Below are 57360 nucleotides of genomic sequence, written 5' to 3' on the forward strand. Positions count from 1 at the left end.
GATCGTCCCAACTGAGCGACTGGGTCGGATCGATCGGGTCCTTGGTGATGTAGCTGCGGAACGACCCCGGGTGCGCGGCCCAGGCGTTGTACGCGAACTGCATCGACGCGCCGGACGTCAGATGGGTCACCGGCCAGTCGTTGCTGCCCAGGTCGAAACCGGAGAAGTCATAGACGGTGGCCGCGGCACTGCACAGCTTGCCGTCCGGGATGAACCCCTCGGTGCGGCCCGCGCCGTCCGAGCGGAGCACCGCGAACCAGTTGTAGAAGGGCGTCGCCCCGCTCTTGTCGTACGCGGCCTTGCACGCCGGGTTGGTCGGCTTGACCTCGCCGGTGGAGGACATGCTGTACTTCCAGCAGAGGTAGGTGCGGCTGCCCGGCGCCATCGGCGCGCCGTGTGCGGAGGCGCTGCCCCCGGAGAAGAAGACAAGGCCCAGGGCGGGCAGGACCGAGAGCAGGACCAGCAGGACGGATCTGGGCGCGCGGGAGCGGCCCGGCGGGCGTGTGGAAGAGGCGAGAGCCAGTAATCGTCGAGGCATTGCGCGTGCTGTCCCTTCGACGTGATCGGGTCAGGAACCGTCGGCATGGGAGCGCTCCCAATTCTTGGTGAACGTAGCGCGCGTCTCCGTACCTGTAAATGCTTCAGGAGGTGAAGACCGCAACCTTTCTGGTGGGCCGTCAGGAAAGGCCGCCGGACGGGCCGGTCAGGTACGGACCAGGAGCGCCACCGGCAGCCGGGACAGCAGCCCCGCCAGGGCGGTGGGACCCTCGGCCGTCCGCCCGGTCAGCAGGTCCCGCCAGCCGCCCGGCGGCAGCGGCAGCCGGGTGGCGCCCCAGCCGCCCGCCTCCGCCAGCCGCCGCGACAGCCGGGTGACGACCGTGACCGCCCCGCCCTCGCCCCCGGCGCCGGTCCGTACGAAGGCCGTACAGTGCGCCGCCGCCGGCCCCTCGGCGGCCAGCGGCGCATAGCCGCTCCCCGGGCCGAACCACCCCGGACGCTCCCGGCGCAGCCGCAGCGCGGCCCTGGTCAGCAGGAGTTTCTCGGCGGACAGGCCCGACACCTCCGGCTCGCCGTCCAGCGTGGGCGGACGGCGGTTGTCCGGGTCGACCAGGGCGGTATAGACGTGTTCGGTGCCCATGTAGAGGTCGGGGACGCCCGGCATGGTGAGGTGCAGCAGGGCGGCGCCGAGCGTGTTGGCCCTGGCCGGTCCGTCCAGCTGGGCTCCGATCGCCGCCCACACCGACGGGTCGGCCGCGCACGGGCCGGCCGCCAGGAAGGCGGTCACCTCCTCCTCGTACGCCGCGTTCCGCTCCGTCCAGGTCGTCCGCAGCCCCGCCTCGCGCACCCCCTTGAGCACGGCGGGGACCAGCCGTTCGGCATCCCCGTGGCCCAGGGCGAGCGCGGTCTGCCAGGCCGTCCAGGCCAGCTGCGGATCGGGGGCGGGGGCCGACCGGGTCAGCTCCTCCACCATCCGGCCCCACCAGGCCGGGCATTCGGTGAGCGCCGCGACGCGGGCCCGCGCGTCCGCGCTGCGTTTGGTGTCATGCGTGGACAGCACCGTGCCGGTGGCGGGCCAGTCACGCAGCAGCCGGGCGGCGAAGGCGTGGAACTCCTCGGGCGCCACGGCCGGACGTCCCGGATCGCCGCCCACCTCCCCGGCCGACAGCAGCGGGGGGTAGCGGTAGAAGGCGGTGTCCTCAACCGACTTGGCGCGCAGCGCGGCCGCCGTCTGGGCGAACCGGGCGCAGAAATCGCGCTGGTCCGGGCCGTCCCCGAGGAGGCCCAGCGCCGCGTCCCGCACGACGAACACCACCCGCGCCTCCTGCGGCACCGTGAACGCCTCCCGGGCGTCCGCCGCCGCCGAGCGCAGCATCACCGCGTCGGCGTCCGACACGGGCCGCGTGTCCGTGTCCACGGACGCGTACGGACGGTAGACCGGCAGCCGCACCAGCAGCTCCCGGATCGCCGTGCGCAGCGCCCAGGGCGCGTGGTCGCGCAGCCGGGGGTCGGCCGCGCAGATGCGGGAGGCGGTGCGGGTCAGCCGCGCCACCTCGGCGGCCAGCTCATGCGTGACCACCTCGCGGGCGGCCCGGCGCACCGTGGCGGCCCAGTCGCCGCCCAGGTCGGCCGGGGGAGCGGCGAAGTCGCGGTAGAGGGCGGTCAGCTTCGCCAGCCCGTCCGGGTCGACGAAGAGCCCGTCGATGTGGTGCAGCGCGTCATAGCCGGTGGTCCCGGCGACCGGCCAGGCCGGGGGCAGCGGCTCGTCCCGGGCCAGGATCTTCTCGACCACCGTCCACCGGCCGCCCCCGCCCCGGCCTCCGGGCGCGGTCCACCGGCCGCCCCCGCCCCGGCCTCCCGACGCGGTCCATCGGCCGCCCCCGCCCCGGCCTCCCGACGCGGTCCATCGGCTGCCCCCACCCGCACCGTCCCCCGTGGCTGTACCGTCCGCCCTACCCGCACCGTCCGCCCCACCCGCTCCGTCCGCCGTGGCCGTCCCGTCCGCCGTGGCCGTCCGCACCGCCCGGTCGAGCCGCCGTAGATAGCCCTCCGGATCGGCGAGCCCGTCCGGGTGGTCGATCCGCAGCCCCTCCACGACCCCGTCCCGCACCAGCTCCAGCAGCGTGGCGTGGGTGGCGTCGAAGACCTCCGGGTCCTCCACCCGCACCGCGATCAGCTCGGAGATGGTGAAGAAGCGCCGGTAGTTGAGCTCGGTGCGGGCCAGCCGCCACCAGCCGAGCCGGTACCACTGGGCGTCCAGCAGTTCGGCGAGCGGCAGTCCCTCGGTGCCGGGCCGCAGCGGGAACGCGTGGTCCCAGTAGCGCAGCGTCCCGTCCTCGACGCGCAGCCGTTCCCACTCCTCGCCGAGCGGCCCGCCGAGCACCGGCAGCAGCACCTTGCCGCCGTGGGCCTGCCAGTCGATGTCGAACCAGCGCGCGTAACGCGACCCGGGCCCTTCTCGCAGCACCTCCCACAGCGGGGTGTTGAGCCGCTCGGGGGCGGGTGCGGCCATATGGTTCGGGACGACGTCGACGATCAGCCCGAGGCCGTGCGTCCGCGCCGTACGGGCGAGGGAACGCAGCCCCGCCTCGCCGCCCAGTTCGGCCCGGACGGCGGAGTGGTCCACCACGTCATAGCCGTGGGTGGAGCCGGGCACCGCCTCCAGGACGGGGGACAGATGCAGATGGGAGACGCCGAGCGAGGCCAGATACGGCACCGCGCGCTCCGCGGCCGCGAACGGGAAGGCGGGCTGGAGCTGGAGGCGATAGGTGGCGGTGGGTACGCCGGGGACAGCCGTCATATGAACGTACGTACCCACCAGGGGCGCCCCGTGCGAGGCCCGCGCACCCGAACGGACGCGATCGAGCCCCCTGGCGGATTCCAGGGCCTGGGGGCCTCAAGAGGCGGGGGCCGCTACGGGCTCTACGCGGGCCGCTGAAGCACCATCAGGCTGCGGTCCACCAGGGTCAGCCGGTCGCCCGCCGCCACCTTCGCGCCGCCGCCCGGCTCCACGCCCTCCGGCACCGCCGTGTCCACGATGACCTGCCACTGCTTGCCGTGGTCGATGGGTACGACGAAGTCCAGCGGCTCGTGGTGCGCGTTGAACAGCAGCAGGAACGAGTCATCGGTGATCCGCTCACCGCGCGCCCCCGGCTCGGAGATAGCGCTGCCGTTGAGGAACACCGCGAGGGACTTGGCATGGGCCGCCTGCCAGTCGCGCGGGGTCATCTCCTCGCCCTCATGGGTGAACCAGGCGATGTCCGACAGCTCGTCATGGGTGCCCTCGACCGGCCGTCCGTGGAAGAAGCGGCGGCGCCGGAAGACCGGATGGTCGCGGCGCAGCCACACCAGCGAACGGGTGAAGCGCAGCAGCTCCAGCGCCCAGCGGTCCTCCCGCTCGCCGTCCTGTCCCTTGGCGTGGTCCGGCCAGCGCACCCAGGACACCTCGTTGTCCTGGCAGTATGCGTTGTTGTTGCCGCCCTGGGTGCGCCCGAACTCGTCGCCGTGGCTGAGCATCGGCACGCCCTGGGAGAGCATCAGGGTGGCGATGAAGTTGCGCATCTGGCGCTCGCGCAGCGTGCGCACCGCCGGATCGTCGGTCTCGCCCTCGACCCCGCAGTTCCAGGACCGGTTGTAGTTCTCGCCGTCCTGGTTGGCCTCGCCGTTGGCCTCGTTGTGCTTCTCGTCGTAACTCACCAGGTCGCGCAGGGTGAAGCCGTCATGGCAGGTGACGAAGTTGACCGAGGCCAGCGGGCGCCGCCCGTCGCCCTGGTAGAGGTCGGAGGAGCCGGTCAGCCGGGAGGCGAACTCGGCCAGCGTCCTCGGCTCACCGCGCCACAGATCGCGCACGGTGTCCCGGAACTTGCCGTTCCATTCCGTCCACAGGGGCGGGAAGTTGCCGACCTGATAGCCGCCCTCACCGACGTCCCAGGGCTCGGCGATCAGCTTCACCTGACTCACCACCGGGTCCTGCTGGACCAGGTCGAAGAACGACGACAGCCGGTCCACCTCGTGGAACTGCCGGGCCAGCGTCGCCGCCAGATCGAAGCGGAAGCCGTCCACATGCATCTCGGTCACCCAGTAGCGCAGCGAGTCCATGATCAGCTGGAGCACGTGCGGGGAGCGCATCAGCAGCGAGTTCCCGGTGCCGGTGGTGTCCATGTAGTACCGGCGGTCCTCGGTCAGCCGGTAGTACGAGGCGTTGTCCAGGCCCCGGAAGGAGAGCGTGGGGCCCAGGTGGTTGCCCTCGGCGGTGTGGTTGTAGACCACGTCCAGGATGACCTCGATGCCCGCCTGGTGCAGGGCCCGGACGGCCGATTTGAACTCCAGCACCTGCTGGCCCCGGTCGCCCCAGGAGGCGTAGGCGTTGTGCGGGGCGAAGAAGCCGATGGTGTTGTAGCCCCAGTAGTTGGCCAGCCCCGCGTCGGCCAGCCGGTGGTCGTGGACGAACTGATGGACGGGCATCAGCTCCAGCGTGGTGACGCCCAGCTCCGTCAGATGTTCGATGATCGCGGGGTGGGCGAGCGCCGCGTACGTCCCGCGCAGCTCCTCCGGCAGCCGCGGATGGCGCATGGTCAGCCCCTTGACATGGGCCTCGTAGATGACCGTGCGGTGGTAGTCGGTGCGCGGTGGGCGGTCGTCGCCCCAGTCGAAGTACGGATTGACCACGACCGACGCCATGGTGTGCGGGGCGGAGTCGAGGTCGTTGCGCTTCTCCGGACGTCCGAAGTGGTAGCCGTAGACCTCCTCGCCCCAGCGGATCCGCCCGCTGATCGCCTTGGCGTACGGGTCCAGCAGCAACTTGGCGGAATTGCAGCGGTGGCCGGACTCCGGCTCGTACGGGCCGTGCACCCGGAAGCCGTAGCGCTGCCCCGGCATGATCCCTGGCAGATAGGCGTGGCGCACGAACGCGTCGGACTCCCGCAGCTCGACCGCCGTCTCCGAGCCGTCGTCGTGCAGGAGGCACAGCTCGATGCGGACAGCGGCCTCGGAGAACACCGCGAAGTTGGTTCCGGCGCCGTCGTAGGTGGCGCCAAGGGGGTAAGCCTGTCCCGGCCAGACCTGCATACGTCGACTCTTCCACTTCTTCTTCGGGGGCCGCGAGCACCCCAGGCACCGGACGGAACCCGATCGACCCTGCATCCTTTCCCAACTGGCCCCGACCATCCGGGCTTTCAACAGAATTTCCTCACAAGGGAGGCAACCTACGGCCATATCGGTTCGTCCTACCGGGTGACCTGACCCATACGCGTATCCCGCTATGCGGTCCGATGTGGTGACAGGGGGGATTGGGGGAGGATGTGCGCACAATGATCCACCGCCACCTGGGCAAGGTGATGGCCGGTGCGGCCGTGGCGGTCACCGCCACGGCGATCATGATCGGGGTGACGCTCCCGGGGAGCGCGTCCGGCGAGGAAAGCCCCGGTGGGGGACCGCAGGGCTCGGCGGCGGAGCAGGGCCAGGCGGCCCGGCAGCTGCCCGGTGTGGTGGAGTCCGCGCCCGAGCAGCAGAAGACGGGTACCGGCCGCGATCCGCTGACCGACGATGAGATCAAGCGCGCCCAGACCCTCGCGGTCAGCCGCGACTTCCGCATGAGCAGTGAGGACGTCAAGGGCTCACAGGGCCCCGAGCGGCTCTCCACCGACCTCGCGGAGCTCGGCCCCGACGAGGTGGGCGCCGCCGACGCGCCACGGCGCGCCGAGGTGACGTACTACGACTACCGGGACGACACCTACGTCACCAAGACGGTCGACCTCCGCGGCGGCAAGGTCACCGGCACCGACACCCAGCGCGGGGTCCAGCCGCCGCCCAACCGCGACGAGGCGAGGGAGGCGGCCCGGCTGCTGATCGCCGACAAGCTGGGCAAGGGGCTGGAGAAGGACTTCAAGGACGCCACCGGCAAGACGCTGACCAGCCCGGACCAGCTGACCGTCACCGGCTTCGTCTACCGCGCGGGCGAGGGCAACCCCGGTCCGGCCTCGGTCCAGGACTGCGGCGAACACCGCTGCGTACGGCTGTTCACCCGGGTGACGAACGGCCCCTGGATCGACACCCGGCAGCTGGTGATCGACCTCAGCGCCCACAAGGTGGCCGAGCTCAGCTGAAGCCTCCGCTCCCACGCCCCACCCTCATCACAGGAGTCTCCCCATGCCTGCAAACAGGCTCCGCCGCGCCCGTGCCCGGGTCGTGGCGGCCATCGGCGTCCCGGCGCTGCTCGGCACCGTGGCGGTCGCCGCCGGGCCGGTCGGCGCGGCCCAGGCGGCCCCGCCGGCCTCGACCTCGGCCGCGGCGGACTGCAGCGCCCCGTACCGCATCGAGCAGAAGCTGGACGGCGGCACCACCTGGCGGATGTGCTGGCACTACGAGAGCAAGGCCGGGCTGGTGCTCGACGACATCTCGTACCAGCCCAAGGGCGAAAGCGCCCCGATCAAGGTGCTGACCTCGGCCAAGCTCGCCCAGATCCATGTGCCGTACGACGACGGCAGCAATGAGTACGACGACCTCACCGGCCAGGGCTTCGCCCAGGGGCTCCAGCAGCTGGACCCGGCCGAGTGCCCCGGCGGCACGATCAAGACCGTACGGGTGCCCGACGCCTGGGACCCTGATCACCCGGATGTGAAGGGTCTGTGTGCGACCACCCGGGCCCGTGGTCACGCCTACCGCATGGGCGACGGGGAGAAGGTCTACCAGCTCCAGGGCAAGGACCTGCTGCTCTACACCGTCAACCAGACCGGCTGGTACGAGTACATCACCGAGTGGCGGTTCGCCGGTGACGGCACCATGACCATGCAGGTCGGCGCCACCGGCACGCTCTCCCCGATGGACTACGACGCGGGCGACGGCCGCGGCTGGCCCATCGGCAAGGGCGCCAAGGACTACGCCACCAGCCACGCCCACAACGTCTTCTGGCGGCTGAACTTCGGGCTCGACGGCTCGCCCAAGAGCAAGGTCGAGCAGTACGACTCCAAGACCACCGCGACCTCGGGGCGGATCCCGAAGACCAAGACCACCCGCACCCCGGTCACCAAGGAGCTGGCGGGCGACGCGGCGGCGGCGCGGTGGTGGCGCGTGGTCAGCACGGCGGGCAAGAACAAGGACGGCCATCCACGCAGCTACGAGATCGTCCCCGGCCACACCACCAAGTACCAGGGGCGTACCTTCACTCAGCACGACGTCTACTTCACCGAATACAACAAGTGTGAGCAATTCGCCAGCAACAACCTGCGCAACTGCGGCGCCGGGGCCGGGAAGAGCGTCGACAAGTGGGTGAACGGCCAGACCCTCAAGCACCCGATCGTGTGGGTCAACATCGGGTTCCACCACATCGCCCGGGACGAGGACCAGGAGCCGATGCCGGTGCACTGGCAGGGCTTCCAGCTCTCCCCGCGCGACGTCACCGCCATGAATCCCCTCACGCCTCCTGCACTGTCCGGACACAACGGTCATACAGAAGAGGCACGGTGACCCGATAGGCGGGACCTGAGTGTCGCACCGCCCCCGTCAGCGCAGTAGTCTGCGGTGATCGTTGGACGGGGGCGGAAGGCGGTGCACAGGTGAGCTCGGGCGGGCTGGAGCTGCCCCCTGGTGACGGAGGTCCCGGGGGTGACGGTTCCACCGACGCACCTCCCGGCGCGGTGTCCCTGGTGCGGCCGATGGAGATCGGAGCGGAACTGGACTGGGGCGCCGACGCCTGGAGCGAGGTGCGCACACGCGCACGCCGGGCCGGGCGGGCCTATATCTGGCTCAACCTCGTGGAACAGCGGCTGCGCGCGGTCGTCAACGCCGTGCTGCGGCCCATCTACGAACCGGTCCACGGCGACGACTGGGTCGTCGCCGCGGCCGGCCCGGCCGGGCAGGAGTGGGTACAGCGGGCGGTCGCGGTACGGGAGGTGAGCCGGCGCAAGGGCTATCTGCTCGACCCGGCCGACGACAATGTCGTCAGCTTCCTGACCCTGCCGCAGCTGCGGGAACTCCTCGTCCAGCACTGGCCGTGCTTCGAGCCGTATCTCGACGACCGCCGCGAGGTGGAGCTCGCCCTGGACGAGCTGGAGGTCGCCCGCAATGTGGTCTCCCGCAACCGAGCCCTGTCCCAGACCGTCCTCGCCCAGGCCGAGCGCGCCTCCGCCCGGCTGCTGGAGATCCTCGGCAGCGGTACCGGCTCCCCCTCCGCCGACCGGCTGCCCATCGACGCCGTCGAGGACCTCGTCGGCGACCGCTACGCCGATGTCGTGGGCGTCCACCCGGACCGGGTGCGGCTCCAGCGCCAGCTGCCCGCCGAGGACCTGTTCGGCCACGCCCGCCGCCTCGACGCCGTCGGCATCGGGCTCAACCTCCTGGTCCAGAACTACTCGGGCCGCCGGCTGGTCCGGCTGGCCGAATCCGGCTGCCGGGCCCGGCTGCTCTTCCTCAACCCGGCGAGCAGCGCGGTGCGGCGGCGGGAGCGTGAACTGGGCCTGAAAAAGGGGGAGATGAGCCGCTCGGTGGAGATGAACATCCTCCATATGCGGCGGGTGCGCGCCCGGCTGCGGGACCCGGGCGCGTTCGAGATCCACGTCTTCGACGAAACCCCCCGCTTCACCGCCTACCTGGTCAACGGCGACGGCGCCGACGGCCTCGCGGTCGTCCAGTCGTATCTGCGCAAGGCCCGGGGCATGGAGGCCCCGGTCCTGGTGCTGCGCGGTGGCGGCCGGGGCAGCGAGGTGGTCCGCGAGGGCATGCCCGAGGAGGGCGAGGGCGGGCTCTTCGCCACCTACCGGGAGGAGTTCGAAAGCGTCTGGGCGGACTCCCGGCCGGTGTCCTGAACCGATGAGCCGGTGTCCTGGACCGGCGAGCCGGTGTCCTGGACCGGCGAGCCGGTGTCCTGGACCGGCGAGCCGGTTCACTGGTCCGGCGAGCCGGTGTCCTGACCGGAGGGGCGCAGCGCGCGGGCGGCCCAGCGGCCGTCGGTGCGGCTGATGCGCACCGGGTGGTCGAAGCATTTGCTGATGGCGTCGGTGGTCAGCACCGCCTCGGCCGCCCCCTGGTCCAGGCACTCGCCCTCGCGCAGCAGCACCGCGTGGGTGGTGCTGGCGGGCAGCTCCTCCAGGTGGTGGGTGACCAGGACGGTGGCCAGTTCGGGGTGCTCCCGGCGCAGCGTGTCCAGGCTCTCCAGCAGCTGCTCACGGGCGGCCAGGTCCAGCCCGGTGGCCGGTTCGTCGAGCAGCAGCAGCCGGGGGAGGGGCATCAGCGCACGGGCGATCAGCACCCGGCCGCGCTGGCCCTGCGACAGGGTCGGCCAGCGCGCGTCGAGCTTCCCGCCCATGCCCAGCGTGGTCAGCAGCCGGTCGGCCCGGTCGCGCTGGTCGGGGGTGGGGTGGCGGCGGGGGACCGGCTCCACGGTGTTGGTCAGCCCGGTGAGCACCACGTCCCGCACCCGCAGCGGGGAGCGCAGCGGATGCCGGGGATCGACATGCCCCACCAGCGTCCGCAGCTCGCGCAGATCGACCCGCCCCAGGGTGCGGCCGAGGACTTCCACCGTGCCGTGGGTGGGGTGCACCAGCGCGCCCGCCAGACTCAGCAGGGTGGACTTGCCCGCGCCGTTGGAGCCGAGCAGCGCCCAGTGCTCCCCCTGGTGGACGGTGAGCGAGATCGAGCGCAGCAGCGGGGTGCCGTCGCGCACCACGTCCACGTCGTTCAACTTCAGTACGGGAACGGCCGGGGCGGTCACGGGGCCGCCACCTCCTTGGTCTGTCCTTGTCCTGGGTGAGCTCTTCGACCGGCGCCTCGGGCGGCACCGGCAGAACGGAGGCTATCCCGGACCGGGCGGGCCGGACATTCCGGGCTGGGATGCGGGGCCGGTCGTGGCGGGCGTTGTCAGTGGTGCGTGGGAAGGTGAGCACACCTGGGGGGAAGAACGGTAAAGGGAGGGCGGCCATGGGCTGGCACCGGGGGCTTCTGATCGGATTCGATCTGGAGACGACGGGCACCGATCCACGCACGGCACGGATTGTCACGGCGGCCGTGGTCGAGGTGACGGACGGGGTACCGACAGGGCGGCACGTATGGCTGGCCGACCCTCACGTGCCCATCCCCGACGACGCCGTGGCGGTGCACGGCATCACCGGCGAGCGGGCGGCGGCGGAGGGCCGGCCCGCCCACGAGGTGGTCGAGGAGATCGCCGAGGTGCTGGTGGCCCACTGGCGCGCCGGCGCCCCGGTGGTGGCGTACAACGCGGCGTTCGACCTCAGCCTGCTGGCCGCCGAGTTGGCGCGGCACGGGCTGCGTCCGCTGAGCGAGCGGCTGGACGGCGCGGAGACCGGCCCCGTGGTGGATCCGTACACGATAGACCGCGCCGTCGACCGCTACCGCAAGGGCAAACGCACGCTGGCGGCGGTCTGCGGGGAGTACGGAGTGGTGCACGACCGCGCCCATGACGCCGGCGCGGACGCGCTGGCGGCGGTGCGCGTCGCCCGCGCGCTCGCCGAGCGCCACCGCGAGGTCGCCGCGCTCGAGCTGTGGGACCTCCACCGCAAGCAGGTGGGGTGGTACGCCCGCTGGGCCGCCGACTTCCAGTCCTGGCTGCGCCGCAAGGGCACTCCGGACGCGGTCGTGGACAGCGGCTGGCCGCTGCGGGGGGCGGAGGCGGAGGCGGGGGCCGTGGCGGGGTAGCCGCGCGGTGGGGCGGTCACCGGCCCGGCGGGCACCGGAGCGCCCCAGCGATGGGTTCCCGGCGGGAGGCCGGTTCCTACGGGTGAGGGGGACCGGGGACCCGGGCCGCGAGGAGAGTGCCACCGAGACCGAAGACGGGACTCCACTTGAGATCATGGTCGGCAGCCCGATGCGGCAGCCTCGTCCTGAAGTAAAGGAGATTGGCCATGTCCCCCACTCTTCCTCCCCTGTTCCACGTCGGCATCGTCGTGGCGGACCTCGACCGTGCCGCCGCGGACTACGAGCGACGGTGGGCCGTCAAGACCGAGCGGATCATGGATCTCAGCTTCCCCGACGCCCGGTTCCACGGGCAGGAGGTCTCCTGCTCGGCCCGCTACGGCTTCATCAGCACCGGAGCATCGGAGATCGAACTGATCCAGCCGCTCACCGGCCGCTCGCCGTACACGGAGTTCCTGGAGGCCAACGGCGAGGGTGTCCACCATCTCGCCTACGCCGTCGAGAGCATCGACCGGCATCTCGCGGCGCTGCGCGAGGCGGGCGAGGACCCGACTATCGCCTTCGACGGGGTCATCGCGGACCGGGCCCGCTTCGTGTACCTGGACGGCCTGGCGCACGGACCGGTCGTCGAGCTGATCGAGCGGGCCGGTCAGGGCGGCTGACCGCCCGGCGCAACGGCGGCCGACGGGGTCTGGCAGAGCACTTCTCGGTGAAGGTGGCGACAGCGGCTGCGCGGCCGTGGTCGCGGTGTCGGCCGCGCCGGCCGTGGACGCCGAGGAGAACAGGGTGAACGCCGCGGGGGTGGGGTGCGGACCGTGGTCCGGTGGGTCAGCCGGGCGTGCGGGTGTGGATGGGTGCACGGGCGGGCGGCCCGGGAGCGGCCGCGGGGGTGCGGACAGGGAGCGGTCGCAGGGGCGCAGACAGGGGCGGGCGGGCTCAGAAGGCGTGCCAGCGCACCGTCGCGTCCGCGTCCCGCAGGGAGGCCACCCGGCGGGCGAACTCGGCTCGGGCCGCGGGGTTGCCCGGCGCGTGCTGGGCCACCCACGCGCAGCCGGCGGTTTCCCGCGCGCCCCGCAACGTCGCGCAGCCCGGCCACTCCCGGACATCCCAGCCGTACTCCGCCACGAACGCGTCGTACGCCGCCGCGCCGAGCCCGTAGCGGTCCCGGGCCAGGGCCATCACCACCAGATCGTGCTCGCGCAGATCATCCGAGAAGGTCTCCAGATCCACCAGCACCGGGCCGCCCCTCCCGATGTGCACATTGCGCGGCAGCGCGTCGCCGTGGATCGGGCCGGGGGTGAGCCGCGGGGTCAGCTCCGCGGCGGCGGCCGCGAAGTCGTCCCGGCGGGCGCGCAGATACGCCGCGTCCGCGGGGTCGATCGCGTCCCCGGCCAGCCGCAGCCAGCGCTCGACGCCGCCCAGCAGATCGCGGCGCGGCAGCGGAAGCGGCGCCAGGTCGGGCGGCGGGTCGGGCAGGGCGTGCACCATCCGCAGCAGTTCGGCGAGATCGCGCGGCCCGGCGGGCCGTACGGCGTCCGGCAGCCGCTGCCAGTACGTGACGAGATGGCCCCCGAAGGGAAGCGGCTGCTCGGCGCCGAAGCGCCGGTCGGGGCGTACCGCGGGCAGCCCCTCCCGGGCCAGCCAGTCGGCGACCTTCAGCTCCCGGGCGGCCCGGTCCCACACCTCCAGATCGCGGCTGATCCGGACCACCAGGGACAGGCTGTCGAGGGCGAAGACGGCGTTCTCGCCGAGGGCCAGCAGCCGGGCCTCCGCCGCACCGGCCCGGTAGGGCGGCAGCGCGGCCGAGAGCACCGCCCGCGCCCGCTCCTCCGTGAAGGCGACATCCGCCACCGCCGTACCCCTCCTCATCGCTCCGCCCCAGTCTCCCATCGAGCGCGGCGATGAACGGCCGGTCCCCGCATGTCGGCCACCGGGACGGCCCCGCCGTCCCGTACACCTGACCGTGCCATCGACCCGGTCCCCCACGCAGACCGTTACCCCTCGGCAAAGGTTGTCCTCAACCGGCCTTGTCTCTTCTCTTACCCATTTCTTAGCTTCAGGTGAACTCTTTTCTAACGCCAGGAAGACTGACCATGCCCCGAGACATACCGCCGCTCGCCGAGGTCCGCAGGATCACCGAGAAGAAGCGAGACGCGTGGTGGACCGTCATGCTCGTGGATCCGGTGGCCACACCGCTGGTCCGCTGGATCGCGAAGTACACCCGGGCCACTCCCAACCAACTGACCTGGGGCGCCTTCCTGGTGGGCCTCGGCTCCGCCGCGTGCTTCGCGCAGGGCGACTGGGAATGGCTGCTGCTCGGGGCCCTGCTCTACCACGTGAGCTTCATCTTCGACTGCATGGACGGCAAGCTCGCCCGGCTGACCGGCGCCGGCTCGGTCTTCGGGGCGTGGCTGGACTTCGTCTTCGACCGGATCCGGGTGCTGGTCTGCGCGGTCGCCCTGATGGGCGGCCAGTACGCGCGCACGGACGACGTCCTGTATCTGTGGCTGGCGCTGGCCGTCGCCTCCCTGGACGCGCTGCGCTACATCGACTCGCTGGAGATCTTCAAGATCCGGCACGGGATGCGCAAGGAGATCAAGGCCCGGATGCGCGCGGCCCGCAAGGCCGACAATCAGGCCGAGCTGGCGTTCATGGAGGACCTGCTGCGGGAGAACCCCGAGGCCGATCTGGAGACCGACCCGGCCACGGTGGCCCCCCTGCAGCCGGTGGCGCCCGCGGAGGCCGCACGGGCCTTGGAGACCGCTCCGGCCGTGGAGACCGCACCGGCCCTGGCGGCCGCACCGGCACCGGGTACGGCGGCCGCGGCCGTCGCCGAGACCGCCGCCGCAGCCGGTACCGCCCGAGCGGCGGTACCGGCCCCGCGCCGCCCCGCGGTCGTCGATCTGCACCAGGAGTTCCGGCGCCGCTTCCCCTGGTGGGTCCGGTGCCGGAACTTCCTGCTGCGCCACCGCATCCGGGCCCATCTCATCAGCGGTATCGAGTTCCAGATGGGCGTGTTCATCATCGGACCGGCCATCGACGGGGTGGTGGCGACGACCGTCGTGTCGGGTGCGCTGCTGCTCGTCTTCGAGCTGGCCATCATCTACAAGCTGCTGCTGTCCACCCGGGACTTCACCCGCACCATCAACTCCTTCGAGACGGCCACCGCCCCGCGCAACTCCTGAGGAGCAAAGGTCAGACCCTGGCGTGCCGGGGCCGGTCGTCCGCGTCCGGCGCCCAGGGAGCGCCCACCGGGACGGTGGGCCGCTGGGGCGGGGCGGGCTCGTCGTGGGTGAGGTCCGGAAGCCACCGCAGCCACTTCGGCAGGTACCAGTTGCGCTCGCCCAGCAGCGTCATCGCGGCCGGGAGCAGCACCCCGCGGATGACGGTGGCGTCGATGAGGACCGCGGCCGCCAGGCCCACGCCCATCTGCTTCATGGACTGCATCGACAGCGTCCCGAAGATGGCGAAGACCGCGACCATGATGACGGCGGCGCTGGTCACCACGCCCGCGGTGGTGACCACACCGTGCACCACCGCGTCCTTGGTGGTGCGGCCGGCCAGGCGCGCCTCGCGGATCCGGGAGACCACGAAGACGTGGTAGTCCATGCTCAGCCCGAACAGGATCACGAAGAGGAACAGCGGCAGCCAGGACACGATCGCGCCCACGCCCTCCGCGCCGACCAGCCCCGCGCCCCAGCCGTGCTGGAAGACGGCGGTGAGGATGCCGTACGCCGCGCCGACCGACAGCAGGTTGAGCACGATGGAGGTCACGGCGATGGTGAGCGACCGGAAGGACATCAGCATCAGCAGGAAGGCGAAGACCACCACGAAGGCGAAGACCGGGGTGATCGCCGAGCCGAGCTTGTCGTTGAAGTCCTTGGAGGAGGCGGTCGAGCCGCCGATGGGGGCCGCCACCCCGTCCACCGTGCCGAGCGTGGCCGGGCGCACCTCGTTCCGCAGCACGTTCAGGCTCCGCTCGGCCTTGTCCTCGTCCGAGCCGCCGATCAGCGGTACCTCGATCACGGCCAGGTTCTGCTTCCGGTGGAAGGTCACCTCGACCGGGCCCTCGGAGGCGCCCTTCGCCACGGCCTCGGCGCGGAAGCGGGCGATCGCGTCGCGCACCGGCGCGGCGTCGATGTCGTCCGCCGTCACCGCGACCCTGGCCGGGTCGGGCCCGCCCGGGAACGCCTCGTCGATGTGGTGGTACGCGACCACGACCGGCAGCCGGTCGCCGAACTCCTGGTCCAGGGTGAGGTTCGCGGTGTTCATCCCCACGGCGGGGACGGCCACCGCGATCAGCGCGCCACCCGCGAGGGCCAGCGACAGCTTGGGGCGGCGCAGCACCGGGCCGAGGACGGCGCGCCAGACGCGGCTCTCGCCGTTGCTCCGCCGCTTGGCGCGTGCCAGGAACGGCATCCGGCCCTTCTCCACCCGCTCACCGAGCAGCGAGAGCAGCGCGGGCAGCACCGTCACCGAGCCGACCATGGCCACGGCCACCACCATCAAGGTGGCCAGCCCCATCGCCTTGAACTCCGCGATACCGGTGAAGAGCATGCCCGCCATGGCCACGATCACCGTGACACCCGAGACCAGGATGGCGCGGCCGGAGGTGGCCGCCGCGATCCGCAGCGCGGTCCCCGCGTCCCGTCCGGCGGCGCGCTCCTCACGCTCCCGGCGCAGGTAGAACAGGCAGTAGTCGACCCCGACGGCCAGCCCCACCAGCAGCATCACCGAGTTGGCGGTGTCGCTCATGTGCACCCAGTGGCTGACCACCGCCACCAGGCCGGAGGTGGCCAGGAACGCGGTCATCGCGAGCGCCACCGGCAGCAGCGCGGCCACCAGCGCGCCGAAGGCGATCAGCAGAATGCCCAGGGCCACCGGCAGCGCGGAGTACTCGGCCTGGGTGAAGTCGTCACCGAACGCGTCGTCGAACGCCTTCTGGCCGCTGGCGTCGCCGAACTCCTCGATCCGCAGCGCCTGGTGACGGTCCTGCGCCTCGGCCACCGCGTCCAGGACCGGCTGGACGCGGTCCGCGGCCTGCTCCGGGTCGCCGCGCATCTCGAACCGCACCAGCGCCGAACGCCGGTCGGCGGAGAAGGCCTTGGTGGCGTACGGTGACTGGACGGCGGTCACCCGGCCGGTGTCGCGTACCCCGTCGAGCACCGCGTCGACCGCCTCGCGGAAGGCCGGGTCGTTCGCGGTGAGCCCGCCGTTCTTGGCCTGGATCAGCACGGTTTCCCCGGCTGCTTCGTCAATGCCCGCATCGTCGAGAATCTTCGAGACGCGCCCGGACTCGCCGGGAACCTGCTCGCTGTCCGCCACGTCCACCCGGCCCGCCATCGAGCCGACGGCCAGGGCGAGGACGACCAGCAGCACCCAGCCCCCGACTGCCGCCCACCGGTGACGGGCGCTCCAGCTACCCGCGCGGGCGGCTATTCCGCGCGGTCTGTCCCAGTGGCCTGTGTCCGCCACGACATCCCCTTATGCCCTGGTGGCAGACCCTCTCCGCCACCCCTGGACGACGCTAGGCCGCGGGGGCGGACCGCCCCATCATGCTTACCGGTGAACCTGACGGGTGGTTGTCTCCCTCCCAAGAGGGGGGCCATCCCTACCATCCCCGATCCAAGCCCCTTACACCTAAGGGGGCTTGACCTGGTGGTCGGTGCGGACAACGTTGCCTATGTCACACCTGGGCCGGGATCTTGAATTGACCCGTACTCATCAGTCAGGGTTTTTGTCAGAACCTGAGTGGCCCCAACACACAACGGTTCTTCCGCACTTACGGGAACGGCATCCGCTTGCGCTCCCGCGCGGACTACCCCCCACAACCGCACGAGGAGGAACCCTCGTCATGGCAGTTCACAAGCAGCGCAACGCGCGTCGACTCGGTCTGGCCGTGGCCGCCGCCACCGCCGTCACCGCCGGTGTCTTCGTGGCCGTTCCGGCCGGCGCCGCCACCGCACCCGCCGAGGGCAAGGTCTACGGCACCCAGGCGGCAAACGCCGTGGACGGCAGCTACATCGTCATGCTCAAGGGCGACAAGAGCGTCAAGGCCGCCGAGCAGGGCAAGGACCTCGCCGAGCAGTACGGCGGGAAGCTGCGCCGCACCTACGACTCCGCGATCAACGGCTTCTCGGCCAGCGGGCTGACCGAAACCGAGGCCAAGCGGCTGGCCGCCGACCCGTCGGTGGCCAAGGTGGTCCAGAACCACCGGTACACCATCAAGGGCACCCAGGAGAACCCGCCCTCGTGGGGCCTGGACCGGATCGACCAGGAAGACACCCAGGGCGACGACGCGTACAACTACCCCGACAGCGCGGGTGAGGGCGTCACCGCCTACGTCATCGACACCGGCGTCCGCAGCAGCCACAAGGACTTCGAGGGCCGGGCCACCTCCGGCTTCGACGCGGTCGACAACGACGACGACGCCGACGACGGCAACGGCCACGGCACCCACGTGGCGGGCACCATCGCCGGTGCCGAGCACGGCGTGGCCAAGAAGGCCAACATCGTCGCGGTGCGGGTCCTGGACGACCAGGGTTCGGGCACCACCGAGCAGGTCGTCGCGGGCATCGACTGGGTCACCGAGAACCACCAGGGCCCGTCCGTCGCCAACATGAGCCTGGGCGGCAGCCCCGACGAGGCCCTCGACGCGGCCGTGCAGAAGGCCATCGACTCCGGTGTCACCTTCGCCGTCGCGGCGGGCAACGAGTCCAGCGACGCCAGCCAGAGCTCCCCCGCACGGGTGGAGGACGCGATCACGGTCGCCTCCAGCACCGACCAGGACGAGCAGTCCGACTTCTCCAACTACGGCTCGGTCGTGGACATCTACGCCCCCGGCTCGGACATCACCTCCGACTGGAACACCGGCGACGACGCGACCAACACCATCTCCGGTACGTCGATGGCCACCCCGCACGTCGTGGGCGCCGCCGCCGTCTACCTCAGCGGCCACCAGGACGCCAAGCCGGCCGACGTGGCGCAGGCGCTGACGGACGGCGCGACCGCCGACAAGATCTCCAACCCGGGCGAGGGCACGCCGAACAAGCTGCTGAAGATCGTCGAGTAGGACCTACGGGGACCTGTACGGACCTGTACGGGTGAGGTGATCATCCCAGGGGCGCAGCCGGGTGCGGAGAGCACCCGGCTGCGCCCCTGGGCCCGTTGAGCCGCGATGCCACGCTGACAGCTCTTCCCGGGCATCCGCCCGCGCCCCCTGTGGACGAGGCACAACGGCGCCCTACGAGCGCCTGATCCGCGCGGTGCACGTGGCGGCGACGGCGGTGGCCCGCCAGGCCCGCTGTCGGAGGCCGCTGATAGAACATGTCGCACTGCTGTTGGACATGGATCTTGGAGCCTCGTCTTGTCGTACGTGCACCACGTCGAGAACTTCTACGGATTAACGGTACTGACCGTTCCGCCGTACACCCCCGCCACGCTGCTGCCCGACGCCGCTTCCGTGGCGTGGCGCCTTCAGTCCGGGCTGTACTCCACCGACGAGGACGCCGATGTCTGCTGGGAGCGCTTCACCAGCACGGTGGAGCTGGAGAAGGTGCGGGCGCTGGTCCTCGGCTACGGCATGGACAGGGTGTCCAGGCTCACCGACCTGAGCGACCGGCTGACCGGTCTCGAAGCGGTCTTCCTGGGCGACATCGAGGACGAGGAGGAGATGATCTCCTCGATCGAACAGTCCGATGTCGCCCCGCTCCTGGAGGCGTTCCCGGGTCTGCGGGAGCTCGTCGTCCGCGGCGGGAGCGGGCTGGAGTTCCCCGTGGCGGGTCACGCGGGGCTGAGGTCGCTGCGGATCGAGTCCGGCGGACTGCCTCCCGAGGCGGCGGAGAGCATCGCCGCGGCCGACCTGCCCGCGCTGGAGCGGCTGGAGCTGTGGCTGGGCGACGACTGGTACGGGGGCGGCACCACCGTCGAGCAGCTCGCCCCGCTCCTCGCGGGTGCGCGCAAGCCCGCGCTGCGCCACCTGGGGTTGCAGAACAGCCCCATCCAGGACGAGCTGGCCGCCGCGGTGGCCTCCGCGGCGGTCGTGCCCCAGCTCACCTCGTTGAGCCTGGCCATGGGCACGCTCTCCGACAAGGGCGCCGAGGCGCTGCTGCACGGGCAGCCGCTCACTCACCTCAAGGAGCTCGACCTTTCGCACCACTACCTCAGCGACGAGATGATGCTGCGGATATGGACGACGCTGGAGCCCGCGGGGGTCCGGGTGAACCTGCGCGGGAAGCGGGAGCCGGACGAGGAGTGGGAGGACGACGAGGAGGAGGACGGGGCGAGCGGCCGCTATATCGCGGTGGCCGAATGACCCTCCGGTCCGGCACCGACCCCACTCGTCACTCGCACGCTCACCGCTCCTGAAAGGCCCACCATGTCGAACACCCCCGCATCCCAGGACCCGGAGGACCGGTTCATCCGTCTGCGCCTGGGCTACCACACCTCCCTGCTGCGGCCCGGTGAGCAGGTGCCCTTCGGCCACGTGCTGTTCGCCGCGGTCACGGTGGGGTGCGCCCCCGCCGACGTCGTGTCACGGCTGACCGCACTCGGCTACACCGACATCGAGCTGCCCGATATCCCGCTGCCACCCACGGTGACCCGGCAGGACGCCCTGCTGCTCAAGGCGGACACGTACAACCTCTCCTGGATCAAGCTCGACGAGCCCGTCTCGCTGCGGAACCTGGTCGTCTCGGCGGGGGAGCAGGGGCTGAGCCCCGCCGAGGCCGCCCGGCGGCTGACCGCCTTCGGCTACACGGTCCCGGCCGGCCACCCGCTGCCCGAGACCCCGGACAGCCGGGACATCGTGCTGATCCGCACCGACCCCAAGGGCAATGGCACGTTCCTGGACTGGGACGCGGAGGCGAGCCCCCGGCACGTGTTCCGCGTGGCCCGTGAGCTGCTGTGCAATCCGCACACCGTCGCCACGCGCCTGCTCGCCCTCGGCGTCCGGCTGCCGTACACCCCCGAACCCGAGGACGAGCTGCTCCTCGCGGACAGCGGCGTCCACCTCGGACACGTGGTCACCGTCGCGCGCGAGACCGGCCGTACCCCGGCGGACATCATCGCCCGCCTGACGGAGCTGGGCGCCGACCGTCCGGGCACCGTGCCGGACTCCCTGGAGGCGGACGATCTGCGCCTCATCAGCGAGGAACTCGACGGCCGACGGCCCTGGCTGAAGGTGAACAACGTCGTGGGGGTGCAGCTGCGACACGTCCTGCGCGCGGCCCTCGCCATGGGCCGGACCCCCGCCGACACCGCGGCGCGCCTGGCCGAGCTGGGCCATTGGCTGCATGAGAACGCCAAGCTGCCACAGGTGGCGGATCCGGAGGACATCCGGCTCCTGGAAACGGTCGACCGCTCCTTCCTGGATGGCGTCCACCTCGAACATGTGCTGCACAGCGCGAGCCTGACCGGACGAAGCCCGGCGGACGTCGCGTCGCGACTGGCCGAACTGGGCTACCGGCTGCCCGACGAGGTGGACTACCCCGAGGTGTGCGGCGCGTCGCACGGGTGAGGAAGTCACGGCGGCGGTGGAGCCGCCCGAGGTGGCTCCACCGCGCAGATGGGCAGGCGTTCACTCGTGGGCGCTGATCACACCGCCGGCGCTGAGCACGATGTACACGCCGTTGGCGTCGAGCCCGGTGTCATGCTCGTTCGTCTCCATCGTGGCGGCCACCCCGTCGTGGCCGATGATCTGCGCCCGGTACTGGAGTTCGCCGATTTTCGTGACCTTGGCCGTCCAGCCGCCCGCGAGCTTGAACGTGCCCGGTCCCTGGTGGCCGCCGCCCATCCAGGAGTGGACCTCGCCGCCCGCCGTGAGCACGACGAACATGTCGTTGGCGTCGAGCCCGGCGTCGTGCTCGTTCGCCTCCAGCGTGGCCAGGACGTCACCATCGTTGACGATCTTGAGACGGTAGTGCAGGTCGCCGAGCTCGTAGATCTCGGCCGTGCTGCCGTCCGCCAGGGTTTCGGTGCGGGACGGGGACGCCGCCTTGTCCGCGGCGCCCGCCTTGGTGTCGACCTTGGCATCGGAACCCTGCGCTCCGGCGGAGGAGCCCGCGCTGCTGGACGCGGCGGTGGCCGCGGACTTCGAGCTGGTGTCGTCCGAGCCGGAGCAGGCGGTCAGGGAGAGGCCGGCGGCTGCGATCAGGGCCGCGGCGGCAACGCGCAGGGTGCGGCGACGAGCGGTGCGGACGGTGCTGGAGCTCATTTCGGTTCCCCCCAGGGGCGGTTGGTGTCGTGTGCTTCTCGGTACGTCACCCACTCTGCCGGGAGTCCCTACCGCAGGACTGCCGCTCCGCTAACACCTGGCTAACGCGGGTGTGAGCAGGGGAAGGCGCAGGTCGCCGGGTGGACCGGCCGACGGCCTCGGCGTCCGGTCAGGCGGTCATGCGGTCAGCGGCACCGGGACCGTGCGGCGGGCCTCGTCGTAGCGGTGCAGCAGGAGGCGGGCCAGTTCCGGGGCCGGGCCCAGGACGTCGGACAGGATGTCCGCGCCCGCGGCCTCGGCGCCCCGGGCGATGCGGTCGGGGAGGCGGCCGGGGGCGATGACGTAGGGGGCCACGGCCACCCGGGCGACGCCCTCCGCGCGCAGGGCGCGGACGGCGTCCTCGGTGCGGGGAAGTGAGGCGGAGGCGAACGCGGGTCGCACGGCGCACCAACCGGTGTGCCGCCACTCCCGCGCGATTTCAGCGATCACCGCGATCGCCTCCGGGTCGGTGGAGCCCGCCGCGGCCAGGACGACCCCGGTCGAGCGGCGGTCGGCGGGGCGCAGCCCCGCTTCGTACAGGCGGCGTTCCAGGGCGTCCACGAGCAGCGGGGACGGGCCCAGGACCGCGGCCTGGCGGACGGACAGCCGGGGGTGGCGGGCCGTGGCCTCGCGCAGTACCGCCGGGATGTCGGACTTCGCGTGGAAGGCGCGGGTCAGCAGCAGGGGGAGGGCGATCACCTGGTCCCCCGCGTCCGCGCCTCGCTCCGCGAGGCGGGCGAGGACCTGGCTCACGCGCGGTGCGTTGAACTCCAGGAACGCCGCTTCCACCCGCAGCCCCGGCCGCAGCGACCGCACCCGCGCGCGCAGCGCGTCGACGGTCGCCGCATGGCGCGGGTCGCGGCTGCCGTGGGCGACGATCAGCAGGGTCGGGGCAGACATCGTGGCTTTCTCTGGCTCTCCGTGGTCTTCGGTGGCTTCGGTGGCTTCGGTGGCTTCCGTGGCTGCCGTGGTTCTTGGTGGTTCTCGGCGGTTTTCCGGTCAGCGGGCGCTCGCCAGCAGGCCGCGGCTGCGCAGCACCCGACGCTCGATCGGGGCGAAGATCAGCAGCTCGATGGCGATGCCGACGACGAGGATCAGCAGGATGCCCAGCAGCACACCGGGCATGTCGGAGTTGTTGCGCTGGTTCTCCAGGTACTGGCCGAGCCCCAGGCCCAGGTCCGGGGACTTGGCGATGATCTCGGCGGCCATCAGCGAGCGCCAGGAGAAGGCCCAGCCCTGCTTGAGCCCGGCGACGTAACCGGGCAGCGCGGCGGGCAGCAGGATGTGCCGGGCGCTGACCAGACCGCGGGCGCCGAGGGTGCGGCCGGCCCGCAGGAAGATCGGGGGGACCTGGTCGATGCCGGCGACCAGCCCGTTGGCGATGGAGGGGACCGCGCCCAGCAGGATGACGGTGTACATCATCTGGTCGTTCAGGCCCAGCCAGATCACCGCGGGCGGCACCCAGGCGACCGAGGGCAGCGACTGGAGTCCGGACAGGATCGGGCCGATGCCGGCGCGGATGAACTTCACCCGGGCGACGATCAGACCCAGCGGGGTCGCGATCGCCAGCGCGATGAGGAAGCCGAACAGGCCGCGCGAGACGCTGGTCCAGATGATGTCGAACAGCTCGCCCTGGAGCCACAGCCGGCGCAGCGAGTCCCACACGAGCTTGGGGTCGGGGAGCTTGTAGTCGTCGGTGACCTTCGCGAGGACGAGCACCTTCCACAGGGCCAGTACGACGAGCACGGCCACGATGGGCGGCAGCACCTTCTGGACCAGCACCTCGACCGGTGAGACACGCTTGGTCTGCACCGTGTCCAGGGCGTCCAGACCGGCCTCCAGGCCCGCCAGGTCCTGGGCGGTGGAGGTGCCGACGGGCTTCTCGGCCGATTTCCCTGCGTTCCCGGTGTTCTCGGCGTTCTCGGCGTTCTCCGTGGCCTCGGCGGCCTCGGTGTTCTCGGCGGCTTCGTCGACCCCGCCGCCGCGGGTGGTCTTACTGCTGGCCATGGCGGCGGATCTCCCCACGCAGTTCTTCGGTGATCTCAACGGACAGGTCGGCGACGTCCGAGTCCTCGATACGGCGCGGCTGCGGGATGTCCACCGTCCATTCGCGGACGACCCGCCCCGGCCGGGAGGACAGCAGCACCACACGCTCGGCCAGCCGCACGGCCTCGCGGACGTTGTGGGTCACGAACAGCACCGAGACGCCCGTCTCGCTCCAGATCCGGGTCAGCTCCTCGTGCAGCACATCGCGGGTGATGGCGTCGAGCGCGGCGAACGGCTCGTCCATCAGCAGCACGCTGGAGTCCTGCGCCAGCGCGCGGGCCAGCGCCACGCGCTGCCGCATACCGCCGGACAGCTCGTGCACCCGCTTGCCGTAGGCGCCACCGAGCCGCACCAGCTCCAGCAGCCGCTCGGCCTGCGGCCTGCGGTCGGCGCGCGGCACACCGCGCAGCCGCAGCGCCAGTTCGATGTTCTTCCCCGCGGTCAGCCACGGGAACAAGGCGTGCTCCTGGAACATCAGGGCCGGCCGGCCGGGGACCTCGATGGTCCCGGCCGACGGCTTGTCCAGGTCGGCGATCAGATTGAGCAGGGTCGACTTACCGCAGCCGGAAGCCCCCAGCAGACAGACGAACTCGCCCGGCCGCACATGGAGGTTGATGTCCTCGAGCACCGGCTGGGCGGTCCCGGGACGGCCGAACGACTTGTGGACGTGGTCGATCGAGACGGATCCGGCGCGGCCGGAGGGGGCGGGCGAGCCCGCCGCCGCGGCGCCCGTCCGGTCGTCCTTCTCGGTGGTCAGTGCCGGGGACATCCGGTCACCTCCTGATGGATGCGTACCTGGGTACGGGGACGGACGGTCGGCTACTGGGTGCCGAGACCGGCGGCGGAGACCGTCGGCTTGCCCTCGGCCTTGAGGACCTTGTTCAGCGGGGCCAGGTCGTAGATGCCCTTGAGGTCGGGCTTCTCCAGCAGCCCCGCCTTGACCGCGTGGTCCGCCTCGGTGTTCAGCGTGGCGGCCAGGGGGTCGTCGGTGACCTGGACCGACTTCCACGCCGGGTCCATCACCTCGTCGGGCAGTGCCTTGCCGGTCTCCGCCTTGAGCGTCGCGTTGGCCGCGTCCTTCGCCTGCTCGGGGTTGGCCTTGATCCAGGCGTTGGTCTTCACCGAGCCGCGCAGTACGGCCTCGACGACCTTCGGGTGCTCCTTCAGGAACGACTGCCGGACGATCACATTCGTGATCACGAACTTGTTGTCCGGCCACAGCGAGGACTCGTCCAGCAGCACCTTGCCGCCCTCGGCGACCAGCTTGGACGCGGTCGGCTCGGGCACCCACGCGCCGTCGATGGCGCCGGACTTGTACGCGTCGGGGGTGACCTTGTTGTCGGAGCGGACCACCGACACATCGCCCTTGCCGCTCTGCGCGTCGACCTTCCAGCCCTTGCTCGCGATCCAGTTGAGGAACGCCACGTCCTGGGTGTTGCCCAGCTGCGGGGTGGCGATCTTCTTGCCCTTGACGTCGTCGAGCGTCTTGATCTTCTTGGGGTTGACCACGAGCTTGACGCCGCCGGAGACCGATCCGGAGATGATCTTGAGGTTCTTGCCGTGCGACTTCACATAGCCGTTGATGGCCGGTGACGGGCCGATCCAGCCGATGTCGATGGAGCCCGAGTTGAGCGCCTCGATCTCGGACGGCCCGGCGTTGAAGACGAACGGCGAGACCTTCGTGCCCTTCAGCTCCTGCTGGATCTGGCCGCCCTTGCGCAGGCCCACCAGCGCGGTGGCATGGGTGACATTGGCGAAGTAGCCGATCTTCACCTTGTCCAGGCCGTCGATCTTCTCGCCGCCGGCCGCGGGCAGCGCCGAGGACCCCTGGTCGTCGCTGTCCTTCTGCGAGCCGTAGCCGCAGGCGCCCAGCGCGCCCATCAGCAGGGGAAGGACGGCCGCCGCGGCCAGGAACCTGGTGCGGTGGCGGGGACGCTCGGCTGGTCGTACGAAGGCAGGGCGGTGGGCAGACGACACGGGGGTGTTCCTCTCGACGGGCCGGGACGGCGTCAGAGGACGCCCGGCAGGTCAGACGGGATGCGACGGCGGTGGTGGACAGGAGCGGACGGCGGCGTCAGCACGCACATCGTCCGACCCCGCCCTGGCCGCTGCCGAGCGCGCCGCTGCCCACCCGGCCGCCCTCCTTGGCGAACGTCGAGAACACCTCACCGGCCATGGTCAGAAGTCCCATCCCTCGTCGTCCCGCGCGGACTCGGCACCCTGGGCCGACGCCGCGAAGGAGTCACCCGCCATCCCGGCGGTCAGCGTGGTGCCGTCGGCCGGGTCGATCAGCAGGAAGGAACCGGTGCGCCGCGACGCGTCGTACGCGTCCAGCGCCAGCGGCTCGGACGTACGGAGCACGACCCGGCCGATGTCATTGGCGGCCAGCTCACCCGGCGCCGGGTGCTGCGACAGATCGGCCAGCGTCAGCCGGGACGGGATGTCCTTGACGATCGCCTTCACCGTGCGGGTGGTGTGCTTGAGCAGCACCCGGTCGCCCACGCGCAGCGGACGGTCGTGCAGATGGCACACGGTGGCCTCGACGTCCTGGGTGGTCTGCGGGACGTGGTCGCTCGGCGCGATCAGATCGCCGCGCGAGATGTCCAGGTCGTCGGCGAGCGTGACGGTCACCGACTGCGAGGCCCACGCCACGTCCACCAGCGTGCCCAGCGCGTCGATCCCGGTGATGGTGCTGGTCCGGCCGGACGGCAGCACGGTGACGGCGTCGCCGACGCGCAGCACACCGGAGGCGATCTGGCCGGCGTAGCCGCGGTAGTCGGGGTGTTCGGCGGTCTGCGGACGGATCACGTACTGCACCGGGAAACGCGCCGGGTCCTGGGACGGGTCGGTGCCCACCGGCACGGTCTCCAGGTGCTCCAGCACGGTCGGGCCGCCGTACCAGTCCATGTTGGCCGACGGGGTCACCACGTTGTCCCCGGCGAGCGCCGAGATCGGGATGGCGGTGATCTCCGGCACGCCCAGCGAGGCCGCGTAGGTGGTGAACTCCTCGGCGATGGCCGCGAAGACCGGCTCCGCGTACTCCACCAGGTCCATCTTGTTGACGGCGAGGACCACATGCGGCACCCGCAGCAGGGCGGCGACCGCGGCGTGCCTGCGGGTCTGCTCGACCACGCCGTTGCGGGCGTCTACCAGCACCACGGCGAGCTCGGCGGTGGAGGCGCCGGTGACCATGTTCCGGGTGTACTGCACATGGCCAGGGGTGTCGGCGAGGATGAACCGCCGCTTCGGGGTGGCGAAGTAGCGGTACGCGACATCGATGGTGATGCCCTGCTCCCGCTCCGCGCGCAGTCCGTCCGTCAGCAGCGCCAGGTCCGGGGCCTCCTGGCCACGGCTGCGCGAGGCGTGCTCCACGGCCTCCAGCTGATCGGCCAGTACCGACTTGGAGTCGTGCAGCAGCCGCCCGACCAGGGTGGACTTGCCGTCGTCCACCGAGCCGGCGGTGGCGAAGCGCAGCTGCGAGGTGGCGGCGGACCGCTCGACGGCGGCCGCGGCGGCCTGCTCCCCGGACGTCAGATTGCTCGTCATGGTTAGAAGTACCCCTCGCGCTTGCGGTCCTCCATCGCGGCCTCCGACAGCTTGTCGTCGGCGCGGGTCGCACCCCGCTCGGTCAGTCTGGAGGCGGCTATCTCATCGATGACCTGCTCGATGGTCACCGCGTCCGACTCGACGGCACCCGTGCAGGACATGTCGCCCACGGTGCGGTAGCGCACCATGCGCCGCTCCACGGTCTCGCCGTCCTTCGGGCCGCCCCACTCACCGGGCGCCAGCCACATGCCACCGCGCCGGAAGACCTCGCGCTCATGCGCGTAGTAGATCTCCGGGAGGTCGATCTTCTCCCGGGCGATGTACTGCCACACGTCCAGCTCGGTCCAGTTCGACAGCGGGAAGACCCGTACGTGTTCGCCGGGGGAGTGGCGGCCGTTGTAGAGCTGCCACAGCTCGGGGCGCTGCCGGCGCGGGTCCCAGCCGCCGAACTCGTCCCGCAGCGAGAACACCCGCTCCTTGGCGCGGGCCTTCTCCTCGTCCCGGCGGCCACCGCCGAAGACCGCGTCGAAGCGGTTCTTCTCGATGGCGTCCAGCAGCGGCACGGTCTGGAGCGGGTTGCGGGTGCCGTCCGGGCGCTCCCGCAGCCGGCCGTCGTCGATGAACTCCTGGACGGAGGCCACGTGCAGCCGCAGCCCGTGCCGGGCGACCGCGTTGTCCCGGTAGGCGATGACCTCGGGGAAGTTGTGTCCGGTGTCCACGTGCAGCAGCGAGAACGGCACCGCCGCCGGGGCGAACGCCTTGAGCGCGAGATGCAGCATGACGATGGAGTCCTTGCCGCCGGAGAACAGGATCACCGGCCGCTCGAACTCGCCCGCCACCTCACGGAAGATGTGCACCGCCTCGGACTCCAACGCGTCCAGGTGCGAGAGCGCGTACAGGCCCGCGCCCTCGTCCGCGTTGATCGCCGTCACGGTCGTCATGCCGCGCCCCTTTCGTTCGCTCGGCTGCGGTAGTGGCTTCCCGTTGCATCGGCGGCTCCGCCGTGGGCACCGCCGGACGCAGGGCGTCCGGGTGCGGGGAGCGTGGTGGCCGCGCGCGCGTGGCTCACAGCAGTCCCCTTTCACTCAACAGCAACCGCACCTCGGCCGCCGACTCCTGCACCCCGTTCTTGTGGGTTTCGATGCGCAGATCCGGGTCGGCAGGGGCCTCGTAGGGGTCGTCGACACCGGTCAGGCCCGAGATCTCGCCCGCGGCCTGCTTCGCGTACAGACCCTTCACATCCCGCTCCGAGCACACCTCGACCGGCGTGGCCACGTGCACCTCCAGATACGGAGTGCCCTCGCGCTGGTGGCGCTTGCGCACCGCCTCGCGGCTGTCCGCGTACGGGGCGATGACTGGTACCAGCACCGTGACCCCGTGCGAGGCGAGCAGCTCGGCGACGAAGCCGATCCGCTGGACGTTGGTGTGCCGGTCCTCGCGGGAGAAGCCGAGCCCCGCGGAGAGGAACTCGCGGATCTCGTCCCCGTCGAGCACCTCCACCCGGTGGCCCTCGCCGCGCAGCCGCTCGGCCAGCGCATAGGCGATCGTGGTCTTTCCCGCGCTCGGCAGACCGGTCAGCCACACCGTGGCGCCGGTGGTCGTGGGGGCGCTCATCTCGTTCTCCTGGTCGACAGCCATCAGCCGTGCAGCCCGCATTCGGTCTTGGTGCGTCCCGCCCAGCGGCCGGACCGGATGTCCTCGCCTTCCAGAACCCGGCGGGTGCAGGGGGCGCAGCCTATCGACGGATAGCCGTCCATCAGCAGGGGGTTGGTCAGCACACCGTGCTCGGCGATGTACGCGTCGACATCCGCCTGGGTCCAGCGGGCGATCGGCGAGATCTTCACCTTACGTCGCGCGGCGTCCCAGCCAACGACCGGGGTGTTGGCGCGCGTTGGGGATTCGTCCCGGCGCAGACCCGTCGCCCAGGCGTCGTACTCCCGCAGCCCCTCCTCGAGCGGCTGGACCTTGCGCAGGGCGCAGCACAGGTCGGGGTTGCGGTCGTGCAGCCTGGGGCCGTACTCGGCGTCCTGCTCGGCGACGGTCTGACGGGGTGTCAGCGTGATGACGTTGACGTCCATCACGGCTTCCACCGCGTCACGGGTGCCGATGGTCTCGGGGAAGTGGTAGCCGGTGTCGAGGAAAACCACGTCGACACCGGGGAAGGCGCGGGAGGCGAGATGCGCCACCACCGCGTCCTCCATCGAGGAGGTGACACAGAAACGCGATCCGAAGGTGTCCGCCGCCCAGCGCAGGATCTCCAGCGCGGGGGCGTCCTCGAGCTCGCGGCCCGCCTTCTCGGCGAGCTCCTCGAGATCGGTCTGCTCGAGCCGGGTCATATCGTCGTGCCCCCTTCATCGACCGTGTCGGGCCGCAGACCCTTGGCCAGCAGCCCGAGGAACGACAGGCGGAACGCGCGGTTGCAGGACGCGCATTCCCATGCGCCATGGCCCTCCTCCGAGGGCCGCAGGTCCTCGTCACCGCAGTAAGGGCAGTAGAACGGCGCGGCACGCTCGCTCATGTGAGGGCCTCCTCGGAGGCCCGGCCGGCCCACGTGGCGAAGCGCTCGCCGTCCTCGCGCTCCTCCTGGAAGCGGCGCAGCAGCCGCTCCACGTAGTCGGGGAGCTCGGCGGCGGTGACCTTCAGCCCGCGCACCTTGCGGCCGAAGCCCGGCTCCAGGCCCAGGGCGCCGCCCAGGTGCACCTGGTAGCCCTCCACCTGCTCGCCGTTCGCGTCCATGACCAGCTGGCCCTTGAGGCCGATGTCCGCGACCTGGATGCGGGCACACGCGTTCGGGCAGCCATTGAGGTTGATGGTGATCGGCTCGTCGAACTCGGGCAGCCGGCGCTCCAGTTCGTCGATGAGCCAGGAGCCGCGCCCCTTGGTCTCGACGATCGCCAGCTTGCAGAACTCGATACCGGTGCAGGCCATCGTGCCGCGCCGGAACGGGGACGGCGTGACCTGGAGGTCCAGCGCCTCCAACCCGGCGACCAGCGACTCCACCTGCTCCTCGGCCACATCGAGCACGATCATCTTCTGCTCGACGGTGGTGGTCAGCCGCCCGGAGCCATGTGCCTCGGCCAGGTCGGCGATCTTGGCGAGGGTCGCGCCGTCCACCCGGCCGACGCGCGGCGCGAAGCCCACGTAGTAGCGGCCGTCCTGCTGGCGGTGGACGCCCATGTGGTCACGCCACCGCTGGGCCGGCTGCTCGGGCGCCGGACCGTCGATCAGCGGGCGCTTCAGGTACTCGTCCTCCAGCACCTGGCGGAACTTCGCCGGGCCCCAGTCGGCGACCAGGAACTTCAGCCGGGCGCGGTTGCGCAGCCGCCGGTAGCCGTAGTCGCGGAAGATGGAGGCGACCCCGGCCCAGACGTCCGGGACCTCCTCCAGCGGGACCCAGGCTCCGAGCCGGACGCCGATCTTGGGGTTGGTGGACAGCCCGCCGCCGACCCACAGGTCGAAACCGGGACCGTGCTCGGGGTGGCGGACACCGACGAACGAGACGTCGTTGATCTCGTGCACCACGTCGAGCACCGGGGAACCGGAGATCGCGGTCTTGAACTTGCGCGGCAGGTTGGAGAACTCCTTGCTGCCGATGTAGCGGCGGTGGATCTCCTCGATCGCGGAGGTGCCGTCGATGATCTCGTCCTCGGCGATCCCGGCGACCGGCGAGCCGATGATCACGCGGGGGGTGTCACCGCACGCCTCCGTGGTGGACAGCCCGACGGCCTCCAGACGCCGCCAGATCTCGGGCACGTCCTCGATCCGGATCCAGTGGTACTGGATGTTCTGCCGGTCGGTGATGTCCGCGGTGCCGCGTGCGAACTCCTGCGAGATCTCCCCGATGACCCGCAGCTGCTCGGTGGTCAGCCGGCCGCCGTCCACCCGGACCCGCATCATGAAGTACTCGTCGTCCAGCTCCTCCGGCTCCAGGATCGCGGTCTTGCCGCCGTCGATCCCGGGCTTGCGCTGGGTGTAGAGGCCCCACCAGCGCATCCGGCCGCGCAGATCGGCGCCGTCGATGGAGTCGAAGCCGCGGTGGGCGTAGATCGTCTCAATGCGTGTCCGCACATTGAGACCGTCGTCGTCCTTCTTGGTCTGCTCGTTGCCGTTGAGGGGGGTGAAGTGCCCCGCGGCCCACTGGCCTTCGCCGCGGTGGCGTCCGGCCTTGCGGCGGGGCGTTGCGCTTGCGCGTTCCGGGGTGGCAGCCATGGCGGTGTGTGTCCTTCTGAGCGGCTCTGGTGCGGCGGATGGTACTCGCGCGCACCCTTTGACCTGCGCATACGCAGGCGGACAGGGGTGACGGCGATGACCGGTGCGAGGTGCGGCGGAAAGATGTGGAGGCGTGCGCGCTCGCCCACGTCGTCGGGGGCGGCGAAAGATGTGCGGTGGTGCTGACCGGGGTCTCGGGGCCCTGACGAGGTGCGGGTCAGCCCGCCGGACAGATCGCGCTGGACATGCGGCCGAGGTCGACGTGGCGTCGACTCACCAAGGCAATTCCAGCTCGAGACATGACGGAAGCGTCGCATGGTGGTCTCTGGCGAGTCCACCTTTATCCACTATGCGGACTAATATGTCTCAGCTAGTAAGACGTTGTGGTGTTGGTCACTCTTCGTCCGCCGTCTTGACGTCGAAGACGCGGAAACCCCGGCGGCGGTAGTTGTCCAGCGCGTACGGCCCGTCCTTGCTGCACGTGTGCACCCATACCCGCTTGGTCGGCACCCGGTCCGGCCACCGGTCGGCCATGTCCCAGGCGCGGGCGGTCCCCCAGCTCAGCAGATGCCCACCGATACCGCGGCCCCGGAAGGCCGGCACCAGCCCGAAGTAGGCGATCTCCACCACGCCCTCGTCCTGGCCCTCCAGCTCGATGTACCCGGCCGGGGTGCCGCGCTCGTACGCCACCCAGGTCTCCACACCGGGCCGGTGCAGATACCCCTCCCACGCCGCACGCGACCACACCAGCCGGTCGGTCCACGCCACGTCCGAGCCCACCGCCGTGTAGAGGAAGTGGCTGAACTCGGGGCTCGGCACCTCGGCCCGGACGATCCGCACCTCCGCCGCGGCGGGCGGCTCCTGCGCGGGGCTGAGATCCGAGGCGGCGGTCTGCTCCAGGTGCCAGGTGGTCACGGTGATGCTCATGGTGGACAGATAACCATGGACGCCGTTGACTCGCCGTTGACGGGTATCGACGCGGGGGGTGTTGCGGACGTGGCGGACGTGGGGGACGTGGCGAAGTTCGCGGAGCTGTTGCGCGAGCTCAAGGGGAGGACGGACCGCAGCTACGCGGCGCTGGCCGCCCGCAGCGGGGTGAGCGGCTCGGCCCTGCACCGCTACTGCTCGGGGGCGAGCGTGCCCGGCGACTACGAGGTGATCGCGCGGTTCGGCAAGGTGTGCGGGGCCGGCCGCGAGGAACTGCTGGAGCTGCACCGGCGCTGGGTCCTGGCCGACGCCGAGCGCAAACGGGCCGTCTCCCGCGCATCGACCGTCGTCTCCCGCGCCCCGGCCGCCGCCGTATCGGCCACCCCCGCCGTCTCACGGGCCGAGACGGACGGTGAGCCGGATACCGAGCCGGGGGTCGAGCCGGAGCCGGGGCCGGGCGGCGGGGCGGAACCGGAGCCGGTACCGGGGGCGGAGGCCGGGGCGGCCGCGCGGCCGCCGGCGCGGCGTCGGCCGCTGATCGCCGGGCTCCTCCTGACCGCGCTCACCGCCGCCGCGACGGCGGCCGTCCTGTTAGGGGACGCGCTGGGACTTGGGGGCGGCTCGGGCGGGTCCTCGGACGGCCGGCTGCTGCTGTCCTCCCGCTGTCCGGTCGTGGTGAGCATGGGGCAGTCGGACGCGTGTGTGCACGAGCTCCAGTCGCTGCTGGCCCGCGCCGGCGGCGAGCTCGACGTCGACGGGGCCTTCGGGCCGGTCACCCAGATGCGGGTCGTGGTGTTCCAGCTCCGCAGCGGGCTGACGCCGAACGGATCGGTGGACGAGCGGACGAAACGGGCGCTCTACGAGACCGAGGGCAAGCCGCTCGACACCTGGACGCCCGAGCGGGTCGCCCGGCGCATCCGCGAGGTCTTCACCGAGGACCCCGAACGCGCGGTCGGCATCGCCGACTGCGCCTCGTACCTCGACCCCCTCTACACCCTGCCCAACACCAACGCCACCCGGAACTGGGGCGTCTTCCAGCTGTACGACGGCACGCTGCGCACGCTCGACGGCACCCGTGAGCAGGCGCTGGACCCGGACTGGAACATCCGGGCGGCCCATCGGCTGTGGGCGCGAACCCATGACTTCAGCGCCTGGAAGTCCTGCGACCGCGCCTATCGCGCCGGAACGAAGGGGGCCGAGGGGACCAAGGGGGCCGAGGGGGCTAAGAGGCGCTGATCGTGGCTCGTCACGCTGCCGCCATCCCACCCGGCATCCCAGCGCCCGCCGTCCCCGCAGGTCGGGGGCGTGTTCCAATCCCGCTGTCCCCATTTCCCCGATGGACGGTCCACTCGACCTGAAGGGCTGGGATCGTGTTGCCGCCGTCCTCGACGGCCCACGGAACGGCAGACGGAGGAGACGAACACGACCATGGCTGTGACCAGCACCCGGACCAGACTCGGCGCGCTGCTCGGCGGCGCGGTCCTCGCGACCACCGGCGTTTTCACCGCCCACGGCGCGGTGGCCGCACCCAGCGTCCCCACGGCCGCCGACGCCCCTTCCGCCGTCGCGGTGACCAAGCTCAGCCACTCCGACGCGGCGAACCGGCTGCGCGCCGCCGGGATCTCCTGGACCTCCAGTGGGGGCTGCTCGGACCGCAACACCCCCACGTGCACCTCGTTCGAGCAGATCAACCTGACCACCGTGCAGGGTGCCATCACCCTGAAGCAGGCCAGCGGCTGCGCGCTCACCATCACCGGCGGCACGGAGACCGGGCACGCCTCCGGTACGTACAGCCACTGGAACGGCTACAAGCTCGACTTCAGCCCCACCAGTTGCCTCAGCAACTACATCACCGGCACCTTCAGCAACATCGGCCCGCGCCCCGGTGACGGCGCCCAGCAGTACAAGTCCGGCTCGGGCAACATCTACGCGCGCGAGAGCAACCACTGGGACGTGACCTACTACAACTGCGGAGGCTGCTGACCTCCGGCCGGCGCACCGCTGCAACGCGGCGCAACCTTTGCGCATGGCGGTATCCGGCTCGGACAGTGGGCCCGGCGGGCGGAGGGTGGTGCCGAGTCGGCGCGGCATCCCCTCCGCCGACGCCTTTTGCGGCGGTTCGGCCTGGTCACCGGGTGAGCGAGGGGGAGAACCCCCGATACGGTGAGAAGGTGCAGCCAGCAGATGAAACACCGAAGCCGCCCGGCCGGCTCCGCAAGGCCCGCGCCCTGTACCGCAACGTGTCCAAGCGCAGGATGGCCTGGCTGCTGCTGAAGGACACCGTCAACTCCTGTATGGAGTACCGGGTCACCGGGCTCGCCGCCGAGGCGGCCTTCTTCACCCTGCTGTCGCTGCCGCCACTGCTGCTCGCCCTGATCGGACTGCTCGGCTACTTCGACGCGTGGACGAGCACCGACACGGTGGCCACCATCCGGCAGAACATCCTCGACGCCTCCGCGACCGTGCTGTCCGACCGGGGCGTGCGGGAGATCGCCCGGCCGCTGCTGGACGATGTCATCGAGGGCGGCCGCCCCGATGTCATCTCGCTCGGCTTCGCCATCGCCCTGTGGTCCGGTTCGCGCGCGGTGAACGTGTTCGTGGACACCATCACCATCATGTACGGACTGGAGGGGCGGCGCGGGATCGTCAGGACCCGGCTGCTGTCGTTCCTGCTCTATCTGGTGGCGCTCGTGGCCGGGGCGGTGGCGCTGCCGCTGATGGTCATAGGGCCGGAGGCGGTGGTGAACCTGCTGCCGTCCAGCGGCGATCTCGTACCGGCCCTGTACTGGCCGGTGGTGCTGGTGTTGTCCGTCGCCTTCCTCACCACGCTCTACCACGTGTCCGTGCCGGTGCGCTCGCCGTGGCGCGAGGACATCCCCGGGGCACTGGTGGCCCTCGCGATGTGGGTGCTGGGCAGTTTCCTGCTGCGGATCTACCTGATCCATACGGTCGAGGGCCCGACGATCTACGGCTCGCTGGCCGCACCCGTCGCGGTGCTGCTGTGGATCGGGGTGTCCGCCTTCGCGGTGCTGGTCGGGGCGGCGGTCAACGCCGCGATCGACCGGGTCTGGCCGTCGGTGGCCACGGCCGCCGGGCGCGCGGAGGCCGTCGCCCGCGCCCGGGAGGAGGGGGCCCGGCTGCGGGCGAGGGATCAGCGCACGGCGGACGACGGCGCGGCGGAGATCACCCCGCCGTCGGAGTTCCCCGAGCGCTGGGCCCAGTTCCTGCCGCACGCGGACGTACGCTCCCGGCTGCACACCAAGCGCGAGACGGGGGAGAAGTCCACCGAGGCGTCCACCGGGGCGTCCGCCGGTAAGCCCTCGGGTAAGGCGTCCGGGCCGTCCGGGGAGCCCCGGACACCCCGGCAGGCACCGAGGCGCCCGGAGGTGCGGTCCGCGGCGGACGGCGCGGACGACACTCCCGCCACGGACACCCGCGCCACGGACACCCGCCGCACGGACCCCCGCGCCGCGGGCGGCACCGTGGCGGATGACGACCACTCGGTGCGCTGACCCCGAGGTCCCGTTCCGCGACGAGGCCCGTACGCGCGCCCGGGGGGGGAGGGTGCTGACGCGCTTCTCGTACTCGCGGCGGGCCTTGCGCTGGGCCGGGACCTGGCGTTGGTCGCGGCTCTGCCACACCCCGCATCCCGGCGGGAAACCTTCGGAGAACGCCCGTTCTTCGAAGATCGCCCACGGGCCGTGAGGCGGAGTGACCGGGATGCGTGGTGGGGTGCCTCAGCGCGCTCGCTCGTACTCCCGCGTGATGAAGGAGACGGCGTTGTCGAGGGCCTCGTCGGACTCGGCCATGTGGCCGGCCAGCAGGTGCCAGACGTGGAACATGTGGGGCCATACCTCAAGGGTGGTGCGGACGCGTTGTTCTGCGAGCCGTCCGGCGAGCGTGATGCCGCTGCTGAGCATCACTTCGTTCTCACCCATCTGGATCAAGGTCGGAGCCAGGCCGCGCACATCGGCGAAGACGGGCGAGGCGTCCGGATCGGTCGGCAGCGCGTTGCCCAGGAACGCGCGAGCGAGCTTCTCCAGGAATTCTCCGCTGGTCAATGGGTCGAGGCCGTTGCGGCTCTGGACCGAGGAGCCGGAGTGCGTCAGGTCGGCCCAGGGTGAGAGGGAGACGCCCGCCACGGGCAACGGCATGCCCGCGTCGCGTGCCTTGCGCATGACCGTGATCACCATCGCGCCCCCGGCGGAGTCACCCGAGATCGCGATCTTCTCAGGAGCGGTCCCCGCCGCGAGGAGCGCCCGGTAGGCGGTGAACACGTCGTCGATGGGGGTGGGGAAAGGATGCTCGGGTGCCTGGCGGTAGTCGGGCACAAATACCCGTGCCCGCAGGCGTTTGGCGTAGTGGCCGGTCAGTCCGACATAGGCCTCGACCGCCCCGTGTACGTAGCCTCCGCCGTGGATGTAGAGCAGTGTCCGGTCATCGGTCACTTCCTCCGGCACCACCAGCATGGCCGGCACGCCATCGAGCTCGGTCCTCTCGAAGGTCACGCCGTGCGGTGCCGGGAGGGCGGCGGCGAGTTCCTTGCCGTAGTTGTCCCGCACTTCCGCCCAGCTGAGGTCGCCTTCCCCCGCAAGCGCAGGAGCGATGCCGCCGGCCGCTTGCATCCAGCGTTCCAGCAGTGCTGCGGCCTCTGGTGTCAAGTTCATGGTGTTCATGTCTTTCGTCGATGCCACTGATTGCGCGGCCCCGGTGTGCCACACGGACGAGGTACATGCCCTGTGGGGGCACGCCGCCGAGACGGTTCCGGTGGACCTCGCCAACGTCGTCAGCGTCCACCCCTGACACTGATGTCAAGGTCAAACGGTGCAGGTCACAGCCTTCTGGAGGCTGCCTTGCCCTAAGATCGAGGGCATGCGCATCGGCGAGGCGGCGCAGCGCACGGGAACGACTCCGCGGCTGCTGCGGTACTACGAACAGCAGGGTCTGATCACGCCCGGTCGCTCCGAAAACGGCTACCGGGAGTACGACGAAAATGTCCTGGGGCGGATTGTGCAGATCCGAGACCTTCTGCAGGCCGGTCTGCCGACCCGCCTGATCCAGCGGGTCCTGCCGTGCATCTCCACCCCGCGCAGCACCATCCGCTTCTCCGGTCTGACACCGGAGATGGTCGCGCTCCTGGAAGCCGAGCAGGCCAGCCTCACGGCACGCATCGACTGTCTGACCCGCAACAGGGACGCGATAGCCGACTATCTCGCGGCCCTGCGCGAGACCAACGGGCAGCAGGAACACGCACCGGGCCGCACGGCGGATGACAGCGCTTGAACCCGCCGTGACCTGCACCGCTTGACCTTCACACCGGTGTCAGCCTCGGACACTGACGGCGTCGGCCATACATACCGGAGCCGTCTCGGCGGCGTACCCCCACGGGCATGAGTCTCGCCCGGGTGGCACACCGGGGCCGCCTGGCCAGCAACATCGACGAAGGACAGCGCGCCATGATCACAATCCACGGTACGTCCGAGCCCCGCTTCGCGGGCCTACGGGAGTCACTGCGGCAGAACATCGCATCCGGTGAGGAAATCGGCGCCTCGCTGGTCGTGGACATCGACGGTGAGCGCGTTGTGGACCTGTGGGGCGGGCACCGCGACGTCGCCCGCACCGCCGCCTGGGAGGAGGACACCCTCACCAACGTGTGGTCGATCACGAAGACCGTCACCAGTCTCGCTGCGCTCATGCTGGTGGACCGGGGCGAACTCGACGTGTACGCGCCAGTGGCCCGGTACTGGCCCGAGTTCGCCGCAGGCGGCAAGCGGGACGTCGAAGTCCGTCATCTGCTCTCCCACACCTCCGGTGTCTCCGGGCTCGAGCAGCCGGCGACCGTGGAGGACCTGTACGACACGCGCGGGGCGGCGGCCCGGATGGCCGCGCAAACCCCGTGGTGGAAGCCGGGCACAGCCTCCGGCTACCACGTGATGAACTACGGGCACCTCATCGGGGAACTCGTGCACAGGATCACCGGCCGGTCCCTGCGGCAGTTCGTCGCCGAGGAGATCGCCCGCCCGCTGGGAGCGGACTTCCAGATAGGCGTAACCGAAGCGGACTGGACGCGTGTCGCGGACATCGTGCCGCCGCCCCCGCTGCCATTCGATCCGGCGGCCCTCGGGACAGCCGGTCCCGCCTACAAGACCCTGATCGGCCCGGCGGTGGCGGCGGTAACCGCGAACACCCCGGCCTGGCGGGCCGCGGACATCGGTGCGGCGAACGGCCACGGCAATGCCCGCTCCGTCGCACGCATCCTGTCCGCGCTCGCCTGCGGCGGTCAGGTTGACGGCATCCGGCTGCTCAGCGAGAAGACGATCGACCTCATCTTCGACGTGCAGGCGGACGGCGTCGACCTCGTCAATGGCCTGCCGTCTCGCTGGGGTGTCGGCTTCGCATTGCCGAAGAAGGACACCCTGCCCTGGATCCCTGACGGCAGGATCGTGTTCTGGGGCGGCTGGGGCGGCTCGATGATCATCGCGGATCTCGACCGGCGCATGACCATTTCCTACGTCATGAACAAGATGGGACCGGGCATCCTCGGCTCCGACCGCAGCGCCGCCTACGTCCGAACCGTCTACGACCAGCTGCCCTGATCAGGGCATGTTCCGACTGATGACATGACGCTCCGGGGGGCGACGGCGTGAACCGGCCTCGGGAACATCGGTACAGCGGTTGGCGCTGACATTGATCAGCGGTCGAGGAGCTGGCGGTGCACGGCGGGGACGGCGGTGACGCGCAGGGTGTAGCCCTGGCCGCGACGTATGGTCACCCCTTGGTCGAGCGCGGCCCGCCCATCCACGGCCGTTCGCTCACCACGCTGTCGACGACCAGTGCCACCTTCGGATTCGCCCCGGTGTTGCGCCACACTCATACGATCACTGTCGCGCGACCGGGTCCCGCGCGCATCAGCCGCGGGACCCGCACCGCCTACGCCACATGGGCTCGGCCGGAACGCTGATTCGGATGGCTGTGTGCGGTAACTCGACGCCGCGATGGCGCCGAGACGGTGATACGAGCGAGAGAGCGGGTTGCGATGAACCAGGCCACGGACGAGTACGACGTCATCGTGCTGGGCGCGGGCCCGGTCGGTGAGAACCTGGCCGACCGGACCCGTGCCGCCGGGCTCTCCACGGTGATCGTGGAGCGTGAGCTGGTCGGCGGTGAATGCTCGTACTGGGCCTGCGTCCCCAGCAAGTCGCTGCTGCGTCCGGTGCTCGCGCGGGCCGAGGCCCGCCACGTGCCGGGGCTGCGGCAGGCGGTCGGCGGACCGCTGTCGGCGGCCGATGTCCTCGCCCACCGGGACAAGCAGGTCGGCCACTGGAAGGACGACGGTGCGCTCCCCTGGCTGGAGTCGGTCGGGATCGACCTGGTGCGCGGTCACGGGCGGCTGGTCGGGCCGCAGCGGGTCGCGGTGACACCGCCGGACGTATCCGACGGCGGCGGCGCCGAGCGGATCCTCACCGCCCGGCACGCCGTGGCCGTCTGCACCGGGACCCGGGCCGCGCTGCCCGACCTGCCCGGTATCGCCGAGGTCCGCCCCTGGACCAGCCGGGAGGCCACCAGCTCCGGCGTGGTGCCGGAGCGGCTGGTCGTGGTGGGCGGCGGTGTGGTGGCCGCCGAGATGGCCACGGCCTGGAGCGGCCTCGGCTCGCGCGTCACCATGCTGGTGCGCGGCTCCGGGCTGCTGACCCGTATCGAGCCGTTCGCCGGCGAGCTGGTGGCCGAGACGCTGAGGGAGGCCGGGGCCGAGATCCGCACCGGTACGTCGGTGAAGGGCGTCGCCCGGCCGGGCGGAGCGGAGGGGCCGGTCACGGTGACCCTGGAGAACGGGGAGCGGCTCGAGGCGGACGAGGTGCTGTTCGCCACCGGGCGCGCCCCGCGCACCGAGGATCTGGGCCTGGAGACGGTGGGACTCGAACCGGGCGGCTGGCTGTCGGTCGACGAGACCTGCCGGGTGCGGGACGTACCGGGCGGCTGGCTGTACGCGGTGGGCGACGTCAACCACCGGGCGCTCCTCACCCACCAGGGCAAATACCAGGCACGGATCGCGGGCGCGGCGATCGGGGCCCGCGCGCGGGACGTCCCGCTGCTGGACACGGACCGCTGGGGCGCGCACGCGACCACGGCGGACGAGGCGGCCGTCCCGCAGGTCGTGTTCACCGACCCGGAGGTCGCGGCGGTCGGCCTGACCGCGGAGCAGGCCGAGGCCGAGGGCCGCAGCATCCGCGTCGTCGACTACGACATGGGCCAGGTCGAGGGCTCGGTGCTGTACGGGGACGGCTACCGGGGCCGGGCCCGTATGGTCGTCGACCTGGACCGGGGCCATCCGATCGGCGTCACCTTCGTGGGTCCGGGGGTCGGCGAACTGCTCCACTCGGCGACGGTGGCGGTGGCGGGCGAGGTCCCGATCGAGCGGCTGTGGCACGCGGTGCCGTCGTTCCCCACGATGAGCGAGGTATGGCTGCGGCTCCTGGAGGCGTACCGGGGCTGACGGCGCCTCCGTCTCTGCGGAACCCCTCGCCCTGCCGGGCCCTTCGGACAGCGGGGGCCGGGGGCGGGGCTTCCCTCTCCGGCCCCGGCCCGGAGGTGCCCTCTGGCAGCGTCCGGACCCCTGTCGGGCGGATCGGGTGCGCTCGTCGCGGGGGCCGGCGGCTCCCGGACACGGCGACGGTTCGCGGGGCCGGGGCTCGCGGGCGGAGCCGCTCTCCCGGCGGAGCTCGAGCGCGTCTCGGGCGGGCCTCGTGCCGGTCAACGCGTGGTGTTCCCGTGGTGCCTCCCTGTGGACAATGTGGGGATGAGTCAGCAGGGCGACCGACGCGGTCAAGAGGACGACTGGTGGGCCGAGTTGTACGACCCGCGGCGTTCCGACGCGGGGCCCGCGGCGGCCTCGGACTCCGTGGACGACCGGTTCGACTCGGCCTCCCGCACGCTCACCGGCGACGGGGACGCCGGTGACCGGAGACCGGCCGCGGGCGCCCCCTGGGGGCCGTGGGCGGGACAGCCGGGCGGTGCCGCACCGGGCTCGGACGCCGGCGCGGGAGGTGGCCCGCAGGGGTGGCGATCTCCCGGCGGCGAGGGGCCCGGTGCCGCACCGCCCTCCCGGGAGGGCACGGCGCGGGACGGCAACTTTGGAGCCGGTCCTGCTCTGGGAGGCATCGCCGCATCCGGAGCCGGTGCCGCGCCGGACCGCACCGCGAAGTCCCGCGTCGCACCAGCCGGCACGGAACCGGGCGCCGCGTGGGACGGCGCGGACCCGGGCGCCACGGCGGAACGTACGGAGCCGGGTACCGCACCAGGCCGTGCGGATTCCCCGGCACCGTCATCGCCACCACCACCGCCCACGCGCGCCGCCGGGCCGCCCGCGTCACCCCGCCCCACCCCGAAGCCCGAGCCCTCCCGGCCCGCCGAGCCGTCCCGGCCTTGGCGGACCGCGGCGGCCTCGTACGTCGGCGACGAGCCGCCCACGTACGAGGCCGAGCCGACCACCCTCCCCGTCGCCGACCCCGAGGACCTGCGGGACCTGGTCCCCGACACCGTGCTGGAGGGCGCCCGCTACGGCACGCTGACGCTCCGGGCCGCTTCGCTGCGCGGAGCCGCGGCCCGCTACCGGGGCGAGCCGCGGCGGGACGCGCTGCTCGCGGCGCGGTTCGGAACCGGGGACAGCGCCCTCGTCCTGGTGGCCCTGGCGAGCGGACCGCGGGCGGCCCCGGGGGCGCACCGGGCGGCGCGTGAGCTGTGCGAGTGGATCGCCGGGGCGGTCGGCCGCAATCGGATCCGGCTGACGGAGGACATCCACACCGCCAACCGCGGCGCGCTCAGCGCCGGACTGCACCGGCTCACCGGCCGTGCCTACGGGCGGCTGCGGGCCGGCGCGGCCGTACGCGGCCTGGCCGCCGCCGACTGCACCGCGTCGGTGCGCTGTCTGCTGCTCCCGGCGCATCCGGCCTGCCGCACCCGGGTGTTCTTCGGCGTCGGCGACGGCGGGCTGTTCCGTCTGCGGGGCGGCGTCTGGCAGGACCTGGAACCGGCCGGGGACACCCCCGCACCCACCGAGCCCGAGCCCGAGCAGCCCGAGCACAGGGCCGACCCCGACCCCGACCACGCTCCCGCCCCCGGACCGTTCCGCTTCCGCACCTCCGTAGCCCGGCCGGGCGACACCCTTCTGCTGTGCGGCGCGGGCCTCGCCGAGCCCCTGCGCGGCGAGGCCGCCCTCGCCGACCACTTGGCCGCACGCTGGGGCGCGGCGGAGCCGCCGGGCCTGGCCGCGTTCCTCGCCGACACCCAGACCGGGGTGAAGGGATACGCCGACGACCGTACGGCGGCCGCCGTCTGGGAGGCGTAAGCGCGGCGTCCATGGGTTGATGGACAAAGGTGACCGAACGAACAAGAGTCACCGATCTCATCGATCCAGGACGAAAGGGATGAGGGCGCGCGATGGCCAAGCAGACCGTGGCGGAGCAGTACGTGGACATCCTGGTGCGCACCGGTGTGCGGCGGCTGTACGGGGTGGTCGGCGACAGCCTCAACCCCGTGGTGGACGCGGTCCGCCGCAACTCCGCCATCGAGTGGATCCAGGTCCGGCACGAGGAGACCGCCGCCTTCGCCGCCGGCGCCGAGGCGCAGCTCACCGGGACCCTGGCCGCCTGTGCGGGCTCCTGCGGCCCCGGGCACGTCCATCTGATCAACGGGCTCTACGACGCCCACCGCTCGATGGCCCCGGTCCTCGCCCTCGCCTCGCACATCCCCAGCAGTGAGATCGGCACCAGCTACTTCCAGGAGACCCACCCCGAGCGGCTGTTCCAGGAGTGCAGTCACTACTGCGAGCTGATCTCCCACCCCCAGCAGATGCCCCGCGTCCTCCAGACCGCGGTCCAGCACGCGATCGGCCGCAGCGGGGTCAGCGTGGTCGCCCTCCCCGGCGACATCGCCGCCCGCCCGGCGCCCGAGCGCGCCGAGGAGCACGCCCTGGTGACCTCCCGGCCCACCGTGCGCCCCGGTGACGCGGAGATCGACCGGCTCGCCCGCATGGTCAACGAGGCGGAGCGGGTGACGCTCTTCTGCGGCCGGGGCTGTGCCGGGGCGCACGAGGAGGTGATGGCCTTCGCCGAACTGGTGAAGGCGCCCGTGGGACACGCCCTGCGCGGCAAGGAGTGGATTCAGTACGACAATCCGTACGACGTCGGGATGAGCGGTCTGCTGGGTTACGGCGCGGCGTACGAGGCCACCCACGAATGCGATCTGCTGATCCTGCTGGGCACCGACTTCCCGTACGGCGCGTTCCTGCCCGCCGAGGTGCGGACCGTGCAGGTGGACGTCCGTGCCGAGCATCTGGGCCGTCGCTCCAAGCTGGACCAGGCCGTCTGGGGCGACGTCCGGGAGACGCTGCGCTGTCTGACGCCGAAGGTGCGTCCGAAGACCGGCCGCCGCTTCCTGGACCGGATGCTGAAGAAGCACGCCGACGCGCTGGAGGGCGTGGTCAAGGCGTACACCCGCAGGGTCGACAAGCACATCCCGATCCACCCGGAGTACGTGGCCTCGGTGCTGGACGAGGAGGCCGCCGACGACGCGGTCTTCACGGTGGACACCGGGATGTGCAATGTGTGGGCCGCGCGCTATCTGTCCCCCAACGGCCGCCGCCGGATGATCGGCTCCTTCACCCACGGCTCGATGGCCAACGCGCTGCCGCAGGCGATCGGCGCCCAGTTCCTGGACCGCCGCCGGCAGGTGATCTCGATGTCCGGCGACGGCGGATTCACCATGCTGATGGGCGACTTCCTCACGCTGGTCCAGTACGGCCTGCCGGTGAAGGTGATCCTGTTCAACAACTCCGCGCTGTCCATGGTCGAGCTGGAGATGCTGGTCTCGGGCCTGCCCGCGCACGGCACGGGCTACCGCAACCCCGACTTCGCCCAGATCGCCCGCGCCGCCGGGGTGTACGGCGAGCGGGTGGAGAAGCCCAAACACCTGCGATCCGCGCTGCGCGCCGCACTGCACCACAAGGGACCCGCGCTCCTGGACATCGTCACGGACCCCAACGCGCTGTCCATCCCGCCGAAGATCAAGGCGGAGATGGTGACCGGCTTCGCGCTCTCGGCCAGCAAGATGGTGCTGGAGGGAGGCGTCGGCAGGATGGTCCAGATGGCCCGCTCCAACCTCCGCAACGTACCGCGCCCCTGAGAAAAACGTGCCCTGATAAAAGCGGGCGGTTTCTGTCCGGTATCCACCGTACGGTCTGTCTCACAGCACAACAGACCTCACGGGAGCACGCCATGCACTTCGCTTCGATCCGCGTCATCACCGAGGACGTCGCCCGGATCGTCGAGTTCTACGAGAAGGCCACCGGCGTGGTGGCGAAGCGGCATACGGACGACTTCGCCGAGATCATCACACCGGGCGCGACCCTCGCCCTCGCGAGCACCCGGACGGTGCGGGGGCTCGGGGCGCGGGCGCCCCGGCCGGCGGCCAACCAGAGTGTGATCATCGAGTTCCGCGTCGCCGATGTCGACCTCGCCTACGAGCGGCTCAAGGAGTCCGACGTCGAGATCGTGAACGAGCCCATCACACAGCCCTGGGGCAATCGTTCGCTGCTGATCAGGGACCCGGACGGCAACATGGTCAACTTCTTCGCCCCCGTCACCCCGGACGCCCTCGAGCGGTACGAGCAGCGGGACCGCTGACGCCGCACGGCGTCCGGGTGCCGATGAGGCGGCGGACGGTCGCCCGGCTGGCGCGCAGCGGACGACCGCCCGTCGTACAGCCCCCGTCAGTCCCCCGTCAGTCCCCGTCAGCCCTCGTCGTCAGCCGGTCACCGGCCGCAGCCGCAGCGTGAGGATCTGGTGGGGGCGCAGGGCCAGGGTGAGGCCGGCCGGGCCGGTGGGGGCCTCGTGGAGGGGGCGCTCCAGCAGGTCCGTCACATCCGCCCCGAGCACCGGGAAGCCGGTGACCAGCGTGCCCGCCGCTCGGCCGCCGTGCGACTCGTACAGCCGGACCACCACATCGCCGCTGCGGTCCTCGGCGAGCTTGACCGACTCGACGGTGATCGCGGGGTTGTCCACGGTCACCAGCGGTGCCCGCTCGGCCGGTCCGGCGGGCAGGGTGCGCAGCGGCAGGTTGAGGGCGAGCCCTTCGGCGACCGCCTCGGCGACGCCCGCGCCGGGCAGCAGGGCGTAGCGGAAGCGGTGGACGCCCAGGTCGGTCTGCGGGTCGGGGCTGTGCGGGGCGCGCAGCAGGGTGAGCCGCACGGTGGTGCCCAGCACCTCGCCCCCCTCCGGGTCGCCGTCCGTGGCGCCGCGCGTGTCATGCGCCGTACGGGTCACGTCGTGGCCGTACGTGGAGTCGTTGAGCACCGCGGCCCCGTAGCCGGGCTCGGCGACCCGCAGCCAGCGGTGTGCGCAGATCTCGAAGCGGGCCGCGTCCCAGCTGGTGTTGGTGTGCGTGGCGCGGTCCACATGGCCGAACTGGATCTCCGCGGTGGACACCCGGGCGTGGATGTCCAGCGGGAACGCCGCCTTGAGGACCTTCTCCGACTCCTGCCAGTCCACCTCCGTGGCGATGTCGAGGCGGCGGTTGCCCGCGGCCAGCGTCAGCTCCTGGGTGATGCGGGAGGCGCCGAAGGACCGTATGACCCGCACCGTGGCGCGCAGCGGACCGGACTCGACCAGCTCGACGGACTCGGCGTCGGTCAGGTCGGTGTGGCTGCGGCGGTAGTGCCGGTCGATGTCCCAGGCGTCCCACTGGTTGGGGTGGTCGGGGTGGAGCTGGAGGAGGTTGCCGCGGGCGCCCGGGGCCAGCACCTCACGGCTCGCGTCCAGGTCCAGCACCGAGGTGAGCAGCCCGTCGGCGTCGATGGTCACCCGCAGCCGGTCGTTGTCCAGGACGATGGACTGACCGTCGCTCAGGGCGGTCACCGGCGGCGCCCCCTGCGGCGCCCCGGCGGGGGCGGTGGCCCCCTGCGGGGCGGCGCCGACGGGGGCCGCGCCCAGCCCGGCGACCCGTACCGCGACCGCCGTACGGCCGTCACCGAGCGGCTGGACCGGGGCCCCGGACGGCAGGGCGGCCGCCGTCTCCGCGTCCAGGACGGCGATCTCCTCGCGTTCGTAGGGCGAGGCGTTGAGCACGGTGGGCCGGTCGCCGCCCAGCGCCGCCACCGCGTCCGCGACGATGCCCTCCAGCTCGGCGCGCACCTTCTGGTAGGTGTCCCGGGCCTCGCGGTGCACCCAGGCGATCGACGAGCCGGGCAGGATGTCGTGGAACTGGTGCAGCAGCACCGTCTTCCAGATCCGGTCCAGGTCGTCGTACGGATAGGTGTAGCCGGGGGCGTGCAGCGCGGCGGCCGTGGCCCACAGCTCGGCCTCGCGCAGCAGATGCTCGCTCCGCCGGTTGCCCTGCTTGGTCTTGGCCTGGGTGGTGTACGTGGCCCGGTGCAGCTCCAGATACAGCTCGCCCGACCACACCGGCGCCTTGGCCGCGTACTCCCGCTCGGCCTCCTTGAAGAACTCCGAAGGTGGCTGGATCTCTACGGTCGGCGAGCCCTCCAGGGAGGCGAGCCGCCGCGCCTTCTCCAGCATCTCGCGGGTCGGGCCGCCACCGCCGTCGCCGTAGCCGAAGGGCACCAGCGAGCGGGTCGCCAGCCCCTTGTCGGCGAAGTTCCGTTCGGCGTGGGCCAGTTCGGCGGCGCTGAACTGGGCGTTGTAGGTGTCCACCGGCGGGAAGTGGGTGAAGACCCGGGTGCCGTCGATGCCCTCCCACCAGAACGTGTGGTGCGGCATCTTGTTGGACTGGTTCCACGACAGCTTCTGGGTGAGGAACCACTTCACCCCCGCCAGCTTGGCCAGCTGCGGGAAGGCGGCCGTGTAGCCGAAGGAGTCCGGCAGCCAGATCTCCTCGGTGTCCACCCCCAGCTCCTCCAGGAAGAACCGCTTGCCGTGCACGATCTGCCGGGCCAGCGCCTCGCCACCGGGCATGTTGGCGTCCGATTCGACCCACATCGAGCCCACCGGCGCCCAGTTGCCGTCCGCCACGGCCTTCTTGATCCGCTCCCAGATGTGCGGCTGGTGCTCCTTGACCCAGGCGTACTGCTGCGCCTGTGAGCAGGCGAACACCAGCTCCGGGTACTCATCCGCGAGGGCGGTGACGTTGGCGAAGGTCCGGGATGCCTTGCGCACCGTCTCGCGCAGCGGCCACAGCCACGCCGAGTCGATATGGGCGTGCCCGGTGGCCGAGACCCGGTGCGCGCTGGCGTGCGCGGGACGGCTGAGCACCTCGGTCAGCTCGGCGCGGGCGGCGGCCGCGGTGGCGGGGACGTCGTGCAGGTCGAGCGCGTCCAGCGCGTTCTCCAGGGCGCGCAGGATCTCATGGCGGCGCGGCCGGTCCGGCGGCAGCTCGCGCATCAGCTCGGACAGCACCTCGATGTCCAGGACCAGATGCCAGACGGTCTCGTCCAGGACGGCCAGCTCCGCCGAGGCGAAACGGTACAGCGGCTCGTCACCGGCGGTCAGCACATCGCCGAGCCGGGTCGGGGTGAAGCCGTCGCGCAGCACGGAGGGGTTGGCGGCGGCCTCCAGCAGCAGCGCCACGGGTTCACCACCGGCCGCGGGGGCCGCGACCGGGACATGGCGGTTGCGCGGATGGACACCCTTGATCGGCACGCCCTCGGCGTCGTACACCAGCCCCTCGGCCTGGAACCCCGGGCCGTCGTCGGTGAAGCCCGGATCGATGACCGCCTCCACCCGCCGCCCCGCCCACGCCTCGGGCACCGTGCCCTCCAGCCGGAACCACCAGGTCGACCACGGGCTGCCCCAGTCCGTGCCGGGGGCGAACGGCTCGTACGTGCCGGCCAGCGCCTCCGCGACCGGCACCGGCTCACCGGGGACCCGCCACGCGGACAGGCCCAGCGGCACCCGGGCCGTGTACTGGGCGGGCCTGATGAACTGGCGCAGCGCGCGGTCCAGGCGCCCCTCCACCAATGATCGGTCGTCGTGCATACGGCTCCTCGGCTCGGGCTCGGTGGATCACTCAGCGGATCACTCCGCGGATCACTCCCAACATTTCCCGCGGTGTGTGGGCGGCAACACGCGGGCATGCATTTCCGTGAGCGTGTTCGACGACATTCGACGCTGGCCGCCGCCAGGGGGCGGCCGGGGCGGGGGAGGATGAAGCGTCAGCCTGTACGGCCCGGCCGGGTGCGCGGACACGGCCGGCCGGATGCGAGGGCGAAGGCTGCGGAGGCTGTCCCGGTGGAGCGTGGCCCGGTCCTGACCAAGCGATTGGCGCACGGCGATCTCGCGGCGGTCGCGGAGGTCCGCGCGGAGCTGCGCCGGCTGCTGCGGCACTGGGGCGGGCCCGGCCGGGCCGATCTCGCCGAACTGCTCACCAGCGAACTGGTGACGAACGCGCTGGTGCACACCGACCGCGGCGCGCAGATCACGGCCTCGACGGGGGACGGGCCGGGCGCGCGCGTCACCGGCCGATTACGGGTGGAGGTGCGGGATTTCGTCTCCCGGCACCCGACGCTGCGCGACCGGCCCGCCGAGGACAGCACGTCCGGGCGCGGACTGCTGCTGGTGCATACGCTCGCGGACGCCTGGGGCGTGCGGGCGCACGGGGTGGGCAAGGTCCTGTGGTTCGAACTCGAAGCCGAAGGTGTTCCGTAGCCGCGCTCCGCGACCGGTGCGGACGCCGTCCGCGGGCGCCCTCCACGGGTCGCCGTGGGTTCGCCGCGGACGCGTGAGGCGTTACGGACCCGCCGAGCGGCGGGCGAGGACCGGTGTCCCCGCCCTGGCCGCCCGTTCAGCCGAAGGCGCGCTCGATCTGCGCCAGCTTCTCCTCGAGGGAGTCCAGCCGCGGGATGGTGAGGGTGTCGTCCTCGGCCGTGAGGTCGATGGTGCGGGGGCGGTCGGCCTCGGCGTCCTTGTCCTTCTCACCGAAGCCGAAGCTGAAATCCCGCTCGCGCTCATTGTCCCGGTCGCGGTCCAGGACGCCGGTCCCGGACTCGGCCGCGCCCGCGGACCGCAGGGCGGGCCGGGGGGAGGCGGCGGACAGCTGAGCCTGCTCCGGGGCTCCGGCGGGTTCCAGCACCTTCTCCTCTATAGCAGGCTCCGAACTGAGCTGCGCGGGCGGCGGGGTGGCGGCGGTGACCTCCACCTGACGGCCGCCGCGCCGGCCCCACATCCGGTGCTGCCGGTTGATCGCCCGGATCCGGGCCCGGTCCAGCTTCTCCTGGTCGCGCCGGCGGATGCGGTCGTTCTCCTTCTTGCGCCGGTCCTCCCGGACCTCCTCGACCGCCTCGTCCAGCGTCCGCACACCCTCGAGCAGCATCAGCGACCACGCGGCGAAGGTCTCACGCGGAGCGCGCAGCCAGCGGACGACGCGGATCTGCGGCAGCGGCCGCGGCACCAGGCCCTGCTCGCGCAGCGCCGCCCGGCGGGTCTGCTTCAGGGCCCGGTCGAAGAGGACCGCCGCCGAGAGCGACATGCCCGCGAAGAACTGCGGGGCGCCCGCGTGGCCCCCGCCGCGCGGCGCGTGCACCCAGTTGAACCAGGCCGCCGCACCCGCGAACAGCCACACCAGCATCCGCGAGCCGAGCGCCGCGTCACCGTGGCTGGCCTCCCGCACCGCCAGCACCGAGCAGAACATCGCCGCGCCGTCGAGCCCGAACGGCACCAGGTACTCCCAGCCGTTGGTCAGCGCCAGGTTCTCCCGCCCGAAGCCCACCAGGCCCTGGAAGGAGAGCGCGGCGGCCACGCCGGCACAGCAGAACAACAGAACATAGGAGGCCATCCCGTAGATGGCCTCCTTACGGCGCCGACGCTCCTCGCTGCGCTCCCAGGAGTCGGTGGTGACGCCCTCGTCCTTCTTACGTCGTCCGCGCGCGAGGACAACGGCCGCCCCCACGACGCCGGCGAGCGCCACGACGACTGGCAGAACCAGCGATATGTCGGTCAGTCTCATCCGGTGCCCCTTGATTGGCTTTCATGAAGTTCTGGCCGCAGTGCGGCCTACCGCGCGCGACATCCTGGCGGGTTCCTGTCGGGCCTCAAGCGGTTTTGGGACAAGAGGCCGCCAAGTGTGCGGGGGGACACGCGGTGAGGTGCGATACGGTCCGAACACTCGCGCTGTGCAAGCGGCTTGATTGTATTCACGGAACCTGATCGCGGGTAATCCGGCTGATCACCATGCCTGTCGGCGTACGGTCGTGTACGAGGCGCAACGTTACCGCCGCCTTAAATGCCGTTTACAGGCTTTTCCCGGGCGCGCCCTGGCGCATATCGTTTCGATGGAACGTCAGGAGGACCGGAGTGAAGCAGTCCGAAGCACCGGCGGCGATGGGGCCGCTGGCCTCCGGTGTGCCCGCGGGACGCAGGTCCCCGCGCCGCCACTCGGTGCGCGGCCAGATCCTGGACGCCCTGCGGGACGCGCTGGCCGGGGGCGAGCTGACCCCGGGCGAGGTGTACTCCGCCCCGGTCCTCGCCGAGCGCTTCGGCGTCTCTCCCACCCCGGTACGGGAGGCCATGCAGCAGCTCGCGGGGGAGGGCGCCGTCGAGGTGGTGCCCAACCGGGGCTTCCGGGTCTCCCGCCGCAGCGAGCGCGAGCTGGCCGAGCTCGCCGAGGTGCGGGCGCTGCTGGAGGTGCCGGTGCTGCTCAGCCTGGCGCAGGCGATCGCGCCCGAGCGCTGGGCCGGGCTGCGGCCCTTCGCCGAGGCGACGGCGGCGGCCGCCGCGAAGGGCGACCGGGCCGCCTATCTGGAGTCGGACCGCACCTTCCACCAGACCGTTCTCGGGTTGGCCGGAAACCAGCAGCTCGTGATCGTCGCCGACGATCTGCACCGCCGCGCCCAGTGGCCGCTGGCCTGCGGCCGGGTGACCCGCACCGCCGACCTCGTCGCGGACGCGGAGGAGCACATGGCCCTGCTCGACGCCCTGACCGCCCGCGATCTCGACACCGTGGAATCCCTCACCCGCGCCCATTTCGCCCCGACGGTCTGACTGGCCCCGACGGCCTGGCTGGCCCCGACGGTCTGACCGGTCCCGAGCGTCTGACCGGTCCCGACGGCGTGGTTGGCCCCGAGCGTCTGGCTGGTCCCGACGGTCTGACCGGTCCCGACCGTGTGACCGGCCCCGACGGCCTGGCTGGCCCCGAGCGTCCGACCGGTCCAGACGGTCTGACCGGCCCCGAGCGTCTGATCGGCCCCGACGGCCTGATCGGCCCCGACGGCCTGATCGGCCCCGACGGCCTGATCGGCCCCGACGGCCCGACCGGTCCCGAGCGTCCGACCGGTCCCGAGCGTCCGACCGGCCCCGACAGTCTGATCGGCCCCGGCCGCCTGACCGACTCCGACGGCCCGACCGGTCCCGAGCGTCCGACCGGTCCCGAGCGTCTGATCGGTCCCGACGGCCTGACCGGTCCCGAGCGTCCGACCGACCCCGACCGTCCGACCGGTCCCGGGGCCGCCGTCGTCGGCCCCGTCGCACGGCCGGGGGAACGGCCGAATCCGGTGGGTGGGCGAGCGGCCAACGGCGCCCCGGCCGGGGGCGTGTCAGCCGAGGGGGTCCGTGGGGGCTAACTGCTCCGCGAGCCAGACCGGGACGCCGCCCAGCAGGCGGACCAGCCGGGCCGCCTCGGTGCGCATCCGGGTGGCCTCCTCGGGGTCGGGCACCACATCGGCCAGGGCGGCCAGGGCCGGGGCGATGCCGACCAGATAGCCCAGCTCCTCACGGATCCGCAGCGACTCGGCGAAGCCGTGGCGCGCGTCGCTCAGCTCGCCGTCGGCCTCCGCCATGGCGGCCAGATGCCGCCAGGTGAACGACCGCAGCAGGGTGTCGCCGTGCGTCGCCGCGCCCGCGTGGGCGCGCTGGAAGGCGGCCAGCGCGCCGGTCGGGTTGTGGGCGAGGTGCTGGGAGATCAGCCCGCGCCGGAAGTCCAGCAGCGGCCGGATCGGGGAGCCCGGTGAGAGCAGCGCGGCGGCCCGGCCGAGCGCGGTCCGCGCCTCATCGGCCCGGTCCCGCACCCCGAGCAGCGTGGAGGCGTACGCCAGATAGCCGCGTTCGCACGCGGTCGCGCCCCGCTCGGTGTCGGTGAGCGCGAGCGCCTCCGCCGCCCGCAGGGCGTCCTCGGCCGCGTCCCACCCCGTGGCGGTGTACATGCACCGCTCGATCAGGACGGCGCCGCGCTTGAGCGCGGCCGCGGCGTCGTTCGCCGCGCGCGGGGTGAGCAGTTCGGCGGCGTCCTTCCACAGGCCGCGCGAACGCAGCCGCCACACCGCCGTATCGAGTGGGTCTTCCACGAGCGGGTCGTGTGCGCGCCCCGCCCGTGCCTCGGAATGGGAATCTGACGATCCAGGTGGTGACATGGCGGTGTCCGCCACATTGCCCTCCCCAAGCGCGCCATCGAGCCGGAAGCCGTGGGCGAATCTCAGCATGAATGCGCGCGCCCGGCCAAGAGGTTGGTGTGAAAGAATTCACAAACCCCTGGCAAGAGTGACGGTGTCTTGGCGCGAAGGGGGGAATGCCCGGGGCGCGTGATCGGGCCGCGCCCGCCGGGCGTCAGCTCATCCGCAGGGCGAGGAAGAAGTCCAGCTTGTCCTCCAGGCGTGAGAGTTCACGCCCCGTCAACTGTTCGATCCGGCCGATCCGGTAGCGCAGCGTGTTGACGTGCAGATGCAGCCGGGTGGCGCAGCGCGTCCAGGAGCCGTCGCAGTCCAGGAACGCCTCCAGGGTCGGGATCAGCTCGGCCCGGTGGCGCCGGTCGTACTCGCGCAGCGGGTCCAGCAGCCGGGCGGTGAAGGCGCGCCGCACATCGTCCGGGACGAAGGGGAGCAGCAGGACGTGCGAGGCCAGTTCCTGGTGTCCGGCCGCGCAGACCCGCCCGGTGCGCGCGGCGGCGACGCGCCGGGCGTGCCGGGCCTCCTCCAGGGCGCCGCGCAGCCCGTCGGCGGAGTGGACGGCGGCGCTGACGCCGAGGGTCAGCCGGCCGTCGCCGTCCAGGCCGCGGGAGAGCGGCTCCCGGACGGCGGTGAGCAGCGCGTCGGCCCGCAGTCCCTCGGTGTGGTCCGTGACGTCGTCCGACGGGCCGTCGGTGAGCGCCGGGAGCGGTACCAGCGCGACCGCCTCGCCGCCGGAGTGCGCCACCGCGATCCGGTCCGAGGGCTCCGGGCCGGACGTCCACGGGTCGACCAGGATCTCCTCCAGCAGCGACTGGGCGGCCCGGCCGCTGTCCCGGGCGCCCCCGTCCGCGCCGTCCCCCTGCTCGGGACCACCCTGCTCGGGACCACTCTGCTCCGGGCCGCCCGGCCCCGGACCGGCGTCCCACTCCACCCGGGCCACCACCACCTGCCAGTGCGGCGCCGTGCCGAGCCCCGGCAGCAGCACCGGGGCGGCCACCCGCAGCCGGGCGGCGATCTCGGCGGGCGGCGCGCCCGTCCGGACCAGCTCCAGCACCTCCTGGGCGAGCCTGCGCCGCACCGTGCGGGACGCGTCCCGCCGGTCGCGCTCGACCGCGATCAGCTGGGTGACCCCGTGCAGCAGGTCCAGCCGCTCCTCCGGCCATTCGTCGGCGTCCGCGCCGACCACCAGCAGCCAGTCGGACAGCACGGTCTCGCGCACATCGTCCCCGGTGTCCCCGTCGCGGATGGGGAAGAGGGAGTACGTCACGCCGTCCGCGCCGGTCACCCGGTGCGGGCCGCGGCGCCCGGCGCGCCGGGCGGCCAGATGCTCGCCGGCCAGCTGGGCGCGGACCGCGGCGGGTGGCTCCGCGGCCGCCCCGGCGGCCGGGCCCGCGATCCGGCGGCCGGTGGGGGAGAGCACCCACGCGGCCAGGTCCAGGTCGGAGCGGAGCAGGTCCAGGACCGCTTCGGGGCCGCCGCCCGCGGGCCCCGGGGTCATCAGCCGGCGGTGCCGGTCGACGACGGCCGCGAGATCCCCGGCCCGCTCACCGGAGACCTGGCGCACCACATGCTCGGTGATCGTGGCGAACGCGACGTCCTCGACCACGGAGAACAGCGGCATCCGGTGCCGTCCGCAGGCCAGCACCAGGTCCTCGGGCACGTCGCCCAGCTCCGCCTCACCCGCCGCGAGACCCGCCACCCCGGCCGCCGCCAGGATGCGGACGAACCGCTCGGAGTCCTCCGGCGCGCGCCGCCAGGCGAGCCCGGTGAGCACGAGTTCACCGCCGGAGAGATAGCGGCTGGGGTCGCGCAGATCGGTCGTCATCACGCCGCGCACGGTACGGTCCAGCTCGGCCTCGCCGCCGAGCAGCCGCAGCCCCAGGGCGTCGTTCTCCAGCAGTGTGCGCAGCCGCATGTGATGCCAGCCGATCTCGTCTTCGTGTTGCCGGTCGAATACCGCGGGGTTTCGATGCCCCGCCGTTCGTTCGAATCTACAAGACCTGCCCGCTGGCCAGCCAATTGCTTCATGCCTTCGGTGACTGCACCAGATGGCCCACGCCTCGGTCTACTGGCCTGGAGCCGGGTGCAGGGTTCCGGGGAGGCCGATGCCCGCGCCCCGCCCGCCGACGACGCGAAAAGAGAGACCCCATGGACTTCCTGCGCCCCGCCGGCTGGGAGGAGGCGCTCGCCGCGAAGGCCGAGCACCCCACCGCCGTGCCCATCGCGGGCGGCACCGATGTGATGGTCGAGATCAACTTCGATCACCGGCGCCCCGAGTACCTGCTCGATCTGAACCGCGTCCGCGAACTGGCCGAGTGGGAGGTCACCGACCGTACGGTCCGGCTGGGCGCGGGCGTGACGTACACCCGCGTCATCGAGGAGCTCCGGGCCGAGCTGCCGGGGCTGGCGCTCGCCGCGCACACCGTGGGCTCCCCGCAGATCCGCAACCGCGGCACCGTCGGCGGCAACCTCGGCGCCGCCTCGCCCGCCGGGGACGCGCATCCCGCGCTGCTGGCGGCCGGGGCCGAGGTGGAGGCGGCGTCGGTGCGCGGCACCCGGCTCGTCCCGGTCGAGGAGTTCTTCACCGGGGTCAAGCGCAACGCCCTGGAGCCGGATGAGCTGATCCGGGCGGTGCACATCCGGCGGGCGGACGGTCCGCAGCAGTTCTCCAAGGTCGGCACCCGCAACGCCATGGTCATCGCCGTGTGCGCCTTCGCTATCGCGCTGCATCCGCGCACCCGCACCGTGCGCACCGGGATCGGATCGGCCGCGCCCACGCCGGTACGGGCCCGGGAGGCCGAGGAGTTCCTGGGCGCGGCGCTCGCCGAGGGCGGCTTCTGGGACGGCGGCGCACCCCTGGACCCGTCGGCCGTCCGGCGGTTCGCCGAGCTGTGCGCCGGGGCGTGCCGCCCGATCGACGATGTGCGCGGCACCGCCGCGTACCGCCGCCACGCGGTGGGGGTCATGGCGCGGCGCACGCTCGGCTGGGTCTGTGAGGCGTACCGCGAGGGAGAGGGGAGGACCGCACCGTGCGCGTGAACATCACGGTCAACGGGCGGCCGTATGCGGCCGACGACGTCTGGGAGGGCGAGTCCCTGCTGTACGTGCTGCGCGAGCGGCTGGGCCTTCCCGGCTCGAAGAACGCCTGTGAGCAGGGCGAATGCGGTTCCTGCACGGTCCGCCTGGACGGGCTGCCGGTGTGCGCGTGCCTGGTGGCGGCGGGCCAGGCGGAGGGCCGCGAGGTGGTCACCGTCGAGGGGCTCGCGGACCACGCCCGGCGGCGGTCCGCCGGCGGGCAGCCGTCCGAGGCCGGCCGGGCCGGGGAGGCCGCCCCGCCGGCCCCCGTCCAGCAGGCGTTCATCGACGCCGGCGCCGTCCAGTGCGGCTTCTGCACCCCCGGGCTGCTGGTGGCCGCCGATGAGCTGCTGGAGCGCAACCCCGACCCCTCCGACGCCGATATCCGCGAGGCGCTCTCCGGCAACCTGTGCCGCTGCACCGGCTACGAGAAGATCCTCGACGCGGTCCGGCTCGCGGCCGCCCGCACCACCGGGGAGGCGGTCTGACCATGGCAGCCGTCCGCACCGCCAGTGCCCCCCTCACCCAGGCCGCCGGCGTCGGCGGGGGAGTCGTCGGCGAGTCCGTCCCGCGCCCCGACGGCATCCTCAAGGTGACCGGCGAGTTCGCGTACTCCTCCGATCTGTGGCACGAGGACATGCTGTGGGGCTTCACCCTCCGCAGCCCGTACGCCCATGCGGCGATCCGGTCCATCGACACCGCCGGGGCACTCGCCCTGCCCGGGGTGTACGCCGTGATGACGCATGCCGACCTGCCCGCCGAGACCCACTACGGGCTGGAGATCCGTGATCAGCCCGTGCTCGCGAAGGACCGGGTCCGCTACCACGGCGAGGCGGTGGCGATCGTCGCCGCCGACCACCCCGAGACCGCCCGCCGGGCCGCCGCCCTGATCGCGGTGGAGTACGAGGAGCTGCCGCTGGTCGTCGACGAGGCCACCGCCACCGCACCGGACGCCCCGCTGCTCCACCCCGGCCGCACGGACCACCACGCCGCCCACGTCCCGCACCCCAACATCGTGCACCGCCAGCCGGTCCGGCGCGGCGATGTGGCCGCCGCCAGGGCCCGCGCCGATGTGGTGGTCCGCCGGGACTACGAGGTCGGCATGCAGGACCAGGCGTTCCTCGGCCCGGAGTCGGGGCTCGCGGTGCCCGCCGAGGACGGCGGGGTGGACCTCTACATCGCCACCCAGTGGCTGCACGTCGACCGCGATCAGCTCGCCCCGGTCCTCGGACTGCCCGCCGACAAGGTGCGGCTGACGCTGTCGGGGGTGGGCGGGGCGTTCGGCGCGCGCGAGGACCTGTCGATGCAGGCGCACGCCTGTCTGCTGGCGCTGCGCACCGGAAAGCCCGTCAAGATCGTTTACAACCGGTACGAGTCGTTTTTCGGCCATGTCCACCGCCACCCCGCCAAGCTCACCTACGAACACGGCGCGACCCGCGACGGCACGCTGCTCTACGTCCAGTGCCGCATCGTCCTGGACGGCGGTGCGTACGCCTCCTCCTCCCCGGCGGTCGTCGGCAACGCCGCCTCCCTGTCGATCGGCCCCTATGTGGTCGAGAACGTCGACGCCGAGGCCGTCGCGCTCTACTCCAACAACCCGCCCTGCGGTGCGATGCGCGGCTTCGGCGCCGTCCAGGCGTGCTTCGCCTATGAGGCGCAGATGGACGCGGTGGCGGCCGAACTCGGCATGGACCCGGTGGAGTTCCGGCAGCGCAACGCCATGTCCCAGGGCGCCACCATGCCCACCGGACAGCTGGTCGATTCCCCGGCCCCGGTCGCC

At 72.0% G+C, this 57360-nt stretch carries 49 protein-coding genes (2 of these 49 cut by a window edge); 25 read left to right on the top strand and 24 right to left on the bottom strand.

Annotated features, from left to right (window positions below; genetic code table 11):
* From PS467_RS30975 to glgX, 3 genes are all read right to left on the bottom strand, one after another.
* Nucleotides 1–538: the beginning of a lytic polysaccharide monooxygenase auxiliary activity family 9 protein gene (locus tag PS467_RS30975; protein ID WP_311037965.1), read on the bottom strand. The gene continues 572 nt to the left of window position 1, outside the view; 538 of the gene's 1110 nt are visible here — the first part of the coding sequence; it begins with the start codon at nucleotides 536–538; its stop codon lies off the left edge, out of view.
* 165 nt (nucleotides 539–703) lie between these two features.
* Nucleotides 704–3298: a malto-oligosyltrehalose synthase gene (gene treY / locus PS467_RS30980; RefSeq protein WP_311037966.1), complete on the bottom strand. Its 2595-nt coding sequence runs from the start codon at nucleotides 3296–3298 to the stop codon at nucleotides 704–706.
* A gap of 122 nt (nucleotides 3299–3420) precedes the next feature.
* Nucleotides 3421–5565, bottom strand: coding sequence for a glycogen debranching protein GlgX (glgX, locus tag PS467_RS30985; RefSeq protein WP_311037967.1), 2145 nt, complete (start codon nucleotides 5563–5565; stop codon nucleotides 3421–3423).
* 242 nt (nucleotides 5566–5807) lie between these two features.
* Here glgX and PS467_RS30990 point away from each other — a divergent pair, with 242 nt between their 5' ends.
* The 3 genes from PS467_RS30990 (at nucleotide 5808) to PS467_RS31000 (ending at nucleotide 9299) form a co-directional block, all read left to right on the top strand.
* Nucleotides 5808–6602 (top strand): Tat pathway signal sequence domain protein, encoded by a 795-nt coding sequence (locus tag PS467_RS30990; RefSeq protein ID WP_311037968.1) that lies wholly within the window; start codon nucleotides 5808–5810, stop codon nucleotides 6600–6602.
* Nucleotides 6603–6645: 43 nt separating this feature from the next.
* Complete coding sequence (locus PS467_RS30995; RefSeq protein WP_311037969.1) at nucleotides 6646–7962, top strand: copper amine oxidase; 1317 nt, start codon at nucleotides 6646–6648, stop codon at nucleotides 7960–7962.
* Between the two features lie 89 nt (nucleotides 7963–8051).
* Nucleotides 8052–9299, top strand: coding sequence for a DUF5919 domain-containing protein (locus tag PS467_RS31000; protein WP_311037970.1), 1248 nt, complete (start codon nucleotides 8052–8054; stop codon nucleotides 9297–9299).
* Between the two features lie 77 nt (nucleotides 9300–9376).
* Here PS467_RS31000 and PS467_RS31005 read toward each other — a convergent pair whose 3' ends face one another.
* Nucleotides 9377–10204, bottom strand: a complete 828-nt coding sequence (locus PS467_RS31005) for an ABC transporter ATP-binding protein (protein WP_311037971.1) — start codon at nucleotides 10202–10204, stop codon at nucleotides 9377–9379.
* Nucleotides 10205–10410: 206 nt separating this feature from the next.
* On the opposite strand from PS467_RS31005, the gene PS467_RS31010 reads away from it, so the two are divergent.
* On the top strand, nucleotides 10411–11145 hold the full coding sequence (locus PS467_RS31010; protein WP_311037972.1) for a 3'-5' exonuclease: 735 nt from the start codon (nucleotides 10411–10413) through the stop codon (nucleotides 11143–11145).
* Between the two features lie 206 nt (nucleotides 11146–11351).
* Nucleotides 11352–11804, top strand: a complete 453-nt coding sequence (locus PS467_RS31015) for a VOC family protein (protein WP_311037973.1) — start codon at nucleotides 11352–11354, stop codon at nucleotides 11802–11804.
* 274 nt (nucleotides 11805–12078) lie between these two features.
* On the opposite strand, the gene PS467_RS31020 is transcribed toward PS467_RS31015, so the two are convergent.
* Nucleotides 12079–13011: an aminoglycoside phosphotransferase family protein gene (locus PS467_RS31020; RefSeq protein WP_311037974.1), complete on the bottom strand. Its 933-nt coding sequence runs from the start codon at nucleotides 13009–13011 to the stop codon at nucleotides 12079–12081.
* Nucleotides 13012–13235: 224 nt separating this feature from the next.
* On the opposite strand from PS467_RS31020, the gene PS467_RS31025 reads away from it, so the two are divergent.
* Entirely contained in the window at nucleotides 13236–14327 is a 1092-nt protein-coding gene (locus tag PS467_RS31025) for a CDP-alcohol phosphatidyltransferase family protein (protein ID WP_311037975.1), read from the top strand.
* A 10-nt stretch (nucleotides 14328–14337) separates the two neighbouring features.
* On the opposite strand, the gene PS467_RS31030 is transcribed toward PS467_RS31025, so the two are convergent.
* Nucleotides 14338–16617: an MMPL family transporter gene (locus PS467_RS31030; RefSeq protein ID WP_311037976.1), complete on the bottom strand. Its 2280-nt coding sequence runs from the start codon at nucleotides 16615–16617 to the stop codon at nucleotides 14338–14340.
* A 379-nt stretch (nucleotides 16618–16996) separates the two neighbouring features.
* On the opposite strand from PS467_RS31030, the gene PS467_RS31035 reads away from it, so the two are divergent.
* From PS467_RS31035 to PS467_RS31045, 3 genes are all read left to right on the top strand, one after another.
* The gene (locus PS467_RS31035; RefSeq protein ID WP_311037977.1) at nucleotides 16997–18214 is read left to right on the top strand and encodes a S8 family peptidase; all 1218 of its coding nucleotides are present in this window, start codon (nucleotides 16997–16999) and stop codon (nucleotides 18212–18214) included.
* 303 nt (nucleotides 18215–18517) lie between these two features.
* Nucleotides 18518–19456 (top strand): STM4015 family protein, encoded by a 939-nt coding sequence (locus PS467_RS31040; protein WP_311040008.1) that lies wholly within the window; start codon nucleotides 18518–18520, stop codon nucleotides 19454–19456.
* Nucleotides 19457–19519: 63 nt separating this feature from the next.
* Nucleotides 19520–20659 carry a wHTH domain-containing protein gene (locus PS467_RS31045; protein WP_311037978.1) on the top strand — a complete coding sequence of 380 codons (1140 nt, stop codon included), beginning with the start codon at nucleotides 19520–19522 and terminating at the stop codon, nucleotides 20657–20659.
* A gap of 60 nt (nucleotides 20660–20719) precedes the next feature.
* Here the strand turns inward: PS467_RS31045 and PS467_RS31050 are convergent, their stop codons facing one another.
* The 13 genes from PS467_RS31050 to PS467_RS31110 all read right to left on the bottom strand — a co-directional run bounded on the left by PS467_RS31050 (nucleotide 20720) and on the right by PS467_RS31110 (nucleotide 32122).
* Entirely contained in the window at nucleotides 20720–21355 is a 636-nt protein-coding gene (locus tag PS467_RS31050) for a hypothetical protein (protein WP_311037979.1), read from the bottom strand.
* Between the two features lie 177 nt (nucleotides 21356–21532).
* On the bottom strand, nucleotides 21533–22294 hold the full coding sequence (locus PS467_RS31055; RefSeq protein WP_311037980.1) for a sirohydrochlorin chelatase: 762 nt from the start codon (nucleotides 22292–22294) through the stop codon (nucleotides 21533–21535).
* A 99-nt stretch (nucleotides 22295–22393) separates the two neighbouring features.
* Entirely contained in the window at nucleotides 22394–23401 is a 1008-nt protein-coding gene (locus PS467_RS31060; protein ID WP_311037981.1) for an ABC transporter permease, read from the bottom strand.
* A complete protein-coding gene (locus PS467_RS31065; RefSeq protein WP_268974992.1) occupies nucleotides 23388–24209 on the bottom strand; it encodes an ABC transporter ATP-binding protein in 822 nt (273 codons plus the stop codon). The genes PS467_RS31060 and PS467_RS31065 overlap by 14 nt, the downstream gene beginning before the upstream one ends.
* 50 nt (nucleotides 24210–24259) lie before the next feature.
* Complete coding sequence (locus PS467_RS31070; RefSeq protein WP_311040009.1) at nucleotides 24260–25321, bottom strand: aliphatic sulfonate ABC transporter substrate-binding protein; 1062 nt, start codon at nucleotides 25319–25321, stop codon at nucleotides 24260–24262.
* A gap of 297 nt (nucleotides 25322–25618) precedes the next feature.
* Nucleotides 25619–26986 (bottom strand): sulfate adenylyltransferase subunit 1, encoded by a 1368-nt coding sequence (locus PS467_RS31075; protein WP_311037982.1) that lies wholly within the window; start codon nucleotides 26984–26986, stop codon nucleotides 25619–25621.
* Nucleotides 26987–26988: 2 nt separating this feature from the next.
* Complete coding sequence (gene cysD, locus PS467_RS31080; RefSeq protein WP_311037983.1) at nucleotides 26989–27927, bottom strand: sulfate adenylyltransferase subunit CysD; 939 nt, start codon at nucleotides 27925–27927, stop codon at nucleotides 26989–26991.
* Nucleotides 27928–28051: 124 nt separating this feature from the next.
* The gene (cysC, locus tag PS467_RS31085; protein ID WP_311037984.1) at nucleotides 28052–28642 is read right to left on the bottom strand and encodes an adenylyl-sulfate kinase; all 591 of its coding nucleotides are present in this window, start codon (nucleotides 28640–28642) and stop codon (nucleotides 28052–28054) included.
* A complete protein-coding gene (locus tag PS467_RS31090; protein WP_311037985.1) occupies nucleotides 28624–29322 on the bottom strand; it encodes a phosphoadenylyl-sulfate reductase in 699 nt (232 codons plus the stop codon). The genes cysC and PS467_RS31090 overlap by 19 nt, the downstream gene beginning before the upstream one ends.
* A complete protein-coding gene (locus tag PS467_RS31095; RefSeq protein WP_268974997.1) occupies nucleotides 29319–29504 on the bottom strand; it encodes a hypothetical protein in 186 nt (61 codons plus the stop codon). Before PS467_RS31095 ends, PS467_RS31090 begins: the two co-directional genes overlap by 4 nt.
* On the bottom strand, nucleotides 29501–31195 hold the full coding sequence (locus PS467_RS31100) for a nitrite/sulfite reductase (protein ID WP_311037986.1): 1695 nt from the start codon (nucleotides 31193–31195) through the stop codon (nucleotides 29501–29503). The genes PS467_RS31095 and PS467_RS31100 overlap by 4 nt, the downstream gene beginning before the upstream one ends.
* Nucleotides 31196–31412: 217 nt before the next feature.
* Nucleotides 31413–31496, bottom strand: coding sequence for a putative leader peptide (locus PS467_RS31105; protein WP_309471194.1), 84 nt, complete (start codon nucleotides 31494–31496; stop codon nucleotides 31413–31415).
* 92 nt (nucleotides 31497–31588) lie between these two features.
* A complete protein-coding gene (locus PS467_RS31110; protein ID WP_311037987.1) occupies nucleotides 31589–32122 on the bottom strand; it encodes a GNAT family N-acetyltransferase in 534 nt (177 codons plus the stop codon).
* Nucleotides 32123–32137: 15 nt separating this feature from the next.
* Between PS467_RS31110 and PS467_RS31115 the strand changes: the two genes are divergently transcribed.
* The 3 genes from PS467_RS31115 (at nucleotide 32138) to PS467_RS31125 (ending at nucleotide 35634) form a co-directional block, all read left to right on the top strand.
* Nucleotides 32138–33358, top strand: coding sequence for a helix-turn-helix domain-containing protein (locus PS467_RS31115; protein WP_311037988.1), 1221 nt, complete (start codon nucleotides 32138–32140; stop codon nucleotides 33356–33358).
* 192 nt (nucleotides 33359–33550) lie between these two features.
* A complete protein-coding gene (locus PS467_RS31120; protein WP_311037989.1) occupies nucleotides 33551–34105 on the top strand; it encodes a hypothetical protein in 555 nt (184 codons plus the stop codon).
* A 188-nt stretch (nucleotides 34106–34293) separates the two neighbouring features.
* Nucleotides 34294–35634 carry a YihY/virulence factor BrkB family protein gene (locus tag PS467_RS31125; RefSeq protein WP_311037990.1) on the top strand — a complete coding sequence of 447 codons (1341 nt, stop codon included), beginning with the start codon at nucleotides 34294–34296 and terminating at the stop codon, nucleotides 35632–35634.
* A gap of 225 nt (nucleotides 35635–35859) precedes the next feature.
* On the opposite strand, the gene PS467_RS31130 is transcribed toward PS467_RS31125, so the two are convergent.
* Nucleotides 35860–36798 carry an alpha/beta hydrolase gene (locus PS467_RS31130; protein ID WP_311037991.1) on the bottom strand — a complete coding sequence of 313 codons (939 nt, stop codon included), beginning with the start codon at nucleotides 36796–36798 and terminating at the stop codon, nucleotides 35860–35862.
* On the opposite strand from PS467_RS31130, the gene PS467_RS31135 reads away from it, so the two are divergent.
* From PS467_RS31135 to PS467_RS31165, 7 genes are all read left to right on the top strand, one after another.
* Nucleotides 36797–36925, top strand: a complete 129-nt coding sequence (locus PS467_RS31135; RefSeq protein ID WP_311037992.1) for a hypothetical protein — start codon at nucleotides 36797–36799, stop codon at nucleotides 36923–36925. The two genes, PS467_RS31130 and PS467_RS31135, sit on opposite strands and share 2 nt — an antisense overlap.
* A 69-nt stretch (nucleotides 36926–36994) precedes the next feature.
* Nucleotides 36995–37405 (top strand): MerR family transcriptional regulator, encoded by a 411-nt coding sequence (locus tag PS467_RS31140; protein ID WP_311037993.1) that lies wholly within the window; start codon nucleotides 36995–36997, stop codon nucleotides 37403–37405.
* A 173-nt stretch (nucleotides 37406–37578) separates the two neighbouring features.
* Entirely contained in the window at nucleotides 37579–38718 is a 1140-nt protein-coding gene (locus PS467_RS31145) for a serine hydrolase domain-containing protein (protein WP_432280765.1), read from the top strand.
* A gap of 440 nt (nucleotides 38719–39158) precedes the next feature.
* Nucleotides 39159–40616 carry a dihydrolipoyl dehydrogenase family protein gene (locus PS467_RS31150; protein WP_311037995.1) on the top strand — a complete coding sequence of 486 codons (1458 nt, stop codon included), beginning with the start codon at nucleotides 39159–39161 and terminating at the stop codon, nucleotides 40614–40616.
* Nucleotides 40617–40919: 303 nt separating this feature from the next.
* Nucleotides 40920–42467: a protein phosphatase 2C domain-containing protein gene (locus tag PS467_RS31155; RefSeq protein WP_311037996.1), complete on the top strand. Its 1548-nt coding sequence runs from the start codon at nucleotides 40920–40922 to the stop codon at nucleotides 42465–42467.
* Between the two features lie 92 nt (nucleotides 42468–42559).
* On the top strand, nucleotides 42560–44302 hold the full coding sequence (locus PS467_RS31160) for a pyruvate dehydrogenase (RefSeq protein WP_311037997.1): 1743 nt from the start codon (nucleotides 42560–42562) through the stop codon (nucleotides 44300–44302).
* A gap of 92 nt (nucleotides 44303–44394) precedes the next feature.
* The gene (locus tag PS467_RS31165) at nucleotides 44395–44802 is read left to right on the top strand and encodes a VOC family protein (RefSeq protein ID WP_311037998.1); all 408 of its coding nucleotides are present in this window, start codon (nucleotides 44395–44397) and stop codon (nucleotides 44800–44802) included.
* 120 nt (nucleotides 44803–44922) lie between these two features.
* Here PS467_RS31165 and PS467_RS31170 read toward each other — a convergent pair whose 3' ends face one another.
* Nucleotides 44923–48108, bottom strand: coding sequence for an alpha-mannosidase (locus PS467_RS31170; protein WP_311037999.1), 3186 nt, complete (start codon nucleotides 48106–48108; stop codon nucleotides 44923–44925).
* 252 nt (nucleotides 48109–48360) lie between these two features.
* Between PS467_RS31170 and PS467_RS31175 the strand changes: the two genes are divergently transcribed.
* Complete coding sequence (locus PS467_RS31175) at nucleotides 48361–48777, top strand: ATP-binding protein (RefSeq protein WP_268975010.1); 417 nt, start codon at nucleotides 48361–48363, stop codon at nucleotides 48775–48777.
* A gap of 136 nt (nucleotides 48778–48913) precedes the next feature.
* On the opposite strand, the gene PS467_RS31180 is transcribed toward PS467_RS31175, so the two are convergent.
* On the bottom strand, nucleotides 48914–50074 hold the full coding sequence (locus PS467_RS31180) for a DUF2637 domain-containing protein (RefSeq protein ID WP_311038000.1): 1161 nt from the start codon (nucleotides 50072–50074) through the stop codon (nucleotides 48914–48916).
* A 374-nt stretch (nucleotides 50075–50448) separates the two neighbouring features.
* Here PS467_RS31180 and PS467_RS31185 point away from each other — a divergent pair, with 374 nt between their 5' ends.
* Together PS467_RS31185 and PS467_RS31190 are read left to right on the top strand one after the other, a co-directional pair.
* Complete coding sequence (locus PS467_RS31185; RefSeq protein ID WP_268977164.1) at nucleotides 50449–51108, top strand: GntR family transcriptional regulator; 660 nt, start codon at nucleotides 50449–50451, stop codon at nucleotides 51106–51108.
* 122 nt (nucleotides 51109–51230) lie between these two features.
* Entirely contained in the window at nucleotides 51231–51686 is a 456-nt protein-coding gene (locus tag PS467_RS31190) for a collagen-like domain-containing protein (RefSeq protein ID WP_311038001.1), read from the top strand.
* Here the strand turns inward: PS467_RS31190 and PS467_RS31195 are convergent.
* Both PS467_RS31195 and PS467_RS31200 read right to left on the bottom strand, forming a co-directional pair.
* Nucleotides 51660–52541, bottom strand: a complete 882-nt coding sequence (locus tag PS467_RS31195; RefSeq protein ID WP_311038002.1) for a hypothetical protein — start codon at nucleotides 52539–52541, stop codon at nucleotides 51660–51662. The two genes, PS467_RS31190 and PS467_RS31195, sit on opposite strands and share 27 nt — an antisense overlap.
* Before the next feature lie 124 nt (nucleotides 52542–52665).
* Nucleotides 52666–54420 (bottom strand): PucR family transcriptional regulator ligand-binding domain-containing protein, encoded by a 1755-nt coding sequence (locus PS467_RS31200; protein WP_311038003.1) that lies wholly within the window; start codon nucleotides 54418–54420, stop codon nucleotides 52666–52668.
* A 233-nt stretch (nucleotides 54421–54653) separates the two neighbouring features.
* Here PS467_RS31200 and PS467_RS31205 point away from each other — a divergent pair, with 233 nt between their 5' ends.
* The 3 genes in view from PS467_RS31205 to pucD are tightly spaced (at most 2 nt apart) and all read left to right on the top strand, a layout consistent with a single transcriptional unit that may run on beyond the window.
* Nucleotides 54654–55544, top strand: coding sequence for an FAD binding domain-containing protein (locus tag PS467_RS31205; RefSeq protein WP_311038004.1), 891 nt, complete (start codon nucleotides 54654–54656; stop codon nucleotides 55542–55544).
* A complete protein-coding gene (locus PS467_RS31210; RefSeq protein WP_311038005.1) occupies nucleotides 55535–56068 on the top strand; it encodes a (2Fe-2S)-binding protein in 534 nt (177 codons plus the stop codon). Before PS467_RS31205 ends, PS467_RS31210 begins: the two co-directional genes overlap by 10 nt.
* 2 nt (nucleotides 56069–56070) lie before the next feature.
* On the top strand, nucleotides 56071–57360 hold the 5' portion of the coding sequence (gene pucD, locus PS467_RS31215; protein WP_311038006.1) for a xanthine dehydrogenase subunit D. 1101 nt of this gene lie beyond the right edge of the window; only the first 1290 of its 2391 coding nucleotides appear in the window; the start codon lies at nucleotides 56071–56073; the stop codon falls past the right edge of the window.

Origin of the sequence: Streptomyces luomodiensis (assembly GCF_031679605.1) — a bacterium.
Classification (GTDB): domain Bacteria; phylum Actinomycetota; class Actinomycetes; order Streptomycetales; family Streptomycetaceae; genus Streptomyces; species Streptomyces luomodiensis.

Bases quoted from the DNA above. Each gene is read 5' to 3' on its own strand.
- treY (WP_311037966.1), bottom strand. From the start codon at position 3,298: ATGACGGCTGTCCCCGGCGTACCCACCGCCACCTATCGCCTCCAGCTC.
- glgX (WP_311037967.1), bottom strand. From the start codon at position 5,565: ATGCAGGTCTGGCCGGGACAGGCTTACCCCCTTGGCGCCACCTACGAC.
- PS467_RS30990 (WP_311037968.1), top strand. From the start codon at position 5,808: ATGATCCACCGCCACCTGGGCAAGGTGATGGCCGGTGCGGCCGTGGCG.
- PS467_RS30995 (WP_311037969.1), top strand. From the start codon at position 6,646: ATGCCTGCAAACAGGCTCCGCCGCGCCCGTGCCCGGGTCGTGGCGGCC.
- PS467_RS31010 (WP_311037972.1), top strand. From the start codon at position 10,411: ATGGGCTGGCACCGGGGGCTTCTGATCGGATTCGATCTGGAGACGACG.
- PS467_RS31015 (WP_311037973.1), top strand. From the start codon at position 11,352: ATGTCCCCCACTCTTCCTCCCCTGTTCCACGTCGGCATCGTCGTGGCG.
- PS467_RS31020 (WP_311037974.1), bottom strand. From the start codon at position 13,011: ATGAGGAGGGGTACGGCGGTGGCGGATGTCGCCTTCACGGAGGAGCGG.
- PS467_RS31025 (WP_311037975.1), top strand. From the start codon at position 13,236: ATGCCCCGAGACATACCGCCGCTCGCCGAGGTCCGCAGGATCACCGAG.
- PS467_RS31035 (WP_311037977.1), top strand. From the start codon at position 16,997: ATGGCAGTTCACAAGCAGCGCAACGCGCGTCGACTCGGTCTGGCCGTG.
- PS467_RS31045 (WP_311037978.1), top strand. From the start codon at position 19,520: ATGTCGAACACCCCCGCATCCCAGGACCCGGAGGACCGGTTCATCCGT.
- PS467_RS31050 (WP_311037979.1), bottom strand. From the start codon at position 21,355: ATGAGCTCCAGCACCGTCCGCACCGCTCGTCGCCGCACCCTGCGCGTT.
- PS467_RS31055 (WP_311037980.1), bottom strand. From the start codon at position 22,294: ATGTCTGCCCCGACCCTGCTGATCGTCGCCCACGGCAGCCGCGACCCG.
- PS467_RS31060 (WP_311037981.1), bottom strand. From the start codon at position 23,401: ATGGCCAGCAGTAAGACCACCCGCGGCGGCGGGGTCGACGAAGCCGCC.
- PS467_RS31065 (WP_268974992.1), bottom strand. From the start codon at position 24,209: ATGTCCCCGGCACTGACCACCGAGAAGGACGACCGGACGGGCGCCGCG.
- PS467_RS31070 (WP_311040009.1), bottom strand. From the start codon at position 25,321: ATGGGCGCGCTGGGCGCCTGCGGCTACGGCTCGCAGAAGGACAGCGAC.
- PS467_RS31075 (WP_311037982.1), bottom strand. From the start codon at position 26,986: ATGACGAGCAATCTGACGTCCGGGGAGCAGGCCGCCGCGGCCGCCGTC.
- cysD (WP_311037983.1), bottom strand. From the start codon at position 27,927: ATGACGACCGTGACGGCGATCAACGCGGACGAGGGCGCGGGCCTGTAC.
- cysC (WP_311037984.1), bottom strand. From the start codon at position 28,642: ATGCGGGCTGCACGGCTGATGGCTGTCGACCAGGAGAACGAGATGAGC.
- PS467_RS31090 (WP_311037985.1), bottom strand. From the start codon at position 29,322: ATGACCCGGCTCGAGCAGACCGATCTCGAGGAGCTCGCCGAGAAGGCG.
- PS467_RS31095 (WP_268974997.1), bottom strand. From the start codon at position 29,504: ATGAGCGAGCGTGCCGCGCCGTTCTACTGCCCTTACTGCGGTGACGAG.
- PS467_RS31100 (WP_311037986.1), bottom strand. From the start codon at position 31,195: ATGGCTGCCACCCCGGAACGCGCAAGCGCAACGCCCCGCCGCAAGGCC.
- PS467_RS31105 (WP_309471194.1), bottom strand. From the start codon at position 31,496: ATGTCTCGAGCTGGAATTGCCTTGGTGAGTCGACGCCACGTCGACCTC.
- PS467_RS31110 (WP_311037987.1), bottom strand. From the start codon at position 32,122: ATGAGCATCACCGTGACCACCTGGCACCTGGAGCAGACCGCCGCCTCG.
- PS467_RS31115 (WP_311037988.1), top strand. From the start codon at position 32,138: ATGGACGCCGTTGACTCGCCGTTGACGGGTATCGACGCGGGGGGTGTT.
- PS467_RS31120 (WP_311037989.1), top strand. From the start codon at position 33,551: ATGGCTGTGACCAGCACCCGGACCAGACTCGGCGCGCTGCTCGGCGGC.
- PS467_RS31135 (WP_311037992.1), top strand. From the start codon at position 36,797: ATGTCTTTCGTCGATGCCACTGATTGCGCGGCCCCGGTGTGCCACACG.
- PS467_RS31130 (WP_311037991.1), bottom strand. From the start codon at position 36,798: ATGAACACCATGAACTTGACACCAGAGGCCGCAGCACTGCTGGAACGC.
- PS467_RS31140 (WP_311037993.1), top strand. From the start codon at position 36,995: ATGCGCATCGGCGAGGCGGCGCAGCGCACGGGAACGACTCCGCGGCTG.
- PS467_RS31145 (WP_432280765.1), top strand. From the start codon at position 37,579: ATGATCACAATCCACGGTACGTCCGAGCCCCGCTTCGCGGGCCTACGG.
- PS467_RS31150 (WP_311037995.1), top strand. From the start codon at position 39,159: ATGAACCAGGCCACGGACGAGTACGACGTCATCGTGCTGGGCGCGGGC.
- PS467_RS31155 (WP_311037996.1), top strand. From the start codon at position 40,920: ATGAGTCAGCAGGGCGACCGACGCGGTCAAGAGGACGACTGGTGGGCC.
- PS467_RS31160 (WP_311037997.1), top strand. From the start codon at position 42,560: ATGGCCAAGCAGACCGTGGCGGAGCAGTACGTGGACATCCTGGTGCGC.
- PS467_RS31165 (WP_311037998.1), top strand. From the start codon at position 44,395: ATGCACTTCGCTTCGATCCGCGTCATCACCGAGGACGTCGCCCGGATC.
- PS467_RS31170 (WP_311037999.1), bottom strand. From the start codon at position 48,108: ATGCACGACGACCGATCATTGGTGGAGGGGCGCCTGGACCGCGCGCTG.
- PS467_RS31180 (WP_311038000.1), bottom strand. From the start codon at position 50,074: ATGAGACTGACCGACATATCGCTGGTTCTGCCAGTCGTCGTGGCGCTC.
- PS467_RS31185 (WP_268977164.1), top strand. From the start codon at position 50,449: ATGGGGCCGCTGGCCTCCGGTGTGCCCGCGGGACGCAGGTCCCCGCGC.
- PS467_RS31195 (WP_311038002.1), bottom strand. From the start codon at position 52,541: ATGCTGAGATTCGCCCACGGCTTCCGGCTCGATGGCGCGCTTGGGGAG.
- PS467_RS31200 (WP_311038003.1), bottom strand. From the start codon at position 54,420: ATGCGGCTGCGCACACTGCTGGAGAACGACGCCCTGGGGCTGCGGCTG.
- PS467_RS31205 (WP_311038004.1), top strand. From the start codon at position 54,654: ATGGACTTCCTGCGCCCCGCCGGCTGGGAGGAGGCGCTCGCCGCGAAG.